The 42,810-nt window shown below is 70.3% G+C and carries 37 protein-coding genes (1 of these 37 only partly in view); 11 read left to right on the plus strand and 26 right to left on the minus strand.

Annotated features, from left to right (window positions below; translation table 11 throughout):
* The 5 genes from atpD to ABLE43_RS06505 all read right to left on the minus strand — a co-directional run.
* Nucleotides 1-402, minus strand: partial view of a F0F1 ATP synthase subunit beta gene (atpD, locus tag ABLE43_RS06485; RefSeq protein ID WP_348977656.1) — the beginning only. The gene continues 1,071 nt to the left of window position 1, outside the view; 402 of the gene's 1,473 nt are visible here — the first part of the coding sequence; the start codon lies at nucleotides 400-402; the stop codon falls past the left edge of the window.
* The gene (locus tag ABLE43_RS06490) at nucleotides 402-983 is read right to left on the minus strand and encodes a hypothetical protein (protein WP_348977657.1); all 582 of its coding nucleotides are present in this window, start codon (nucleotides 981-983) and stop codon (nucleotides 402-404) included. The genes atpD and ABLE43_RS06490 overlap by 1 nt, the downstream gene beginning before the upstream one ends.
* Nucleotides 980-1,858, minus strand: coding sequence for a F0F1 ATP synthase subunit gamma (locus ABLE43_RS06495; protein WP_348977658.1), 879 nt, complete (start codon nucleotides 1,856-1,858; stop codon nucleotides 980-982). The genes ABLE43_RS06490 and ABLE43_RS06495 overlap by 4 nt, the downstream gene beginning before the upstream one ends.
* Nucleotides 1,859-1,979: 121 nt before the next feature.
* Nucleotides 1,980-3,509 (minus strand): F0F1 ATP synthase subunit alpha, encoded by a 1,530-nt coding sequence (gene atpA, locus ABLE43_RS06500; protein WP_348977659.1) that lies wholly within the window; start codon nucleotides 3,507-3,509, stop codon nucleotides 1,980-1,982.
* Nucleotides 3,510-3,511: 2 nt separating this feature from the next.
* Complete coding sequence (locus ABLE43_RS06505) at nucleotides 3,512-4,081, minus strand: F0F1 ATP synthase subunit delta (protein WP_348977660.1); 570 nt, start codon at nucleotides 4,079-4,081, stop codon at nucleotides 3,512-3,514.
* 245 nt (nucleotides 4,082-4,326) lie between these two features.
* Between ABLE43_RS06505 and ABLE43_RS06510 the strand changes: the two genes are divergently transcribed.
* On the plus strand, nucleotides 4,327-5,028 hold the full coding sequence (locus ABLE43_RS06510; RefSeq protein WP_348977661.1) for a dienelactone hydrolase family protein: 702 nt from the start codon (nucleotides 4,327-4,329) through the stop codon (nucleotides 5,026-5,028).
* Between the two features lie 121 nt (nucleotides 5,029-5,149).
* Here the strand turns inward: ABLE43_RS06510 and ABLE43_RS06515 are convergent, their stop codons facing one another.
* The 4 genes from ABLE43_RS06515 to ABLE43_RS06530 form a co-directional block, all read right to left on the minus strand.
* A complete protein-coding gene (locus tag ABLE43_RS06515; RefSeq protein ID WP_348977662.1) occupies nucleotides 5,150-6,661 on the minus strand; it encodes a trypsin-like peptidase domain-containing protein in 1,512 nt (503 codons plus the stop codon).
* A 72-nt stretch (nucleotides 6,662-6,733) separates the two neighbouring features.
* Nucleotides 6,734-8,251 (minus strand): hypothetical protein, encoded by a 1,518-nt coding sequence (locus ABLE43_RS06520; protein WP_348977663.1) that lies wholly within the window; start codon nucleotides 8,249-8,251, stop codon nucleotides 6,734-6,736.
* A 75-nt stretch (nucleotides 8,252-8,326) separates the two neighbouring features.
* The gene (locus ABLE43_RS06525) at nucleotides 8,327-10,492 is read right to left on the minus strand and encodes a primosomal protein N' (protein WP_348977664.1); all 2,166 of its coding nucleotides are present in this window, start codon (nucleotides 10,490-10,492) and stop codon (nucleotides 8,327-8,329) included.
* A gap of 375 nt (nucleotides 10,493-10,867) precedes the next feature.
* Nucleotides 10,868-12,319, minus strand: a complete 1,452-nt coding sequence (locus ABLE43_RS06530; RefSeq protein ID WP_348977665.1) for a sensor domain-containing diguanylate cyclase — start codon at nucleotides 12,317-12,319, stop codon at nucleotides 10,868-10,870.
* Between the two features lie 140 nt (nucleotides 12,320-12,459).
* On the opposite strand from ABLE43_RS06530, the gene fsa reads away from it, so the two are divergent.
* On the plus strand, nucleotides 12,460-13,113 hold the full coding sequence (gene fsa, locus ABLE43_RS06535) for a fructose-6-phosphate aldolase (RefSeq protein ID WP_348977666.1): 654 nt from the start codon (nucleotides 12,460-12,462) through the stop codon (nucleotides 13,111-13,113).
* Between the two features lie 5 nt (nucleotides 13,114-13,118).
* Nucleotides 13,119-14,000 (plus strand): tyrosine recombinase XerC, encoded by an 882-nt coding sequence (locus tag ABLE43_RS06540; RefSeq protein ID WP_348977667.1) that lies wholly within the window; start codon nucleotides 13,119-13,121, stop codon nucleotides 13,998-14,000.
* 138 nt (nucleotides 14,001-14,138) lie between these two features.
* On the opposite strand, the gene ABLE43_RS06545 is transcribed toward ABLE43_RS06540, so the two are convergent.
* The 7 genes from ABLE43_RS06545 to tgt form a co-directional block, all read right to left on the minus strand.
* Entirely contained in the window at nucleotides 14,139-14,744 is a 606-nt protein-coding gene (locus ABLE43_RS06545; protein WP_348977668.1) for a DedA family protein, read from the minus strand.
* 178 nt (nucleotides 14,745-14,922) lie between these two features.
* Entirely contained in the window at nucleotides 14,923-15,876 is a 954-nt protein-coding gene (gshB, locus tag ABLE43_RS06550) for a glutathione synthase (protein WP_348977669.1), read from the minus strand.
* Between the two features lie 220 nt (nucleotides 15,877-16,096).
* A complete protein-coding gene (locus ABLE43_RS06555) occupies nucleotides 16,097-17,095 on the minus strand; it encodes a cell wall hydrolase (protein WP_348977670.1) in 999 nt (332 codons plus the stop codon).
* A gap of 74 nt (nucleotides 17,096-17,169) precedes the next feature.
* Nucleotides 17,170-17,790, minus strand: coding sequence for a LysE family translocator (locus ABLE43_RS06560; protein ID WP_348977671.1), 621 nt, complete (start codon nucleotides 17,788-17,790; stop codon nucleotides 17,170-17,172).
* 135 nt (nucleotides 17,791-17,925) lie between these two features.
* A complete protein-coding gene (locus ABLE43_RS06565; protein ID WP_348977672.1) occupies nucleotides 17,926-20,763 on the minus strand; it encodes a M16 family metallopeptidase in 2,838 nt (945 codons plus the stop codon).
* Nucleotides 20,764-20,931: 168 nt separating this feature from the next.
* The gene (locus tag ABLE43_RS06570; protein WP_348977673.1) at nucleotides 20,932-21,132 is read right to left on the minus strand and encodes a hypothetical protein; all 201 of its coding nucleotides are present in this window, start codon (nucleotides 21,130-21,132) and stop codon (nucleotides 20,932-20,934) included.
* A 26-nt stretch (nucleotides 21,133-21,158) separates the two neighbouring features.
* Nucleotides 21,159-22,292 carry a tRNA guanosine(34) transglycosylase Tgt gene (tgt, locus tag ABLE43_RS06575; protein ID WP_425475236.1) on the minus strand — a complete coding sequence of 378 codons (1,134 nt, stop codon included), beginning with the start codon at nucleotides 22,290-22,292 and terminating at the stop codon, nucleotides 21,159-21,161.
* A 69-nt stretch (nucleotides 22,293-22,361) separates the two neighbouring features.
* Between tgt and ABLE43_RS06580 the strand changes: the two genes are divergently transcribed.
* Nucleotides 22,362-22,523, plus strand: coding sequence for a hypothetical protein (locus tag ABLE43_RS06580; protein WP_348977675.1), 162 nt, complete (start codon nucleotides 22,362-22,364; stop codon nucleotides 22,521-22,523).
* A gap of 144 nt (nucleotides 22,524-22,667) precedes the next feature.
* Here ABLE43_RS06580 and ABLE43_RS06585 read toward each other — a convergent pair whose 3' ends face one another.
* The 5 genes from ABLE43_RS06585 to lgt all read right to left on the minus strand — a co-directional run bounded on the left by ABLE43_RS06585 (nucleotide 22,668) and on the right by lgt (nucleotide 27,649).
* On the minus strand, nucleotides 22,668-23,987 hold the full coding sequence (locus ABLE43_RS06585; RefSeq protein WP_348977676.1) for a cystathionine gamma-synthase family protein: 1,320 nt from the start codon (nucleotides 23,985-23,987) through the stop codon (nucleotides 22,668-22,670).
* A gap of 294 nt (nucleotides 23,988-24,281) precedes the next feature.
* On the minus strand, nucleotides 24,282-25,049 hold the full coding sequence (gene pgeF, locus ABLE43_RS06590; protein WP_348977677.1) for a peptidoglycan editing factor PgeF: 768 nt from the start codon (nucleotides 25,047-25,049) through the stop codon (nucleotides 24,282-24,284).
* Nucleotides 25,046-25,555 (minus strand): GNAT family N-acetyltransferase, encoded by a 510-nt coding sequence (locus tag ABLE43_RS06595; RefSeq protein ID WP_348977678.1) that lies wholly within the window; start codon nucleotides 25,553-25,555, stop codon nucleotides 25,046-25,048. The genes pgeF and ABLE43_RS06595 overlap by 4 nt, the downstream gene beginning before the upstream one ends.
* Nucleotides 25,552-26,595, minus strand: coding sequence for a class I SAM-dependent methyltransferase (locus ABLE43_RS06600; RefSeq protein WP_348977679.1), 1,044 nt, complete (start codon nucleotides 26,593-26,595; stop codon nucleotides 25,552-25,554). Before ABLE43_RS06600 ends, ABLE43_RS06595 begins: the two co-directional genes overlap by 4 nt.
* A 154-nt stretch (nucleotides 26,596-26,749) precedes the next feature.
* Nucleotides 26,750-27,649 carry a prolipoprotein diacylglyceryl transferase gene (gene lgt, locus ABLE43_RS06605; RefSeq protein ID WP_425475233.1) on the minus strand — a complete coding sequence of 300 codons (900 nt, stop codon included), beginning with the start codon at nucleotides 27,647-27,649 and terminating at the stop codon, nucleotides 26,750-26,752.
* A 129-nt stretch (nucleotides 27,650-27,778) separates the two neighbouring features.
* Here lgt and ABLE43_RS06610 point away from each other — a divergent pair, with 129 nt between their 5' ends.
* The 3 genes from ABLE43_RS06610 to phbB all read left to right on the plus strand — a co-directional run bounded on the left by ABLE43_RS06610 (nucleotide 27,779) and on the right by phbB (nucleotide 32,059).
* Nucleotides 27,779-30,001 carry a molybdopterin cofactor-binding domain-containing protein gene (locus tag ABLE43_RS06610; protein WP_348977680.1) on the plus strand — a complete coding sequence of 741 codons (2,223 nt, stop codon included), beginning with the start codon at nucleotides 27,779-27,781 and terminating at the stop codon, nucleotides 29,999-30,001.
* 297 nt (nucleotides 30,002-30,298) lie between these two features.
* Complete coding sequence (gene hemH, locus ABLE43_RS06615; protein WP_348977681.1) at nucleotides 30,299-31,306, plus strand: ferrochelatase; 1,008 nt, start codon at nucleotides 30,299-30,301, stop codon at nucleotides 31,304-31,306.
* Nucleotides 31,307-31,336: 30 nt separating this feature from the next.
* Nucleotides 31,337-32,059: an acetoacetyl-CoA reductase gene (gene phbB, locus ABLE43_RS06620; protein ID WP_348977682.1), complete on the plus strand. Its 723-nt coding sequence runs from the start codon at nucleotides 31,337-31,339 to the stop codon at nucleotides 32,057-32,059.
* A gap of 360 nt (nucleotides 32,060-32,419) precedes the next feature.
* On the opposite strand, the gene ABLE43_RS06625 is transcribed toward phbB, so the two are convergent.
* The 4 genes from ABLE43_RS06625 to ABLE43_RS06640 form a co-directional block, all read right to left on the minus strand.
* Entirely contained in the window at nucleotides 32,420-33,163 is a 744-nt protein-coding gene (locus ABLE43_RS06625) for an AcvB/VirJ family lysyl-phosphatidylglycerol hydrolase (protein WP_348977683.1), read from the minus strand.
* Nucleotides 33,160-35,763: a bifunctional lysylphosphatidylglycerol flippase/synthetase MprF gene (mprF, locus tag ABLE43_RS06630; RefSeq protein ID WP_348977684.1), complete on the minus strand. Its 2,604-nt coding sequence runs from the start codon at nucleotides 35,761-35,763 to the stop codon at nucleotides 33,160-33,162. The genes ABLE43_RS06625 and mprF overlap by 4 nt, the downstream gene beginning before the upstream one ends.
* Nucleotides 35,756-36,178, minus strand: coding sequence for a DUF2147 domain-containing protein (locus ABLE43_RS06635; protein ID WP_348977685.1), 423 nt, complete (start codon nucleotides 36,176-36,178; stop codon nucleotides 35,756-35,758). Before ABLE43_RS06635 ends, mprF begins: the two co-directional genes overlap by 8 nt.
* 385 nt (nucleotides 36,179-36,563) lie before the next feature.
* A complete protein-coding gene (locus ABLE43_RS06640) occupies nucleotides 36,564-38,270 on the minus strand; it encodes a peptide MFS transporter (RefSeq protein ID WP_348977686.1) in 1,707 nt (568 codons plus the stop codon).
* A gap of 98 nt (nucleotides 38,271-38,368) precedes the next feature.
* On the opposite strand from ABLE43_RS06640, the gene ABLE43_RS06645 reads away from it, so the two are divergent.
* From ABLE43_RS06645 to ABLE43_RS06655, 3 genes are all read left to right on the plus strand, one after another.
* On the plus strand, nucleotides 38,369-38,950 hold the full coding sequence (locus ABLE43_RS06645) for a nitroreductase family protein (protein WP_348977687.1): 582 nt from the start codon (nucleotides 38,369-38,371) through the stop codon (nucleotides 38,948-38,950).
* A gap of 38 nt (nucleotides 38,951-38,988) precedes the next feature.
* Complete coding sequence (locus ABLE43_RS06650) at nucleotides 38,989-39,348, plus strand: GntR family transcriptional regulator (protein WP_348977688.1); 360 nt, start codon at nucleotides 38,989-38,991, stop codon at nucleotides 39,346-39,348.
* Between the two features lie 153 nt (nucleotides 39,349-39,501).
* Nucleotides 39,502-39,699 (plus strand): hypothetical protein, encoded by a 198-nt coding sequence (locus ABLE43_RS06655; protein ID WP_348977689.1) that lies wholly within the window; start codon nucleotides 39,502-39,504, stop codon nucleotides 39,697-39,699.
* Nucleotides 39,700-39,864: 165 nt separating this feature from the next.
* Here the strand turns inward: ABLE43_RS06655 and ABLE43_RS06660 are convergent, their stop codons facing one another.
* Nucleotides 39,865-41,586 (minus strand): acyl-CoA dehydrogenase family protein, encoded by a 1,722-nt coding sequence (locus ABLE43_RS06660; protein ID WP_348977690.1) that lies wholly within the window; start codon nucleotides 41,584-41,586, stop codon nucleotides 39,865-39,867.
* A 48-nt stretch (nucleotides 41,587-41,634) separates the two neighbouring features.
* Between ABLE43_RS06660 and ABLE43_RS06665 the strand changes: the two genes are divergently transcribed.
* The gene (locus ABLE43_RS06665; protein WP_348977691.1) at nucleotides 41,635-42,591 is read left to right on the plus strand and encodes an L-threonylcarbamoyladenylate synthase; all 957 of its coding nucleotides are present in this window, start codon (nucleotides 41,635-41,637) and stop codon (nucleotides 42,589-42,591) included.
* The last annotated feature ends 219 nt before the right edge of the window (nucleotides 42,592-42,810 follow it).

A 42,810-nucleotide genomic window follows, 5' to 3' on the forward strand; every position in this document is an offset into this window, starting at 1 on the left:
CGACTGGTCGACGAACAGCGGGGCCGATGCGTGGATCGGGGCGGTGGTTTCCGCGCCGACCGGCCCGCGCTCGTCGATCGGCTCGCCGACGACGTTCAGGATGCGGCCGAGCGTCTTGGGGCCGACCGGCACGCGGATCTGCGATCCGGTGTCGCGCACCGCCTGACCGCGGGTCAGGCCCTCGGTCGCGTCCATCGCGATCGTGCGGACGGTGTTCTCGCCCAGATGCTGCGCGACTTCGAGCACGAGGCGGTTGCCGTTGTTGTCGGTTTCGAGCGCCGACAGGATCGCGGGCAGTTCGCCGTCGAACGCGACGTCGACGACCGCGCCGATGACCTGCGCGATCCGGCCGGTGTTGTTGGTGCTGCCCTGGGGCGCGTAGGTGTCTGCGGCGGTTGCCATCACTGCTTCCTCGGTTCGCTGCTGCTGCCCGCCTGCGCGGGGCGGGTAAAGGTTACGACCAGACGGCGACCGCCGTCGATCTTTTCACGGGTGGTCTGGTATTCGGCACCGGGCAGGCTGCCCTTGGCCGGGCTTTCCGTCAGGATGCCGCGCTTCACTTCGTCGCGACCCGGCAGGTTCATGCTCGCCAGCGGCCGGTCGACCCAGCGGGCGAACTGTTCCTTGGCGAACGGGCTGCTGCCGAGGTTCACGATGTCGAGCGTGAAGACGAGCTTGTCGATCCGCTGCGCATCGCCGGTGACGGTCAGGTTCGCCATGTTGACCGGCGTGACCGACGGATCGGCCATCGGCGTCGGCTGTGCCCTGGCGACAGTACCGGTCCCGGCAGGCGCATAGGGCGACAGGCGGAAGCCGGTGTTGTTCAGCAGCTCGACCGTCTTCGGCGCATCGCCGAACACCGTCGCCCAGCCGCCGGTGATGAGCGGGGTCGGCGTCGGGCGCGGCTGGTCGGCCTCGCCCGAGTGCTGACCGCAGCCGGCCAGCATGGCGGCGAGCGCCATGAGGACGGCGTGCTTCGTCACAGGGCCTCGGCGCCCGAGATGATCTCGACCAGTTCGGTCGTGATCGCCGCCTGGCGGGTGCGGTTGTATTCGATGGTCAGGCGGTTGATGAGGTCGCCCGCGTTGCGCGTGGCATTGTCCATCGCCGTCATCTTCGAGCCCTGCTCCGACGCGGCGTTTTCCTTCATCGCGCGGTAGATCTGCACCGCGATATTGGTCGGCAACAGGCTGTCGAGGATCGCTTCCTCGCCGGGCTCGTACTCGACCACGGCGTCGGCGGCTGGCGCGGCGGTCGCCGACGGAATCTTGACCGGGATCAGCTGCTGCTCGGTCGGCTCCTGCGTCAGCACCGTCTTGAACGTGGCATAGAACAGGTGCGCGACGTCGAACTCGCCCGCCTCGTAGCGGCGGATGAGGTCGTCGGCGTACCCTTTCGCATCGGCGAAGGTCAGCTTGCCCAGATCGCCCGGCTCGACCGCATGGATGAAGCCGTCGCGGAACTGGCGCGCCAGCACCGCGCGGCCCTTGCGGCCGATCGTCAGGAACCTGACGGTCTTGCCCTCGGCCTGCAGCTCCAGCGCACGGCGGCGGGCGAGGCGCGCGATGTTCGAGTTGAACGCACCCGCCAGCCCCTTGTCCGACGTCGCGACGACGAACAGGTGCACCTGATCCCGGCCGGTCCCGGCCAGCAGCGGCGAGCTGCCCTCGGTGATCTGCGCGCTGCTCGCGAGGCTGGCGACGACCTGCTCGACGCGGGTGGCATAGGGGCGACCGGCCTCGGCCGCTTCCTGCGCGCGGCGCAGCTTGGCGGCGGCGACCATCTTCATCGCCTTGGTGATCTTCTGGGTCGACTTGACCGAGTTGATCCGCAGTTTGAGAGCCTTGAGGCTTGCCATCTGTCTTCCCTACTCCCTCTCCCCCGTGGGGGAGAGGGTCGGGGAGAGGGGCTTGTCGCAACGACGGTCCCGCTCTTCCCCTCTCCCAACCCTCTCCCCTGAAGGGAAGAGGGCTTTGCGGTTACGCGAAGGTCTTCGCGAACTGGTCGAGCGCGGCCTTCAGCCCCGACTTCGCCTCGTCGCCCAGATCCTTGGTGTCGCGGATCTTGGCCAGTACGCCCGAATGGTTGGCGCGCAGGTCCGACAGCATCGCCTGCTCGTAGCGGGTGACGTCGCTGACCGGCACCTTGTCGAGATAGCCCTGCGTCCCGGCGAAGATCGACGCGACCTGCTCCTCGAACGGCATCGGCGAGAACTGCGCCTGCTTGAGCAGCTCGGTGAGGCGCGCGCCGCGGTTCAGCAGCTTCTGGGTCGAGGCGTCGAGGTCCGAGCCGAACTGCGCGAACGCCGCCATCTCGCGGTACTGCGCCAGCTCCAGCTTGATCGAGCCTGCGACCTTCTTCATCGCCTTGGTCTGCGCGGCGGAGCCGACGCGGCTGACCGAGAGGCCGACGTTGATCGCCGGGCGGATGCCGGCAAAGAACAGGTCGGTTTCGAGGAAGATCTGCCCGTCGGTGATCGAGATCACGTTGGTCGGGATATAGGCCGACACGTCGCCCGCCTGCGTCTCGATGATCGGGAGCGCGGTCAGCGAGCCACCACCATTGGCGTCCGACATCTTGGCGGCGCGCTCCAGCAGGCGGCTGTGGAGATAGAATACGTCGCCCGGATAGGCTTCGCGGCCCGGCGGACGGCGCAGCAGCAGCGACATCTGGCGATAGGCCACCGCCTGCTTCGACAGATCGTCGAACACGATCAGCGCGTGCATGCCGTTGTCGCGGAAATACTCGCCCATCGCGGTGCCGGTATAGGGCGCCAGATACTGGAGCGGGGCGGGGTCCGAAGCGGTCGCGGCGATGACGATGGAATATTCCATCGCGCCATTCTCTTCGAGCGTGCGCACCAGCTGCGCGACGGTCGAACGCTTCTGGCCGACCGCGACATAGACGCAGTACAGCTTCTTCGATTCATCCGAGCCGGCGTTGGCCGTCTTCTGGTTGATGAAGGTGTCGATCGCCACCGCCGACTTGCCGGTCTGGCGGTCGCCGATGATGAGTTCGCGCTGGCCGCGGCCGACCGGCACCAGTGCGTCGATCGCCTTCAGGCCCGACTGCATCGGCTCGCTGACCGACTGGCGCGGGATGATGCCCGGTGCCTTCACGTCCACGCGGGCGCGCTGTTCGCTGACGATCGGGCCCTTGCCGTCGATCGGGTTGCCCAGACCGTCCACGACGCGGCCGAGCAGGCCCTTGCCGACGGGAACGTCGACGATGGTGCCAGTGCGCTTGACGGTGTCGCCCTCGCGGATCGATGAGTCCGACCCGAAGATCACGACACCGACATTGTCGGCTTCGAGGTTGAGCGCCATGCCCTGGATGCCGCCGCCGAACTCGACCATCTCGCCCGCCTGGACGTTGTCGAGCCCGTGGATGCGGGCGATGCCGTCACCGACCGACAGCACCTGGCCGACTTCCGAAACCTGCGCTTCGGTGCCGAAATTGGCGATCTGGTCGCGAATGACCTTCGAGATTTCTGCGGCGCGGATATCCATGTTCAGCCTTTCATCGCGTGCGCGAGCGTGTTCAGTCGGGTCTTGATCGAGCTGTCGATCATCTGGCTGCCGATCTTCACGATCAGCCCGCCGAGAAGCGAGGGGTCCACCTTCAGGTCGATCGCGACCTCGCGGCCGACGCGCGAGCGCAGCTGCTGGCGCAGCGCCTCGACCTGCGCGTCGTCGAGCGGATGGGCGGAGGTGACTTCGGCGTTCGTCTCGCCACGGCTGCGCGCGGCAAGCTCGCGGAACGCGCGGATGATCGCGGGCAGGTCGCCCAGGCGCCGGTTCTGCGCCAGCACGCCGAGGAAATTGGCGGTGATCGGGTCCAGGCCCAGCACCGGCACCAGCGCCGACAGCGTACGCGCGGCCTCGTCGCGGCCGATCAGCGGGCTTTTGATCAGCGCCGACAGATCGTCCGATTCGGCGATCGCCTCCTGCAGCGTCTTCAGGCTCGATTCGACCGCCGACGACCGGCCCTGATCCTGCGCCAGACCGAACAGCGCGGTGGCGTAACGGCCGCTGAGACTCGCCTGAATCGTGGTGGCGGCGCCGCCTGGGTTGCCGGTCATTCCGCTGGATGTCTCCACGCGCGCGTCCTTGTCAGGGGTCAACACTTACGTCCCATGCATGAAAGGGGGCGGCACTCCCCCGTTTCCGCGTCGCGACAGATGTCGCGTCGTCTGAATCGGCCCGTGCGCCCCCGATGGGTCGAGGGGCCGCTAGCATCGGTGTCACGATTTCGCAAGCTTTGCGGAACCCCGTGCGCCTTCGGTCGTAGCCCGCCAAGCTGAACGGGACATGACGGGGGCGGACGATGGGCGAGATGCTGCGGATAGCGATGGCCGACGGGGCGGAGATCGACGTGTACCGCGCCGAGCCGGGACGGATTCCGCGCGGCGGCATCGTGGTGGTGCAGGAGATCTTCGGCCTGACCGACCATATCCGCGACGTGGCGAACGGCTTTGCGAGGAACGGCTATCTCGTCCTCGCGCCCGCGCTGTTCGATCGCGAGCATCCCGGATTCGTCGCGGACTATGACGGGCCGGACCTCGACCGTGCGATCGCCCTGTCGCGCGAGATTCATCCGTTCGACCAGTCGGTCGCCGATGTCGCGACCTGCGTCGAATGGTTGCAGGGCGTGTCGCCGGTGTATGTCGTCGGCTATTGCTACGGCGGATCGGTCGCATGGGCGGCGGCGGCGCGGGTCGACGGGATCGCGGCGGTATCGGCCTATTATGGTCGGCTGATCCCCGACAGCGCCGATGTGCCGCGCGTGCCGACGATCGCCCATTTCGGGCGGCAGGATGCGGGCATCCCGATCGCGAAGGTCGAGGCGCTGGCGAGGAACCCGCCCGAACATGCGACGATCCACGTCTATGACGCGGGCCATGGCTTCAACTCGGACCGGCGCAAGGACTATCACGCCGAAAGCGCGGCGCTGGCGCGTGCGCGGACGCTGGACCTGTTCCGCGCGCAGGAACGGCACCGGCGCGGAGAGGAGTGGGATCAGCAATAGCCCCGATCGACATCCGGGTTTCTATCGTCACCCCGCAACAGGTCCGGGGTGACGGAAATAACGGCTTCGCCGATGACGAACGGCACCCGATCGTTGAAGGTCGATCCCCTCTATCGCGCGCTCACCCCGCCTTCGTACAGCGATAGACCAGCCGTTCGTTGGCCTGGGGCGGCAGCGCGCTGCGAATCGCCGATTGTTGCGTCGCCAGCGCGGCGCGCGCGCCGGTGCCGTCCTCGCACGCCTTCTGCTGCACCTGCCCGCGCAGCGACCGCGCGCGCTCCATCGCGTCGGCGGAGAGCAGGTAGCGGGTGTTGGTATAGCTGCCGCTCAAGGGATCGAAGCGCAGCACCGATACCGTCGCATCCTCCGACGGAACGAGGATGCGTTCCCAGCCGCCGCCCGGGCTTTCCGCATATTGGGTGCGCCGGTTCATGCAGCCGTTGGCCTGCCAGTCGAAGCGGACCGTCTCGACCGGGGACAGGATGATGCGGCTGCGCTCGGGCACCAGCGTGCATTCGAGCGCGCCCGACAACGGGGTCACGCGGGTCGCGGCGGTGGCGGCGTCGCCCGCCTTGACCGCCGATGCGTCGAAGTCCGGGCGCAGCACGAACACCGCGACCGCGCCGACGAAGAACACGCCGCCCGCCGCGCCCGCCCATTTCGCGCGGCGCGGGTCGCTTCGGCTCGCGAGCAACCCCGCCCCGCCGACCGACAGTACCGACAGCGCCAGCAGCAATGCGGCGACGGCCATCATGTTCTCGCGCCGCTCGGCATTCTCGGCGCGTGCCGTCTCGATCGCGGTCAGCCGGTCCTCGCGCGCGCGCTCGGCGGCGGCGCGGGCGCGCTCGCGGTCCTCGACCGACTGGCGCTCGGCATCGGCGCGGTCGCGGGCGTCGGCGTCCGCCAGGGTCACGCACGGCGCGGTGACGGTGGCGACCGGCTGCCCCGCCTCGCGCAGGAAGGCGGCGAGTTCCTGGTCGGCGATGGCGAAGGCGAAGCTGGCGTCGCCCTCCTCGCCGCGGGTCAGCGCCGAATTGACGCCGAGCACCCGCCCGCACCGGTCGAGCAGCGGCCCGCCGGAATTGCCGCGCGCGATGCTGGCGGTGTGGACCAGCACCGCCGTCCCCTCCAACGTGCGGTTGCCCGACAGCACCCCCTGCGAGCGCACCGGCGCGGTCGGCTTGACGAAATCGTCCGCCGAGCGCGCGGTCGCCAGATCGACGTTGCCGGGATAGCCGAGCGCGATCGACGGATCGCCCTCGCCCAATGCTCCGGTATAGAGGGTGAGCGGCGGCAGCCGCACCTCGCGCACCTCGATCAGCGCCAGGTCGCGCGCGGTATCGACGCGCAGCAACCGGCCCTCGTACGATCGATCCCCCTCCGACGGCACGATCGCCAGCACCGCCTCGCCCGGATAGCGCTCCAGCAGTTCGACGACATGGGCGTTGGTGACGATGCGGTTGGGGGCGACCGCGAAGCCGGTGCCGTGCTCGATGTCGACCATCTCGCCGTCGACCGTGGCGATGGCGAGCACGCGCACCACCCCGCGCGCCGCCGCCGACACATCGTCGGCGCGGGCGGGCCGGGTCAGCGCCAGCGTCGCCAGCAGACATGCGATCACCAGTCGAACCATCGTCATCCCCCGTCAGGACCGCAGCGCTTTCGTGCAAAGCGGCGCGCCGCGCAAGGGCGGCACGGCCGGGGATCAGCCCGCGTCGCCGTCCTCGCCGCGCTGTTCCTTGCTGCTGGCGTCCCAGCGCTGCAACGCCGCTTTGGTGCCCCCGCCGTCGATCGCGGCGATCAGGTCGGCGGCGAAGATCGCGCTCGGCCCGCCGTGGGGGGCATAGGCGACCGGCCCCAGCACCCGGCGCGCATCGGCCGCGCGATCGGTTTCCAGCAGCACCCGCGCCGCCTGCATCCGCAGGCCCCGGTCCTGCGGCCCCAGCGTGTGCGCGCGCAGCAGGGCGTCGCGGGCATTGGCGTTCGGGGTCTGGCCGTTGTCCAGATAGCTCTGGTAGAACAGCATCAGCGGTTCGGGATCGTCGTTCTCCAGCTTGTTGGCGGCGATGAACGAGCGCCGGATCGCGCGCCAGTGTTCGGGGTCGGTGTCCCTGGCGGCGCGGGCCTGCGCCATCTGCGCCATGCCGATATAGACATGGCCGTCGACCGATTTCGGATCGGCGGCGACGGCGCGGCGCGCGGCCCCTTCGGCGGCGGCATAATTGCCCGCGTCATATTCCGCCTCCGCCAGCACCACCTGCGCGGCGGGATCGTTCGGATAGGGCGCGGCGGCGCGCCGCGCGGCGGGCAGCAGCGCCAGCGCCGCGGCACGGTCGACGCCGCGTTTCGAGCGGATGCGCACCGCCATCGTCGCCGCCTCCGCCGGGGTCAGCGCGCGGACCTCTACCTTGGCGGGCGGGATCGCGCTTGCGGGCAGGATCGAATAGCGCAGGCCCGTGCGGACGTAGCGCCCCATGTCGCGGTCGAGCTGGCGCAGGTCGCCCAGCGCCTGGGTCGCGGCCTGCTCCGCCGGGGTGCCCGCCGCCATCGCACCCATGAACCGGTCGAGCTGTCCGCGCCGCGCCGGGTCGAGCAGCAGCATATGGGTCAGCAGCCAGCCGCCCGCGTACAGCCCTTGCGCGTCGATCTTCGACGGTGCGCTCGTCAGCAGTTCCCGCGCCGACACCGGCAGGCCGTTGGCGAAGGACCCGATGCGATACATCGGCGGGCGCGCGATCTCGATCGTGCCGTCGGCGCGCATCCGCGTGGTCGCGAAGAATTCGGCGAACCCCTCGACATACCAAGCCGGGAACGCGGTGTCGGACCAGTTCGACAGCATGAAGTGATGGGTATATTCGTGGAACAGCACCTCCTCGCCGTCGATCCCCTCGCCGGTACGCTTCGGCACGAAGGCGACCGATCCGCCCGCGCGCGGGATGTAGAAGCCCGCGACGTTGCTCGATCCCGACAGGCGCGCGATGCTGCTGGTGTCGCCGGTGACATAGACGGTGACGCGGTTGGCGGGCGCGATCGGCGTGTTCGGCACCTTGGTCAGGAAGCGCAGCACCCGGTCGAACCGTTCGAGCCGTTCGGCGAAGCGCGCGACATCGGCGGCATCGTCGTCGGAATAGACGATGAAATGATTGGAGCGTGCCTCATGCCATGCGGCATGGGCCGACACCGGCATGGCGGCGACCAATACCGCCAGCAGCTTGCGAATCATCTGGATACCCCCGTTCCGTGACCGGGTGGAGGCTAGGCGGCGGAGGATGCCCCCGGCAAGCCGGTGCCGGCGCGATCAGAGGAAGTTGTACGGGTCCACGTCCACCGCGACACGCACCTTGGTTCCCCATTCCACGCCCGCCAGCCAGTCGCGGATCACGTCCTGCACGTCCAGCGCGCGCGTCGCATGCACCAGCAGGCGGAAGCGGTGCCGCCCGCGCAGCATCGCCAGCGGGGCGGGGGCGGGGCCGTAGACGTGCATCCCTTCCACCTGCGGCTGCGCGCGGCCGATCGCGCGGGCGGTCGCCTCCGCCGCGGCCTTGTCCTCCGACGACACGATGATCGCGGCATAGCGCCCGAACGGCGGCACCTGTGCCTCGGCGCGCGCCTCCGTCTCGGCGGCGTAGAAGCTGTCGGCATCGCCCGAGACCAGCGCCTGCATCACCGCCGCGTTCGGCTGGGTCGTCTGGATATAGACATGGCCGGGCTTGGACCCGCGCCCGGCCCGCCCGGCGACCTGTGCGATCTGCTGGAAGGTCCGCTCGGCGGCGCGGAGATCCCCGCCCTGCAACCCGAGGTCGGCGTCGATCACGCCGACGCAGGTCAGGTTGGGGAAGTGATAGCCCTTCGTCACCAGCTGCGTGCCGACGACGATGTCGATGTCGCCCGCCTCCATGCGACCGACGAACTCCGCCGCCTTGGCCGGGGACCAGATGGTGTCGGAGGTGACGATGGCGATCTTCGCGGTCGGCCACAGCGCCGCCGCCTCGTCGGCGATCCGCTCCACGCCGGGGCCGCAGGCGACGAGGCTGTCCTCCGCCTTGCATTCGGGGCAGGCGCGCGGGGTGGGGATCACATGGCCGCAGTGATGGCACGACAGCCGGTGGATCAGGCGATGCTCCACCATCCATGCGGTGCAGTTGGGGCATTGGAAGCGATGCCCGCACGACCGGCACAGGGTGAGCGGCGCATAGCCGCGCCGGTTGAGGAACAGCAGCGCCTGTTCGCGGCGAGCCAGCGTCTCGTCGATCGCCCTGACCAGCGGGGCCGCGATCCAGCGCCCGCGCTCGGGCGGCTGTTCGATCAGGTCTACGGGCAAGATCGTCGGCAGTTGCGCCTTGCCGTAGCGGCCGGGCAGCTTCAGTTCGGTATAGCGGCCCTGCGCCACCTGCTGCCGCGTCTCGATCGCCGGGGTTGCGCTGGCGAGGATCACCGGACATTTCTCGAACAGGCCGCGCATCACGCTGACGTCGCGCGCGTGATAATGGACGCCTTCCTCCTGCTTGAAGCTCGTCTCGTGCGCCTCGTCCACGACGATCAGGCCGAGGTTCGCATAGGGCAGGAACAGCGCGGACCGGGCACCCACCACCACCTTCGCCTGGCCGCTCGCGATCGCGCGCCACGCACGCCTGCGCTGCGTCGAGCGCAGGTCGCTGTGCCACGGCACCGGTTCACAGCCGAAGCGGGCGGTGAAGCGCTTGAGGAACGGTTCGGTCAGCGCGATCTCGGGCAGCAGCACCAGCACCTGCCGCCCCTGCCGGATCGCCTCGGCCACGCCCTCGAAATACACCTCGGTCTTGCCCGATCCGGTGACGCCGTCGAGCAGGAAGGGGTGGAATGCACCCGCGCGCACCGCATCGCGCAGGGTGTCCGCCGCCGCCGCCTGATCGGCGGACAGGGCGGGCGTGCCATGGTCGGGATCGGGTTCGGGATAGGGCTGGTCGATGTCGACCGACACCGCCTCGATCGCGCCTTCCTTCACCAGCCCCCGGATCACCGCGTCGGACACGTCGGCGATCGCCGCCAGTTCGCGCACCAGCCCGCGCCGCTCGCCGATCCGCTCCAGCGCCTGTTGCCGCTTGGGAGTCATCCGCTCGGGCACATGCCCGGTCGCGCGATATTCGACCGCGAGCTTCGCCCCCTCCAGCGCCGAGGTGGAGGCGAGGCACATGCGCAGCACCGATGCCGGGGCGGCGAGATAATAGCCTGCGGTCCATTCGACCAGCCGCCGGAGCGGCGCGGCGATCGGGGCCGCGTCGGCCACCGCCAGCAACGGGCGCAGGCGATTGTCGCCGACCTCCTCGGTCGCGAGGCGTTCGGCATCCCACACGACGCCCAGCAACTGGCGGGGCCCCAGCGGCGCGGTGACGATCGATCCCGGCTCGACCGCCATGCCGTGCGGCACCCGGTAGTCGAGCGGCCCGAGTGCGGCATTGAGCAGGAGGACGCGGGCGCGGGACATGGTGGCTAGATAGGGAGCGCGGGGGCGAATGGAAATCGAGGTTTCCTCTGCCCTCCCTGGCCAGGGATTTCTCTGCGAAAATTTAAGGTCAACCCTTGATCCTGCCGTACCCCCGCGCAGGCGGGGGTCCAGAGCCGAGTAAAACAACGGCTTGCGTCCGTAGCTCCTGGACCCCCGCCTGCGCGGGGGTACGCTACCTCGGCGGGCGACCGTCGATGGGCAAGACCCTGGACCCCCGCCTGCGCGGGGGTACGGAAAAGGACTTTGGCAGCGGAATCCTGGACAAGGGAGGAGCTGGGGGGGGTCGGCCTGCGCAGGAACGTCCCGCCCGCCCCAAGCCGACCCACCCCCGACCGGGGAGAGGCGACGCCGCCCCTATTCCTCGATTCGTCGCCGCTCGCCATGGCGTTCCGCCGATCCGCGACGGCGGCGCTTGGCGGTGTAGAGCGCCTCGTCGGCGGCGTGGAGCAGTTCGCGCGAGGATGCGATCTCGCCCGCGACCGCCGCATAGCCGAGCGTCGCCGACATCGGCAGCATCCGCCCGTCGCTCGGCGCGGGCTGCGCCAGATCGGCGGCCAGCGCCGCGACCAGCGCGTCGGCATCTTCGCAATCGGCACGGGTGCGCAGGATCAGCGCGAATTCGTCGCCGCCCAGCCGCGCGGCAAAGGCATCGGCGAACCGGGGGCCGCGCAGCCGCTCGGCGACCGCGCGCAGCACGTCGTCGCCCGCCAGATGGCCGTGGGTGTCGTTGACCGCCTTGAAATGATCGAGGTCGATCAGCACCAGCACGCAATGCCCGTCGTCGTCCACCGCCCGGCCGATCGCGCGTTCCAGCTCGGCATCGAACGCCGCGCGGTTGGCGATCCCGGTCATCGGATCGGTCGAGGCCGAGCGGCGCAGCTGCTGTTCCAGCAGGTGGCGGTCGGTCACGTCCTGGAACACGCCGGTCAGCGCGATCACGGTGCCGTCGCCGTCGGTTTCCGCCTCGCCGATCGAGCGCACGCGGCGGTTGCGCCCGGTGGCGGTGACGAAATCCACCTCGAAATCGAAGGTGCCGCCCGCCGCGACCGCGCGTTCGAGCGTCGCGCTGACCACCGCGCGGGCGTGCGGCGGATAGAAGCCCAGCGCCGCATCGAGCGGCAGCGTGGCGTCCTCGGGCAGTTCGTGGATGCGGCGTACCCCGCTCGACCAGTGGACGTCGTTGTCGGGCAGGCCGAGGCGCCACGACCCGATCATCGCCATGCGTTCGGCATGGCGGAACAGCCGGTCCTGCCGCGCCAGTTCGCGCGCCTGGCGGTTGGCGATCTCCGCCACGTCGATCGCGACCCCGGCGGAGATATGGGTGGCGATCACCGCCTCGGTCAGCCCGGCCAGCGCCTGCAACGCCTCCTGCTTGGCCGGTTCCAGCGTGCGCGGGCGGGTGTCGCCGACGCACAGCGCGCCGATGGCATGGCGGACGCCGGTCTGCGGATCGGTCGCGTGCAGCGGCACCCCGGCATAGAAGCGCAGGCCCCCGTCGGTCACGAAGCCGAGATGGGCGAAGCGCCGGTCCAGTTCGCAATTGGCGACGGTCACCGGCCGGTCGCCCGTCACCACCTCGTTGCAGACCCACTGGTCGCGCGGCATCTCGCCGACGTCGGTGCCGCTCGCCGCGCGCGGCCACATGGTGTCGCCCTGCGCGATCGTGATCGCGGCGATCGGCATCCCCAGCAATTCGCGGGTGATGACCGTCAGCGCCGAGAACTGGTCCTCGGGTGCCGATCGCAGCAGCGTCAGCATCCGGTCCACCGCGTCGTGCGGATCGAACCCGTCAAGCGATTCGAGCATCATCGATCCGTAGTAGGGCGCTGGTCGAAAAGCCGCAACGTTCCGCTCCCGGCATATGTTGCACCGCGCAAACCTTGCCCCTGTCGCCGGGATGCGCGATGGCGCGCCATCCGATCCCCGATTCGTCTGGAAGCGATCCCATGAAGTTCTTCGCCGACACCGCCGACATCGCCGACATCCGCGAACTGGCCGACACCGGCCTGCTCGACGGCGTGACCACCAACCCCTCGCTGATCCACAAGTCCGGCCGCGACTTCCTGGAGGTCGTCGCCGAAATCTGCACCGTGACGCCCGGCCCGGTATCGGCCGAGGTCGTGGCGCTCGACCATGCGGGCATGATGCGCGAGGCGGAAATCCTGCGGAAGATCGCCGACAATGTCGCGGTGAAGGTGCCGCTGACGATCGATGGCCTCAAGACCTGCAAGGCGCTGACCGACGACGGCACGATGGTCAACGTCACGCTGTGCTTCTCGGCCAACCAGGCGCTGCTGGCGGCGAAGGCGGGGGCGACGTTCGTCTCGCCGTTCGTCGGGCGGCACGACGACATCGGCTTCGACGGCATGGGCCTCATCAGCGACATCCGCCTGATCTACGACAATTACGACTTCGCGACCGAAATCCTCGTCGCCAGCGTGCGGCACCCGATCCACGTCCTCGAATCCGCCAAGCTGGGTGCCGACGTGATGACCGCGCCGCCCGCCGTCATCCGCGCGCTGGTCAACCATCCGCTGACCGACAAGGGGATCGCGGGCTTCATGGCCGACTGGGCGAAGTCGGGCCAGACGATCGGCTGACGCCGGTGGCCGATCCGCTGCCGCTGGCCTTCGCCCGCCATCTGGCGCGCGACCGGCGGCGATCGGCCCATACCGTGCGCGCTTATGCCGCCACCGCCGAGCGGCTGCTGGCGTTCCTCGGGCAGCATCGCGGAGCGACGGTGGATGCCGGGATGCTGCAGGCGCTTTCCATTGCCGACCTGCGCGCCTTCCTCGCCCATCGCCGCGCGGAGGGGCTGACGAGCACGTCGGCGGCGCGCGAACTGTCGGCGGTGCGCGCGTTCCTCGCCTTCGTCGGCGCGGAGCCGCCCCGGCTGCGCGGCCCCCGCGTCAGGAAGGGCGTGCCGCGCCCGGTCAGCCCCGACGAGGCGGTGGCACTGGCCGGGGAAGTGGCCGATGCCGCCGCCGAGCCGTGGATCGGCGCGCGCGACTGGGCGGTGCTGCTGCTGCTCTATGGCGCAGGGCTGCGCATCGGCGAGGCGCTGGCGCTGACCGGCGCGGCCCTGCCGCTCGGCGACACGCTGCGCGTCACCGGCAAGCGCGACAAGGTGCGGATCGTGCCGCTGCTCCCCCCGGTGCGCGCGGCGATCGAGGCCTATGTCGCCCAGCAACCATGGGTCACCGCGCGCGACGCGCCGCTGTTCCGGGGAGCGAAGGGCGGGCCGCTGTCCGCCGCCGTCGTGCGCCGGTCGGTGCGGGTCGCGCGCGCGGCGCTGGGGCTGGGCGAGCGGACGACGCCGCACGCGCTGCGCCACAGCTTCGCGACGCACCTGCTGGGGCGGGGCGCGGACCTGCGCTCGTTGCAGGAGCTGCTCGGCCACGCCTCGCTGTCGTCGACGCAGGTCTATACGCAGGTCGATGCCGCGCACCTGCTGGACGTGTATCGGAGCGCCCACCCGCACGGGTAGGGTCTGCTCCGGCGACGCCGGATCAGTGCGGTACCGGCCCACTCCCCCACCCGGCCACCCATCGAGAGTACCGTGTAGGTGGCCGGGTGGGGGAGTGGGCCGGTACCGCTTCCACGCAAGTGGATCAGGCGCCAGGCATCAGCGCTGCGCGCGGGGTTTCCAGGTGATGACGCGGTAGAGATAGCCGATGACGATCGCCACCGACATGGCGATGGCGGCAGGCCCGACATAGCGGTCGATCGCCGAGAAGTTCGACCCCAGCCACAGCCCGGCATAGGCCAGCACCGCGTTCCAGATGACGCTGCCGGTAAAGGTCGCGAGGATGAAGCGCCAGTGCGGCATGCATGCCATGCCAGCGGGCAGCGAGATGAGCGTGCGGAACGTCGGCATGAAGCGGAACACGAACACCGTCTTGCCGCCATGCTTGCGGAAGAAGCGCTGGAGCTTCTCCACATCCTCCCATTCCAGCGTCAGCCACCGCCCCCAGCGATCGACGAAGGGTTTCAGGCCGTGATAGCCGAACCGCCGCCCGATCGCGTACCAGAAGTAATTGCCCGCGGTCGTCCCCGCCGTGCCCAATAGCAGCAGCGGCACCATCGCCATGTCGCCGCGCGCCACCGCCATGCCGCCCAGCCCCATGATGACCTCCGACGGGATCGGCGGAATCACATTCTCGAGCGCCATCAGCAGGAAGATGCCGAGATAGCCGCCCCATGCGATGGCATCGAGGATGAAACTGGTCATGCCGTCGGGAACGTCCGTGGCGGGGTTTCGTGCCTTGGAATGGCTTCAACGCATGCAGTCCCGGCAGGAAACCGTTCGTGTCGAGCATAGTCGAGACACCGTGCGCCACGCTTGCGGCATGTCCCTCGACGTCGCTCGGGACGAACGGTGGGGGCGGTGCGGATGGCCGGGGAATTCCCTACCCCGCCGCCACCCGTGCCTCGATCGCATCCCAGATCATGCCCGCCACGTCGGTCCCGTCGAACCGCTCGATCGCGACGATGCCGGTGGGGGAGGTGACGTTGATCTCGGTCAGCCACTCGCCGCCGATCACGTCGATCCCGACGAAGATCAGCCCGCGCCGCTTGAGCTCCGGGCCGAGCGCCGCGCAGATCTCGCGCTCGCGCGTCGTCAGTTCGGTCTTGGCCGCCGTGCCGCCGACCGCGAGGTTCGAGCGGATCTCGCCCGCGCCGGGCAGCCGGTTGACCGCGCCTGCGACCACCCCGTCGACCAGCACGATCCGCTTGTCGCCCTGCGCCACCGCGGGCAGGAACGCCTGCACCATATGCGGTTCGCGATACTGGGTGTTGAACACCTCGATCAGCGAGGACAGGTTCTGCCCGTCACGATCGATCTTGAAGATCGCCTTGCCGCCGTTGCCGTGCAGCGGCTTCACCACGATCGAACCATGTTCCTCCAGGAACGCCCGCGCCTCCGCGACCGAGCGGGTGATGAGCGTCGGCGGCATGAAGCGCTGATAGTCGAGCACGAACAGCTTCTCGGGCGCGTTGCGGACCGATGCGGGGTCGTTCACCACCAGCGTCCGGTCGCTGATCCGCTCCAGCAGATGGGTGGCGGTGATATAGCCGAGGTCGAACGGCGGGTCCTGCCGCATCAGCACGACATCGGCCTCGTCACCGAGGTCGAGCCGCACCGGATCGCCCAGCGTGAAGTGATCGCCCACCACCCGCTGCACCGTGACCGGGCGGGCCTCTGCCCACACATGGTCGCCCGACTGGCTCAGATCCTCCGGGCCGTAATGGAACAGCCGGTGGCCGCGCGCCTGCGCCGACAGCATCAGCGCGAAGGTCGAATCGCCCGCGATGTTGATTCCGGCGATGGGGTCCATCTGCACGGCGACGGTCAGCGACATGGGGCGATCCTTCCGGGGTTTGCTGGCGCGGGAGGTAGGCGCGCGCGCACCGAAAGTCACGCCCCGGCGTTTGTCGGGAAACGCACGGTAGTGCGCGTTTCGCGGCGGTGCCAGCCCGCACCCCCACCCGGCCACCCATCAGGATACTTGCGGGGGTGGCCGGGTGGGGGTGCGGGCTGACACCGCGAAACGTGCCATCGGCACGTTTCCACGCGGACGCTCAGCGCAGCGGCTTGCCCGAATCCTTCCACCGGTCGAGCACCTGCGACGCGGGCGGCAGCGTGTCGGGCGGCGGTACGGCGGGGACGGCCACGGCCACGGCATCGGCGGCGGCGGGCGGCACGGGCAGGGGCACCGCCGCCTGCACCTCGGGCAGCGGCGACGCCTGCGCCACCGGCACCACCGCCGCGACCGGGCGCAACGGCCCAGGCAGCGGCTCGTGGCCCGCATAGCGATCGCGGAAGGCGGCGGGCGTGCCCCACCACCCCTTCCACCGGTGGAAGAAATGCGCGCCGAACGCCCCGGTCATCACCAGCGAGCGGTTCCACGACGGGGTGACCGCATAGGTGTGGTAATGCGTCGCCATGCCGACCGGCGCGAACACCTGGCCGGCGAGCGCCTGCGCCGCCACCCGCCGTGCGCGGACCCATGCGGCGGGGGCGGGGGCACGTGCCATCGCCCCGTCGCAGGCGAAGCTGAACTGGCAGACGGGCCTGTCCGATCCCTGGAACACCACCCCGCACACGCTGGCGGGAAAGGCGGGGTGGCGCACGCGGTTCAGCACCACCTGCGCCACCGCGCGCTGCCCGGCGTCGGGCTCGTTGGCCGCCTCGTAATAGATGGCGGTGGTCAGGCATTGCAGCGCCCGCGCCTGATCGAGCGCGCTGCCGCGTGCCACGAACGGCGCGGCCGTCTTGACCGAGGTGTCGGCCATGGCGAGCGCCGCCTGCTCGGCACTCACCGGCAGCGCGGGGAGCGGGGCGGTGCCCGTCTCGCCCCGCGCGCGCACCGGGGCGGGCGCATCGGCCAGCAGCAGCGCGGCGCCGGGGAAATGCTCGTCGGCCTCATAGCCGCTGGCGGCGGGCGGGGGCGGGGCGGGGCTGCCCGCATGCTCGACCGTGGCGATGCCCGCGCGCGCCGCGAACGTGCCGATCGTCAGCAGCAGCGCAAGGCCGCCCGCCAACCGGGTAGATCGGGGAAGATTCGCGAGGACGCCCATGCCGCGCGCTATAACCGATCAACGCGCGTCCGGCTCCCCCCTCGATCCGGACCGTGCCGCAGCGGGACGGTGCGCTACCGCTGGAGCGTCGCCATCGCGATGCCCGCGCCCATCACCGCGCCGCCCCCGGCGCGCTGCGCCCAGCGGCGGAACGCCGGGCGGCGGATCAGCCCCGATGCCTGCGACGCGACCAGCGCATAGGCGCTGTCGGTCGTCCCGGAAATGCCGACGAAGGTCGCGATCAGGATCGCCGCCTGCGGCACGAACGGCTGGTCGGGGCGGATGAACTGCGCGGCGAAGGCGACGAAGAACAGGATCGTCTTGGGGTGAAAGGTGCCGACCGCGACATTGGTCAGGAACGCGGTGCGCGGCCGCACCGCCCGCGCCGGGCGCGCGGGATCGTCGCCGCCGCCGCTGCGCAGGATGGCGATCAGCCCGATGCCGATCAGATAGGCCGCGCCGATCCATTTAAGCAGCGTGAAGGCGATCGCCGAGGTGGCGAGGATCGCCCCCGCGCCCGCCAGCGACACCGTCATCGCAATGCCGTTGCCCACCGCCATCCCCGCGACCGAGGCGAGCGCGGTCGCGCGCCCCGAACTGAACGCGAAGCCGATGATGCTGGCGACGCCCGGACCGGGGATGATCCCCATCACGAACGACGCGGCGGCAAAGGCGAGCCAGAGATGCAGGTCCATCGTGTTTCCTCCGCTTCCCCGTCGTCGTCCCGGCCTTCGCCGGAAGGCCGGACGGGCCGACCGATATCGATATCCGTCCTTCCCGCCTGCGCGGGGATGACCGTGGTTCGCGGCGGGCCGGTGCCGCCTGCCCGCCTATTTCGCCCCCAGATCGGGCCGCGACAGGTCGACCGCCGCCGCCGGGATCACCACCAGCCCCGGATAGGCCGCGCGCAGCGGTTCGAGGAACTGTTTCGCGTCGCCCACCACCACGATGCTCGCCGCCTGCGGATCGAACGTCCGGGCGGCGACCTGCTGCACCGCCGCCGGATCGACCGCCTCGATCGAGGGGAGGAAGGTCGCGATCCGCGCCAGCGGCACGCCGTCGGCGACATAGGTGGCGATGGTGCCCGCGATCCCGCTGGTCCGCTCGACCGTGCGGCCGAAGCTGCCCGCCAGCACCGCCTTGCGCGTCGCCAGTTCCGCCTCGGACGCAGGTTCGGCCCCCAGCCGCCGCATCTCGTCGGTGATGATCTTCACGACTTCCGGCGCGGAGGGGTTCTTGGTCTGCGTCGCGGCGCTCACCGCTCCCCCCGCCTTGCGCGCGTCGAGCTCGGAGCGCGCGCCATAGGCGAGGCCGCGCCTGATGCGGATTTCCTGGTTCAGCCGCGACGTGAAGCCGACGCCCAATGTCGCATTGGCGACGGCGGCGGGGAAATAGGCAGCGTCGCCGCGCGCGATGCCGGGACGCGAGACCACCACCCCGGCCTGTCCGGCACCGGGCATGTCGACGACGATCACGCGCGGGGCGGGCGGGGCGGCTTCGGGCGGGCGGGGCGTGGCGGCACCGGGGGCGGGCTTCCAGTCGCCGAACAGCTTCTCGGCCAGCGCCGCGCCCTTATCGGCGGTCAGGTCGCCGACCAGCACCAGCGTCGCCTGCCCCGGCTGCCACGTCCGGGCATAGGCGGCGGTCACGTCGGCGCGGGTGATCGCCTTCAGCGTCCCGGGCGTGCCGCTGGCCGGATGGCCGTATCCCGAACCGAAGGTCACGCGATCGGCGACGAGGCCCGAGAGCTGCGCCGGATCGGTCAGCGCGACGCTCACTGCGTCGATCGTGCGGGCGCGCACCCGGTCGATCTCGTCCTGCGCGAACACGGGGTTGCGCGCGACATCCGCCAGGATGCCGAGCGCGGCGGGCGCCTCGGCGGAGCCGACGGTCAGCGTCACGCTCTGCGAATCCCAGCCCGCCCCGCTCGAGATGCTGCCGCCGAGCGATTCGACCGCGCGCGCGATCTCGGTCGCCGAACGGGTGGCGGTGCCCTGCGTCAGCAGCCCGGCGGTCAGTTCGGCCGTGCCCGCGCGGGCATCGCCGTCGCGCGACGATCCCCCTTGCGCCACCAGCGCGGCGGTGACGATCGGCAGCCCGCGCTTCTCGACCACCACCACGCGCATGCCGTTGGCCAGCCGCCGCTCGACCGGCACCGGGATCGCCACCTGCACCGGCGCGCCGGGTTCGGGCGGCAGGATGCGCTGCCCCTCGGGCGCGGGCGTGTGGAGCGCGATGCCCGGCGGCACCGCCAGCGGCGCGGTGACGACGGTGTCCGCCACGGCGATCGCGTCGCTCGCCGCCCCGGCGGGCTTGGCGCTGTCGGGCAGGTAGCGGATCGCGGCGGAACGACTGTCGGCCAGCCAGGTGCGCGCCACCCGCTGCACGTCGCCTGCGGTCACGCGGGCGATGGCGGCGAGCGATTTGTCCGCCGCCTGCGGATCGCGCTCGACGATCACGCCTTCGGCCAGTGCCGATGCTTTCCCTTCCGCCGTCTCGCGCGAGAGCAGCGCGGCGGTGGTGATCTCGTTCTTCGCCTCGCTGAGTTCGGCGGGGGTCGGCGGCGTGGCGACGAGCTTCGCCACCTCGCGGCGCAGCGCCGCCTCGCCGTCCTCGGCACGCTTGCCCCCGGCGAGGATCGCATAGAGCGCGAGCGTGCCCGGCCCCTGCTTGTCCTCGGCGAAGACGCCGACGTCCGCCGCGATCTGCTCGCGATAGACCAGCGCCTGATGCAGCCGCGAATTGTCGCCGCCCGACAGGATCGTGGTCAGCACCGCCAGCGCCGCCTGATCGGGGTGCCCGGCGGGCGGCAGCGGATAGCTGATGAGCACGGCGGGCAGCGGGGTGTTGGCCTCGTACACCGTCTTGGCGGTAGCCTGCGTCCGGATCGGCTCGGTCACGGTCACGCGCGGGATCGGGCGGTCCGGCTTCCGGATCGGGCCGAAATACTGGTCGACCCAGCGGTTCAGCTGCGCGGGATCGAAATTGCCCGCGACGACCAGCACCGCATTGTCGGGCCGGTAATAGGTCGCGTGGAACGCGCGGATGTCGTCGATCGTCGCCGCGTCGAGATCGGCGATCGATCCGATGCCGGGCCGGGCATAGGGATGGCGGCTGTACGACACCATCGGCGCGTACAGCCCGAACAGCTTGCCATAGGGTTGCGCCAGGATGCGGCTGCGCAGCTCCTCCTTCACCACCTCCCGCTCGGACGCGAAGGTCTTGGGGTCCACGACCAGCGTCGCCATCCGGTCGGCCTCGGCGAACAGCAGCCGCTCGAGGTGGTTAGCGGGCACCACCTCGTAATAATTGGTGTAATCATCGGCGGTGGACGCGTTGTTGTACCCCCCGACATCCTCGGTCAGCCGGTCGAGCTGCTCGGGCACGAGGTTGCGCGTCGCCTTGAACATGAGATGCTCGAACATGTGCGCGAATCCCGATCGCCCGGCGGGATCGTCCTTCGAGCCGACGTCGTACCACACCTGTACCGACACGTTCGCGCTCGACGTGTCGCGAATGGCATAGACGCGCAAGCCATTGGCGAGGGTGCGTTCGGTATAGGCGATCGGCGGCACGGTGGCGCCGGCCTGTGCGGCGGGCGCGGCCTGCCGCGCATGGGCGGGCACGAGGCAGGCGGTCGAGAGCAACAGCGCGAGGCCGAGACGCATGGGGGCAATTCTCCGGGCGGAACGATGGCCGGAGATGTGCGGCGCGCAGCGGGCGGGTGTCAACGGGCACTTGGCCAGCCGCCCCGGTCGGCGACCGGAGCAAACGACAGCTTCTCCCCTCCCTTGTCAGGGAGGGGAGGAACGGGTCGAGCGGTCAGGGCAGTACGATCAGCCCTTCTTCCGCCCCGCGTTCGCATACAGCATCGCCGCCGCCAGCGCCGCCGATCCGATGCCAAGGCCGACGCCGATCGGCACGAGCGGCCAGTGCGACGGGCGCGCCGGGGTCCGGGCTTCCGCGGCGGCATCGGCGGCGCGCTTGGCGTCGCGGGCGGCGGCGGCGACTTCGTTCAGTTCGGGTGTGTCGGTCATGCGGTCCTCTCCCTCTTGCTTGGGCGTCAACGCTTCTGCGGCGTGTAGCGTGCCCGGAAATCGTGCGCGAAGGCGGCGAGCGTGTCCGCGGCGATCGCCGCGCGCAGGTCCGCCATCAGCGCCTGATAGAAATACAGATTATGCTCGGTCATCAGCACCGCGCCCAATATCTCGCCCGCGCGCACCAGATGGTGGAGATAGGCGCGGCTGAAGCTCGCGCAGGTCGGGCAGGCGCAGGCGGGGTCGAGCGGCGCCATGTCCTCGGCGAACTTCGCGTTGCGGATGTTGATCGGGCCTTCGCGCGTGAACGCCTGACCGGTGCGGCCCGATCGGGTGGGGAGCACGCAGTCGAACATGTCGATCCCGCGCTCGACCGCGCCGACGATATCGTCGGGCTTGCCCACCCCCATCAGATAGCGGGGCTTGTCCACCGGCAACTGGCCCGGCGCATAGTCGAGCACGCCGAACATCGCCGCCTGCCCCTCGCCGACCGCGAGGCCGCCGACCGCATAGCCGTCGAAGCCGATGTCGATCAGCGCATCCGCCGAAGCCTTGCGCAGCCCCTCGTCCAGTGCGCCCTGCTGGATGCCGAACAGCGCGGCGCGCGATGCATGCTCCCCGCCCGCATCGAATCCGGCGCGGCTGCGGCGCGCCCAGCGCATCGAGCGTTCCATCGCCTTCGCCTGCACCTCGCGCGACGAGGTGGTCGGCACCAGCTCGTCGAACGCCATCACGATGTCGGACCCGAGCAGGCGCTGGATCTCCATCGATCGCTCGGGGCTCATCAGGTGGCGCGTGCCGTCCAGATGGCTCTTGAACTCGACGCCGTCTTCCGACCGTTTGGTCAGCTCGGACAGGCTCATCACCTGATAGCCGCCGCTGTCGGTCAGGATCGGCCGGTCCCACTGCATGAAGGCGTGCAGCCCGCCCAGCCGCGCGACGCGCTCGGCACTGGGGCGCAGCATCAGGTGATAGGTGTTGCCGAGCAATATGTCGGCCCCGCTCGCGCGGACCGCCTGCGGCTTCACCGCCTTGACGGTGGCGGCGGTGCCGACCGGCATGAACGCGGGCGTGCGGATCTCCCCGCGCTGCATGGCGATGGTGCCGGTGCGGGCGCGCCCGGAGGTGGCGGTGACGGTGAAGGCGAAACGCGGAGCCATAAGGCGAGCCGTCATGCCGGACCCTTGGCCCGCTGTCGACCGTTGTCGCGCGATTGAGGAGAGCCTGTCATGCCCCAACCGACCAACCCCGGCGACGACGCTGCCCCCGGCACCCCCGGCACCGGCGAGGATATCTGCCCCCGCTGCGGCGGCAGCGGCACGATCGACGGCGGGGAATGCGCCAACTGCGGCGGCACCGGCAAGGTGATCGAAGGGATCGGCGGGGCGTAAACCGCTCCTCCCCGGCACGGGGAGGGGGACCATGCGCAGCATGGTGGAGGGGGGTGCCAGCATACGGAACCGTAGCGTTCGCGGCGATCCCCCTCCACCACGCCCTGTCGGGCGCGGTCCCCCTCTCCGCAAGCGGGGAGGAGCCTAAATGGCGTCCAGCGCCTGCGCGAAGTCGGCGATCAGGTCGTCGGCATTCTCGACCCCGATCGAGATGCGCACCAGATTGTCGGTGATGCCCAGCGCCGCCTTGCGCGCGTCGGGCACCGACAGGTGGGTCATTCCCGCCGGGTGGCTCGCCAGCGTTTCGGTTCCGCCGAGGCTCACCGCCAGCTTGGCGATGACCAGCGCGTCGAGGAAGGCGAACGCCTCCCGCTCGCCGCCCTTCAGGTAGAGCGAGAAGGTCGATCCGCCGCCGGTGCAATGCCGGGCGTAGATATCGGCCTGGCGCTCCATCCCTTCGGCGCCTTCGAGGAAGCCGAGATAGCCGACCCGCTCGACCTTCGGATGATCGCGCAGGAACGCGCAGACCTTCGCCGCATTCTCTCCCGCGCGGCTCATGCGCAGCTCCAGCGTCTCCAGCGACCGCAGCAGCATCCACGCGGTGTTCGGGTCGCAGATCGTACCGATGGTGTTGCGCATCGAACGGATGGTGTTGATGTGGTCCTTCGACCCCAGCACCCCGCCGGCGACCAGATCGCTGTGCCCGCCGGCATATTTGGTCAGCGAATAGACGACCAGATCGGCCCCGTGCCGCAGCGGCTGCTGCCACAGCGGGCCGAGGAACGTGTTGTCGATCGCGATCGGCGTCTGGGCTGCGCCGTCGCCGAACACCGCATCGCGCGCCGCGGCCACCGCCTCGATATCGACCAGCGCGTTGGTCGGGTTGGCCGGACTTTCGAGATAGATCAGCGGCACGCGGCCTTCCGCCTTGCGCAGCACCGCCTCGATCTCGTCCTGCGTCGCGCCCGCCGGAAAATCGAGATACTGCACGCCGAACCGCCCGAGGACGCGCCCGATCAGCGTCTCGGTCGCGGCATAGAGCGGGCCGGAATGGACGATCGTGTCGCCCGGCTGCACCATGCTGAGGAACAGCGTGGCGATCGCCGACATGCCGCTGGAGAAGACCAGCGCGTCCTCCGCCTCCTCCCACACGCCGAGGCGATCCTCGAGGATTTCCTGGTTCGGGCCGTTGAAGCGCGAATAGACGAGGCCTTCGGCGCCGCCGGGCCGCTTGCCGGTCACGCCCTCGAAATGGCGCTTGCCCGCCGCCGCATTGGGAAAGACATAGGTGGAGGTCGCGAAGATCGGGGGTTTGAGCGATCCTTCGGACAGCACCGGGTCATAGCCATGCCCCATCATCAGCGTCTGGGGGCTGAGCCGCCTGCCACCGACGGTATCGACCGGGGGCTTGGGGCGGCGGCGCGGCGGCACGCCGGTCAGCTCGGCTTCGGTTTCGTCGGCCATGATCGATTCTCTCCATGTTTTTCGGGGAGAGTAACGATGGTTACGAAAGAAACCAAATCCGATTGTCCTGCCCTCCCGTCATTCCGGCGAAGGCCGGAATCCATCGACGGGGTGACGGCAGCGATCGATCGGGACCGCCCGACACAATGGATTCCGGCCTCCGCCGGAATGACGGGGACGTGATCCGACCCTTCGTCGCTCCCGCGAAGGCGGGAGCCCATAGACGCTACCGTTGCGGATCCTGCAGCAGGGTCAGCGGCTATGGATTCCCGCCGTCGCAGGAATGACGGAGCGCTACCCCGCCAGCCCGATCAGCGACAGCTGCCGCCCGTAATCCGGCTCGCCGCGGTGCGTCGCGCGGCGGAAGCTGAAGAACCGGTCTTCCTGCGCATAGGTATCCAGCCCCAGCGCCTCGATCCGCCGCACGCCCGCCGCCGCCAGCCGGTGCGCGACATAGGCTTCCAGATCGAAGCGGGCATGGCCGGGGCGGTTCTCGGTGAAGAAGCGCTCGTTGGCCGGATCCTCGGCACAGAAGCGTTCGACGAAGCCCATGTCGACCTCATAGCTCGCCCGCGCGATGCACGGGCCGATCGCGGCGACGATGCGCTCGGGCCGCGCGCCCATCGTCACCATCTGCGCGATCGTCGCGTCGGTCACGCCCGCCAGCGCGCCCTTCCACCCGGCATGCGCCGCGCCGACGATGCCGCCCTCGCGGTCGGCGAACAGCACCGGCGCGCAATCGGCGGTGATGATGCCGAGCAGCACGTTCGGGCGATCCGTCACCATCGCATCGGCGCGCGGGCGATCGTCGTCGCGGAACGCGCTCAGCACCCGCACGACCGAGGCCCCATGCACCTGATACACGCCGGTCAGCGCCGCGCCGGGCAGCACCGCCGCCACCGCCCGCGCGCGGTTCTCCCGCACCGCCGCCCGATCATCGTCCGAACCGAGGCCGGTGTTCAGCCCGGCGACGACCCCGGTCGACACCCCGCCGCGCCGCCCGAGAAAGCCGTGCGCCACCCCGTCCAGCGCGCCCGCGCGGATGACCTCCACGCCGCTCACAATGCCAGCCGCATCACATGATCCTCGTCCGCATGGGTGCCGACCATGAACGCATAGGTGCCGACCCGTGCAAAGCCGTAGCGTTCGTAGAAGCGCCGCGCCCGGTGATTGTCGACGAACACCGACAGGTACAGCTCGTCCGCGCCGGTCGCCCGCGCCTCGGCCAGCACCCGTTCCATCAGGTCCGCCGCCAGCCCGGTGCCGTGCCACGGACTGCGCACATAGAATTGGCGCAGCTCGACCGGCGTTCCCTGCGGCGTGAACGGCAGCGACGGCGGCCCGAGCTTGGCATAGGCCGCCGTGGCCTCGCCCGCCGTCGCCAGCAGGATGCGGAAGCGCGGATCGGCCAGTTCCGCCGCCCAGTTGGCGGGGGTATGGTTGGTCAGGAACGCCGCCAGATCGTCGGGGCGATAGAGGTGCCCGAACGTCTCGACGAAGGTCTCGCGCCCGATCGTCGCCAGCGCCTCGGCATCGGCGGGCGTGGCGGGGCGCAGCAGCACCGTCATGCGAACCCCGCCGGGACCGGCCAGCCGGGGGAGGTGATCGCGATCGCCTTGAACAGGCTGCCCATCTGATCGCCCGCGACCAGCCGGTCGCGATCGGCCTTGAGCCCTGCGGCCCGCTCCGGCGAACGGGCGGACAGGGCCTGCACCCGCGCATCGATGCCGAGTGCGGTCAGCAGCGCGCCCTGTTCGACCGGGCCATAGGCGACCGCATCCTCCGCCCGCGCCGCCTCCGCCAGCGTGGCGAAATCGACGTGCGCGGTCAGGTCCTGCTCGCCGGGATCGTCGTACGGGTTGACGAAGCCGTGGCCGCGCACCGCCTGCAACGTGTCGCCGATCGCCGGGCCGCTATAGCCATAGTCGATCACGATCGCACAGCCGCCCTGCGCCACGATCCGCTTCGCCAGCGCACGCAGGATGGCGACGGCGGCGGGGGCGGTTTCCAGCACCGATCCGACGGGCGCGTCGCGCAGCTGCGGCGGGATGATCGGATCGAAGCCGCGCGTGCCGACGATGGGGAGGAACAGCGTGTCCTGACACGCCACCAGCCGCTCGCGCCAGCCTTGCGCCGTCCTCACCAGTTGGCGGATGGGCAGCGCGTCGAAGAATTCGTTGGCGACGACCAGCAGCGCGCCGTCTTCCGGCACGCCGACGATATCGACCGCCCAGTCGGCATCCGGCACCCGCTTCGCCTGTTCGGCGCGCAGCGACGGCGATGTCTCGATAAAATGCACCGGCGGCGTGCAGCCCGCCCGGCCCATCGCCCGCAGCGCATCGGCGGCGAGCGTGCCGCGACCGGGGCCGTATTCGACATAGCGCGCCGCCGGTCTCCCCGCGCGGTCCCACTGGTCGGCGAGGGACAGGCCGATCAGCTCGCCGAACATCTGGCTGATCTCGGGCGCGGTGGTGAAATCGCCGTTCGCGCCCAGCGGATCGCGCGTCGCATAATAATGCGCGTTGGCCGCCCCCATGAACTGGGCGAGGCTGACCGGCCCCGCCAGCGTGATCGCGCGGGCGAGCCGTTCGGGAAGGGCGGCGTCCATCAAAGCTCCTCCCCGGCATGGGGAGGGGGACCATGCGCAGCATGGTGGAGGGGGCTATCCCCGAACGCAGCGGTGGTGAAGCAGGACGCCCCCCTCCACCACTCGCTGGCGCGAGCGGTCCCCCTCCCCGTGCCGGGGAGGATCGGCAACACCGTCACGCCACGCTCTCCGACCCCGCGATCGGTTCGACGCGCAGGCGACGTTTCTTGGCCGTCACCATCAGATAGATGCCGATCGCGATCATCGGCAGCGTCAGCCACTGGCCCATGTGCAGCCCGGTGGCTTCGGAAAAGGCGACGAGCTGCGCATCGGGTTCGCGCCAGAATTCGATCACGAAGCGCGCGACGCCGAACCCGGCCATGCCGGTGCCGAGCAGGAAGCCGGGCTTGTAGCGCGCATCGGTCTTCCAGAACAGGAAGGAGAGCAGCAGGAACAGCAGCAGCCCCTCGCCCAGCGCCTCGTAGAGCTGGCTGGGATGGCGCGCCGGGTCCATGCCGCCCGCGACCGTGCGCGGGAACACGATCGCCCATGGCACGTCGCTCGGCTTGCCCCACAATTCGCCGTTCACGAAATTGGCGAGCCGCCCGAAACACTGGCCGATGGGTGCCACGCAGGTGACGTAATCGGCGACGCGCAACGGGCGCAGGCCGTGCTTGCGCGACAGCCACCAGATGCCGAGGATCAGCCCGACCATGCCGCCGTGGAACGACATGCCCCCGTCCCACAGCCGCAACAGCTTGATCGGATCGACGAACATCTCGGGCGCATAGAAGATCGCATAGCCGATCCGCCCGCCGAGGATGATGCCGAGCGTCGCATAGAATACGAAGTCGTCGGCATGCCGCCGCGCCATCGGCGCGCCCGGCTGGTCGAGCAGCTTCAGCAGATACCACCAGCCGAGCAGGATGCCGCTGATATAGGCCAGCGAATACCATTTGAACTGGAAGAAGCCGAGGTCGAGCGCGACCGGATCGAGCCCGAGGTCGACATAGCGGATATGGCCCGCGGCCATGCCGATATCGCTGCTTGCCGCGGCAAGGGTGGAAAGGATCAAGGGACAGGCTCCGGTGGTTCGGCCCGCGTGATACCGGGGAAGCGCGCGGAGGGGAACCACCGATCCTCCCCGCAAGCGGGGAGGATCTTCGCGTTCCCGTTCCGGGGAGGACATGATAGGGCGCACCCCATGGCACCCCCCTCCACCCCGCGCCTCACCCGCCGCAAGCTGCTGATCGGCGGCGGGGCGGGCGTCGGGCTGGTCGTCGCCTGGGCGCTGTGGCCGCGCCGCTACGGCGTCAACCTCGCCGCTGCCGAGGGCGAGACGATCTTCGGCCCCTATCTCAAGATCGGCGTCGACGGGCAGGTCACGGTCGCCGTGCCGCAGAGCGAACATGGCCAGGGCGTCTACACCGCGCTGCCGCAGATCGTCGCGGACGAGCTGGGCGCGGACTGGCGCACCGTCGCGGTGGAAGCCGCGCCGATCAACCCGCTCTACGCCAATCCGCTGGCGGCGGGCATCCTGTTCGGCGATGCGCTGGCCGCACTGCCCGAGGCGACGCGCAACGTCTATGCCGAGCGCAACGCGCTGATGCTGACCGGCGGCTCGACCTCGATCCGCCGGTTCGAGGAACCGCTGCGCGCGGCGGGCGCGGCGGCGCGGGTGCTGCTGTGCCGCGCGGCGGCGCGCGACTGGGGCAGCGACTGGCGCAGCTGCGGCACCGCCGACGGCTTCGTGGTGATGGGCGAGCGGCGCGAGCGGTTCGGCGCGCTCGCCGAACGTGCCGCCGCCGAGAGCCTGCCGGGCGGCGACCTGCCCCTGCGCACCGGCGAGGAGAAGCGGCTGCTGGGGCAACCGCTCCCCCGGCTCGACGCGCCTGCCAAGCTCGACGGCAGCGCGACCTTCGCCGCCGATATCCGCAAGCCCGGCATGGTCTTCGCCTCGATCCGGCAGGGACCGATCGGCGACAGCCGGCTCGTCGGGCTGGACAAGGCGGCGGCGGGCGCGATCCCCGGCATGGTCGCGGTGGTCGAGCACGACCGCTGGGTGGCGGCGGTGGCGACGACCTGGTGGGCGGCCAATCGCGCGCTCGACGCGATGTCGCCGCGCTTCGAGACGCACGGGCTGATCGACGACGCCGCGATCGCCGCCGCGCTCGACACCGCGCTGGCGGGGGAGGGCGCGCGGGTCCACGACACGGGCGATGTCGATGCCGCCTTCGCCGAGGGGCGGACGCAGACCGCGACCTACCGCGTGCGCGCCGCGCTCCACGGCGCGATCGAGCCGACGAGCGCCACCGCGCAGTGGAGCGACGGCACGCTGACGCTGTGGATGCCGTGCGCCGCGCCGACGCTGGCGCGCGCCGCCGCCGCGCGGGCGATCGGCATCGCGCCCGACTGGGTCGTGCTGCACCCGACGATCGCGGGCGGATCGTTCGGCGCGACGCTCGACACGCGCGTCGCCGAACAGGTGGCGGTGCTGGCGAAGCGGCTGGAGCGCCCGGTGCAACTCACCTGGTCGCGCGGCGAGGAGTGCCTCGCCGACCGTTACCGCACGCCCGCCGCCGCCCGCATGACCGCGCGGCTGGCGCGCGGCGGGACGATCGCCGCGTGGCGGGCGCAGGTCGCGGCCCCGCGCACCGGCCATGATCTCGGGCAGCTGCTCGGCGGCGACGTCGCGGTCGCGCTGGGGCGGGCGCTGCCGGGCGGCGGCGATGCGCTGGCGACCGACGGGGCGGTCCCGCCCTATGGCATCGCCCATGTCGCGGTCGATCACCATGCCGCCGATCTCGGCCTGCCGCCCGGCTGGATGCGCGGCGGGGCGCATGGCTATACCGCCTTCTTCACCGAATGTTTCCTCGACGAGCTGGCGGCGTTCGCGGGTGTCGAGGCGCATTCGTTCCGCATCGGCATGCTGGGCGACGACGTGGCACTGGCGCGCTGCCTGACGACGGTGGCGACGCTGGGCGGCTGGCAGGGCGGGGTGGCGGGCAGCGGGCAGGGCATCGCCTGCCACCGGATGCGCGGCTCGGCGATCGCCTGCATGGCCGAGGCGCGGCTGGTGGGCGGGCGGGTGAAGGTCGACCGGCTGGTCGCGGCGGTCGATTGCGGACGGGTGGTCAACCCCGACCTCGTGCGGCAACAGATCGAGGGCGGGCTGATCTTCGGCATGGCGACCGCGCTGGGCGCGGCGACCGGCTTCGCCGCCAACCTGCCCGAGGTGCGCGGCTTCGGCGGCATGCACCTGCCGCGCCTCGCCGATGCGCCGGAGATGCTGGTCGAACTGATCGAATCGGATGCCGATCCGGGCGGGGTCAGCGAACTGGCGGTCCCGGTGGCGGCGCCTGCCATCGCCAACGCACTGCACGCGGCGACGGGGCGGCGGTATCGGTCGCTGCCGTTGCCGGGGTAGGAGTTGGTTCACGCGAAGGCGCGATGACGCGAAGAAGAAAGGTATGGGTTCGCGCGGAGACGCGGAGACGCGGAGGCGCGGAGAAGCTGCGCTTGCTGAGGCCCTATCCCGCGTCAGCGGCTTCAATTCGTCGTTGCGGCGGGCGAGCATGTCTCCCGATCGCGGAACGGCGCGGCAAGCCCAACCTCTCTGCGCCTCCGCGTCTCCGCGCGAACCAATATCCTTCTCCTTCGCGTCTCCGCGTGAAAACCAACTTCCCCTTGCCCCCACCGCAACATTCGCGCGTTAGCAGCCCCCATGGACCGCCCGCCGAATCACCCCGCCATCCCCCCGCAACGCATCGGCGTGCTGCTGATGAACCTCGGCACGCCCGACGATCCCAGCCCCCGCTCGGTCAAGCGCTACCTCGCCGAGTTCCTCTCCGACCGCCGCGTCGTGGAAATCCCGCCGATCGCATGGCAGCCGATCCTGCGCGGCATCATCCTGAACACCCGCCCGAGAAAGTCGGCGCATGCCTACCGGCAGGTGTGGAGCGACAAGGGATCGCCGCTCGCCGCGATCACGCGGGCGCAGGCGGAGGCGATGCAGGGCGCGTTCGGCACGGACGTGATCGTCGACTGGGCGATGCGCTACGGCAATCCCTCGATCGCCAGCCGGATCGATGCCTTGCGCGAACAGGGGTGCGACCGCATCCTGCTGGCAGCGCTCTACCCGCAATATTGCGCAGCGACGACCGCCACCGCCAACGACAAGGCGTTCGCCCATCTGGCCAAACTGCGCTGGCAGCCCGCGATCCGCACCCTGCCGCCCTATTACGACGATCCGCTCTATATCGACGCGCTGGCCACCACGCTGCGCGAGGATTTGGCGAAGCTGGATTTCGAGCCCGACACGATCGTCGCCAGCTTCCACGGCATGCCGAAGCGCACGCTGGAACTGGGCGATCCGTACCACTGTCATTGCCGAAAGACCGCACGGCTGGTTTCGGAGGCGCTGGGCCGTCCGCTGACCGTCGCCTTCCAGTCGCGCTTCGGCCCGGCCAAATGGCTCGGCCCGGCGACCGACGAGACGCTGGTGGAACTGGCGAAGGCGGGCAGGCGCCGCGTCGCGATCTTCGCGCCGGGCTTTTCGGCGGACTGTCTGGAGACGCTGGAGGAACTGGCGATCCGCGGGCGTGAGAGCTTCATGGCCGCGGGCGGCACGCACTTCGCCTATCTTCCGTGTCTCAACGCCGAGCCGACGGGCAATAAAATGTTGCGCAACATCATCGCGCGGCAACTTGCGGGATGGATCGACGCCGCCTAGCAGGGGACAAACTCGCATGGGAGAGAATGCATGGCACGGGTAGCGATCGTCACCGGCGGCACGCGCGGCATCGGCGAGGCGATCAGCCTCGCGCTCAAGGACATGGGCGTCACCGTCGCCGCCAACTACGCGGGCAACGACGAAAAGGCGAAGGCCTTCACCGAGCGCACCGGCATCGCCGCGTTCAAGTGGGACGTGGGCGATTTCGCGGCGACCCAGGCGGGCGTCAAGGCGGTCGAGGAAGCGGTCGGACCGGTCGACATCGTCGTCAACAACGCGGGCATCACCCGCGACGGCACGTTGCTCAAGATGACCTACGAGATGTGGGAAGACGTGATCCGCACCAACCTCGGCGGCTGCTTCAACCTCGCCAAGGCGACCTTCCCCGGCATGCGCGACCGCAAATGGGGCCGCATCGTCAACATCGGATCGATCAACGGGCAGGCGGGCCAGTACGGCCAGGTGAACTATGCCGCCGCCAAGTCGGGCATCCACGGCTTCACCAAGGCGCTGGCACAGGAAGGCGCGCGCTTCGGCGTGACGGTCAACGCGATCGCGCCGGGCTATATCGACACCGACATGGTGGCGGCGGTCCCGGCCGACGTGCTGGAAAAGATCGTGGCCAAGATCCCGGTCGGTCGCCTCGGTCAGGCGAGCGAGATCGCGCGCGGCGTCGCCTTCCTGTGTTCGGAAGAGGGCGGCTTCGTCACCGGCTCGACGCTGAGCATCAACGGCGGGCAACATATGTATTGACGCGAGGCGAAGGCGCGTAGCCTCGCTACGCGCCGGTGCCCGTCAAACGGGCATCGCCTAGCGCGGACGGCGGGTCGGCATCCCAATGCCGAACCCGACCGACGGCGGCTTTGCCGTCGTCGCTGGCCGGAGCGGGTTGCCAGCCACGGACGATCCTTCGATACGCCGCTTCGACTTCGCTCAGCGGCTACGCAGGACGAACGGTTCCACCTTAGGCCTTTTTTAGGAAGGCCCCCAAACCGTTCGTGTCGAGCGCAGTCGAGACACGTTGGCGATCCGCCCGCAGCACGTCCCTCGACTACGCTCGGGACGAACGGAAGTGGATGGCTTCGATCCGCCTCGACATGGCCTGATCCCCCCTCACACCATCCCCGCCCCCGCCGTCCGGAGCGAGCGCAACAGCGTCGCCACCAGCAGCTTGTCGTCGTTGCGCAGGAAATGCCCGCCGGGCAACCCGATCACCTGCGCCCCCGTGCCCTTCAGCGTCGGGCACAGGCTGTCGGCCTCCTCCTCGCCATAGATGCAGATCACCGGCGCCCAATCCAGATGCCGCATCGCCGCCGCGGGCACCGCATCGGGCGTCCCGTGGTAGTAGATGCCGGTCGGGTCCGACCGGAAATACACCGTCTGCGCAGGCACCACCACGTTGATCGCCGCGATATGGGCGCGCAGGTCGGCGGGCAGGTCGGGCGCGATCGCCGACACGATGTCCGCACCGAACGACTGGCCCATCAATATCACCCGCTGCGCCCCCGTCTGCGCCATCGCGGTGCGGATCGCGCCCGCGACGATCGCATCGGCCTGTTCCCGCGTCCGCCGGGTGCCGAAATTGACCGGCGAGCTGACCCCGATGACGGGAATGCCGTGCGCCGCCAGCGCCGGGACCACCTTCGCCCCCATGCCGAAGCGCAGCCCCATGTCGCCCGAGAAATACACCGCCACCACTTGGGACTGCGGTCGCCCGCCGAACAGCCGCAGCGACCGGTCGTCGATCAGGTGCAGCGCGGGTGCGGCCAGCGCCAGCAGCATCAGCAGCCCGGCGAGCAGCGCGCCGATGCCCAGCCGCCGCCGCATCCGTGCGCGGGGATCGTGGATACGGGTCATGACGGCAACACCTCCGGCTGGGGGGTAGGAAGGCAGGGAAAGGGGGCGGGCGGCGGCGACCGCCCGATCAGGCGGGACAGGTCGCGTAAGCCCCGCAGCATCCCGATGCCGCCGGGCGCGGCGATGTAGCGCGGCTCCCACGAAGGCGCGAACTTGTCCTTGTAGGTACGCAGGCCCCGGAAGCCGTAGAAGCGCTCGCCGTGGCGGAACACGAACGCCGCCGCCTTGGCCCACGCCGGGGCCAGCCGCCGGTCCTCGATCCCCGACAGGGGCGCCATGCCGAGCGAGAAGCGTGCATAGCCCTGGCCCTGCGCCCACAGCATCAGGTTCACCATCAGGAAATCCATCGTCCCCGGCGGCGCATCGGCGCGGTGGCGCATCAGGTCGACCGACGCCTCGCTGCGGCTTTGGGTGAGCCACAGGTTCGCGAAGGCGGCGATCCGCCCGTCGATCTCGATCACCGCGAGGTCGAAATGCGCCAGATAGGCCGGATCGAACCGCCCGAGGCTGAAGCTCTTCTCGCGCTGGCCCTTGGTGCCGAGCCATTCGTCCGACACCTCGGTCAGCTCGGGCAGCAGCGCGGGGACCTGCGCGGCGGGCACGATGCGCAGGCTCGCCCCCTTGCGCGCCACCGCCCGTTCCGACTTGCGCAGCGCGCGCAGCCGGGGGGTGTCGAGCGTGAAGCTCGTCAGGTCGACCACCGCATCCTCGCCGAACTTCACGATCATCAGCCCCATGCCGATCGCGATGTCGAGCACCGGCGAGGAGACCTCGTAGAGCAGCACGCGCCCCTGCTGCGCATCGGCCAGCTCGCGCAACCGCCACAGCAGCTCGCCCCATGCCGCGCGCGGGCCGACGGGATCGCCCATCACGATCCAGCTCGCCCCCGACACCTGATACATCAGCAGCGCGTCGCCCGCCTCCGACAGCAGGAACCGCTTGTCGCCGGTCAGCGCCAGCATCGCATCGGTGCGCACCGCTGCGGTCAGGATGCGGCGCACCGCGTCCACCTCCACTTCGGCCAGGGCCGCGGCGGCGGGGGTGCGCGACGGGGCCATCAACCGCCACACGCACGCCGCCGCCAGCGCGATGCCGATGCCGAGCAGCGCGCGCAGGAAGCGCGGCGCATCGCCGTACAGCGCGAAATGCCACCACAGATCGTCCGAATAGGGGATGCGGCGATAGGCGAAGAACCCGGACCACAAGGTCAGCGCGATCACCGCCGCCATCGACGCCAGCCACGGCAGCCCCACCGGCCCGCCGGTCAGCGTGGTGCGGCGATAGAAGGCGGCGCGCGTCCATTGCAGCAGCCCGGCAACCGCGAGGCACACCGACGCCTCCTCGTAATCGATGCCCTTGCCGAGCGAGAACAGCGCGCCTGCCAGCAGCAGCGCCCGCGCCGCGACGAACGCGCCGTCCAGCCGCCGGTACAGCGGCGGCGCGAGCAGCAGCAGCAGCGTGGCCGTCAGGCTGGCGGCGACGTTGCTCGCCTCGATCAGCGGCAGCGGCACGATATCGGCGAGGTCGCCCATCCGCGCATGGATCGACGGCAGCGATCCCGACAGCAGCAGCATCGCGCCCGACAGGAAGGTCGCCGCCGACAGCGCGAGCGGCGCGACGCCGATCGCGACGCTGCGCACGCCCGACAGCCAGCGCGCATGCCGCCGCCGCGCGCCCTCGTGCACCGCCAGCAGCGCGATGCCGAGGCCCAGCGGCAAGAGGTAATAGACGAGGCGATAGGCGATGAGCGCGGCGAACAGCGTCGCCCGGTCGATCGGCACCACCGCCAGCACCGTCGCCTCGAACACGCCGATCCCGCCCGGAACATGCGTCACCACCGCCGCGACCATGCCGAGCGCGAAGGCGAGGACGAAGGCGGGCAGCAGCGGGGGGGCGGCGTCGGGGATCAGCACGAACAGCGCGGCACTGGCAAGGGCGATGTCGACCACCGCGATGGCGATCTGCGCCAGCGCCTGGCGCAGGGTCGGCAGCGGCACCGCCATCCCGAACAGCCGCACCGGACGCGGCAGCAATGCGCAGGCGACGAGCAGCAGCAGGAGCAGGCCGAGGATGCAGCCGCCCAGCAGGCGGGTCGTCGCCACGTCGAGCGTCAGTCCTGCAAGGTCGAGCGTGCCGCCGTGGACCAGCAGCGCCAGCCCGGCGACGCTCACCACCCCGGCCCAGAAGGTGCCGCCCGCGATGCCGACGACGCGGGCGACGTCGGGCCCGTCCAGCCCCGCCGCGCTGTAGATGCGATAGCGCGCCGACCCGCCGGTCAGCAGCGACAGGCCGAGATTGTGGCTGAGCGTATAGCTGGTGAACGACGCCAGCGCCGCCGTCCGCCACGGCAGCGGGCGACCGATGACGCGGAGCGCCAGCACGTCGTAGAAGGTCAGCGCCAGATAGCTGCCCGTGGTGGCGAGCAGCGCCAGCACGATCTGCGTCCCGGTCAGCGCATGGGCGGCGCGGCGGACATCGGCGTAATGGATCTCGCTGGTCAGCGCCTCCAGCGCGCCGAAGCCGAGCGAAATGAGTACCACGACCGCGACGATGCCGATCGCGGTGCGATGCCGGGCGAAGAAGGCGCGGGGATCAGGCACCGGGCAGCCGATCGATCCGGGTCCACACCTGCGACCGGCAGACGAGGCCGGCGAGGATGCAGCCCCGCACCTCCAGCCGGTCGGGCGCCGCCTGTTCGATATGCGAGGCGAAGCTGCGGCCCAGATCGGGCACGAACAGCGTGCCCGACCAGCCATGATCGCCATCGGCGACATAGTCGTGGAGCAGTTCGGTACCGATCAGCCGCGCCGTGCCGCCGCCCGCCGCATGGGCGCGCGCCGAATCGGATGCCCATGCGACCCAGCCGCACAGCGCCTGTCCGCACGGCGCGGTGCGCACCGCCACGTCGCGGTGCGGCCCGATCCAGTAGCCGACCGGCCCCGGCGCGCTCGCCTGGGCCGGGGCGATGCCCGATCCCAGCAACAGGGCCGCGCCCCAAACCGTCAACCGCCGCATCCTGCCTGCCCCTTGTCCCGTCATGGGGGCGGTTATGCCGGGGCGCAGCTTGCCGGGGGGTCAGCGCGCGCTGAACAATCGGTAATGTTGGGGGGATTTTATCCGCATCCGACCCGTTCGTCCCGAGCGCAGTCGCGGGACGTGCCGCAAGGACCGCGTACGGTGTCTCGACGCTGCTCGACACGAACGGTCGGGGGGGGGGGCGGGATGGGGCGCGGCTCGAGACGGTTCTATATCTGGCGGGACTGCCGGAAAATTTGCTCCCCTCCCTGATAAGGGGGGGCTGGGGGGGGGCGGCCCGCGAGGGAAGGTCACGCCCGCCAACGGGCCAACCCACCCCCGACCCCTCCCTTGTCAGGGAGGGGGGAAGCCGAACCGCGTCGCCCTACCGCTCTTCCTTCCACACATCGACGCCCGCCGCCTTCGGCTCGCCGATCGCCGCCTGTCCGGCCAGCGAATGATCGACGTCGTCGCGCAGCGTATCGAGGTGCATCCACCGCTTCACCATCGGGGAGAGCAGCAGCACGACCACGCCGATGCCGATCGTCCACCAGCCGATGGTCGAATAGACCGAGAGCGTCGCCTCCTTGGTCATCTCGCCGCCTTCGCCGCCGGTCGCCTCGCCGATCTTGCCCGCGACGAAATTGCCGACCGCCGTCATGTAGAACCACGCGCCCATGATGAGCGACGCGAGGTGCTTGGGCGCCAGCCGGTTCATGGCCGACAGCCCGACCGGCGACAGGCACAGCTCGCCGGTCGTCTGGAAGAAGTAGAACAGGAACACGAAGGCGACCGGCGTCGCCACCGCCGCGCCGACGCTGTTCGCACCCCAGACGAACAGCAGGAAGGCGAGACCCACCTGGAACAGCGCCAGCGCGAACTTGGCCGGCGCCGAGGGTTCGAGGTTGCGCCGGCTCAGGAACGCCCAGATGCCCGCGAAGATCGTGCCCAGCAGGATGATGTAGATCGAGTTGATCGACTGGAACAGGGCCGCTGGCACGCCGCCGCGATCGACATAGCGGTCGGTGTACAGGTTGAAGCTGCCGCCCGCCTGCTCGAACAGGCCCCAGAACACCGGGTTCAGCGCGATCAGGAACAGGATGGCAAACATCCGGTCGCGGGCATGCGGCTCCAGCTTGAACGCCTCGAACAGCACATAGCCGAGCAGGCCGATCCCGGAGACGATCAACAGCGTCTGGATCGCGTCCTGATACTGGATCAGCCCCCACATCACCGCGACGGCGACGATGCCGCTGGCATAGAGCAGCCATTCGAGCGGCAGCCCGGCCACGCGACGCTTGAGCACCAGCGGATCGGGTGCCTCGCCTTGGCCGCCGAGCAGCCCCTTGCCGACCACGAACACCAGCAGGCCCGCGATCATGCCGATCCCGGCAAGGCCGAAGCCCCATGCCCAGCCGATCGTCTCCCCCAGATAGCCGACGAGGATCGATCCCGCCGCACCGCCAAGGTTAATGCCGACGTAGAAGATGGTATAGGCGCTGTCGCGGCGACGGTCGGTCAGCTTGTAGAGCTGCCCCACCAGCACCGAGATATTCGCCTTCAGGAACCCCGACCCGACGATGATGAGCGCAAGCGCCAGCCAGAACAGGTTGATCGCCGGATCGGCCTGTTTGGTGGCGGCGTCGGTGATGCCTTCCTGCCCCTCGAACGCCATGAACAGATGGCCGAAGGCGAGCAGCACCCCGCCGAACAGCACCGCCTTGCGCTGTCCCAGATACCGGTCGGCGAGATAGCCGCCGAGGACGGGGGTGATGTACACCAGCGCGGTATAGCTGCCGTAGATCACGTTCGCGTTGCCGTCGCTGAACAGCCAGTGCTTGGTCAGATACAGGATCAGGATCGCGCGCATGCCGTAATAGGAGAAGCGCTCCCACATCTCGGCGAAGAACAGCATGTAGAGGCCGCGCGGATGCCCGGCGAACTCGGTCTTGCGGCTCATGCCGACCGCAAGGCCGCCTGCGAGGAATGCGGCGAGTATCGCGGTTGCGATCGCGGCGATCCAGTCGGTCTCGCTCCACATCGCCATTGCCTTGAATTCCGGCACGTCCAGCCCCTTGTCGTCATCGGGCATACGCGGCCCGTGTTTCCGTTTGTCGCCAATTCGTAACGCAAGAAACGGTAATGCCAAGCGCATTGTGCGTGCGCGCCCCGCACCCTACCTGCGCCACCATGACCTTCAACGATCGCACGTCGCTGCTCAGCCACCTCCGGACCCGCCGTTCGGGCAAGCCGCGCGACATGATCGCCCCCGGTCCGGCGGACGCCGAACTGGACGCGATGATCGCCGTCGCCGCGCGCACGCCGGACCATGGCAAGCTCGCCCCGTGGCGCTTCGTGGTGGTGCCCGCCGATCGCCGCGCGGCGCTGGCTGCGCTGCTGCGCGACGCCTTCACCGCCGCCAACCCGGATGCGACCGCGCCGCAACTCGAAGCATGCGACCGTTTCGCGCACGAAGGGCAGGCGCTGGTCGTCATGCTGTTCTCGCCGGTGGTGCCGAGCCACATCCCGCTGTGGGAACAGCAATTGTCGGCGGGGGCGGCGGCGATGAACCTGCTGCACGCGGGCCATGCGCTGGGCTATGTCGGCAGCTGGCTGACCGGCTGGGCGGCGGAGAGTGCGCAGGTGCGCGACGCCTTCGGATCGGGCGACGAGACGATCGTCGGCTTCTTCTATTTCGGCACGCCGGGCCGCGCGCTCGACGAGCGCCCCCGGCCCGATCCGGCACGCATCGGTACGCGATGGGACGGATGAACGATGGACTCGGGCCCCCGATGCTGTATTAATTCAGCATGACAGCGATCGATCACGAGGACACGCCGGTCTACCTCCGCCTGCGCGCGCTGATCGCGGCGGCGATCCTGCGGGGACAGTTCGGCGCGGGCGACCAGCTGCCGTCGGTCCGCGCCTTCGCCGCCGAACATGGCGCGAACCCGCTGACCGTCGCCAAGGCGTATCAGACGTTCCAGGACGACGGCTATGTCGAGGTGCGGCGCGGCGTCGGCATGTTCGTGCTGCCCGGCGCGGTCGAACGGCTGCGCATGGCGGAGCGCGAACGCTTCCTGAAGGGCCACTGGCCGCGGATCGTGCAGCATATCGAACTGCTGGGGCTTGACCCGGCGACGCTGCTGGGAGATCGGGCGATCGCCTGAACCACCCCGGCCGACCTGCGGCGGGGCGTTGCCGGGCGACGTTCAACGATTCGTATCCGGGCGGAACCTTTGGCGCTCCTGCATATGCTTTCCCGGTTCCGTGACGGAACCGTGACGATCCTTCGGCGTTTTTTCCGCAACAGGGAGAATGCCATGGACCGAACGGTCGCCATCGGCACGCGCGTGCCGATCTTCGCACTGCACGGCCACAACAACTGCCCCACCTGCGGCGCGTCGCAATGGATCGTCGGGCGGGTGATCGCCGAGTGCGCGTGCTGTGGCGACACGCTGCCGATCAACAATGCGGTGCGCCCGACCCGCATGGTGCCGCTGCGCGAGATCGCCGCCTGATCTGGGGCATTTTCTCCCCTCCTTGGAAGGGAGGGGCCGGGGGTGGGTCGGTCTGGGGCTGGCGTAACGTTCCCTCGCAGGCCTACCCACCCCCCAACCCCTCCCTTCCAGAGAGGGGCGCTGTATCGTCCGCACCGAACCCCGATCGCCCCTGGCGATCCACCCTCACCCCGCCGCGAAATCCTCCGCCGACAGCGCATACAGCCCGCCCGCGCCCGCCATCGCCGCCATGCCGAGGCCGCGCGCCTCGGGCACGATCCGGTCGAGGTAGAAGCCTGCCGCCGCCCGCTTGCGCCGCGCGAATGCCGGGTCGTCCTCCTCGCGCAGCGCTCGCGCCTGCCGCTCCAGCAGCCAGCCGCAGACGCATGTCGCCAGCATGGTGAGGAACGGATAGCTGCCCGCCAGCCGGTCGTCGGTATCCGCCTCCAGCATCCAGCGCGCTACCGCCTGCGTATCCGACAACAGGTCGCCGAGCGCGGCATGGCCGATCTCGCCCGCCATTTCGGCGAACAGCGCGTCGATCGCCGCCCCGCCGTCGCCCATCAGCTTGCGCCCGACCAGATCGGCGGCCTGGATGCCGTTGGTCCCTTCGTAGATCGGGGTGATGCGCGCATCGCGGAAATGCTGCGCGGCACCCGTTTCCTCGATATAGCCCATGCCGCCGTGCACCTGCACGCCGATGCCGGCGACCTCGCAACCGATGTCGGTGCCGTGCGCCTTGGCCAGCGGCGTCACCAGGTCGAGCCGCGCCTTGGCCCCGTCGAGGCCCAACGTCGCCCGGTCGACCTGCCCGGCGGCGTAATAGACCAAAGCGCGCGCCGCCATCGTCTGCGCGGTCATCCGCAGCAGCATGCGGCGCACGTCGGGATGCTCGACGATCGCGACCGGCGTGCCCGGCGCCGACGCGCGCGCCGACTGGACGCGCTCGCGGGCATAGGCGACGGCGCGCTGCGTCGCCGCCTCCGCCACCTGCACCCCCTCCAGCCCGACGTTGAGGCGCGCATTGTTCATCATCGTGAACATCGCGCGCATGCCGCCGCCCTCCGCGCCGATCAGCTCGCCGCGGCAATCGCCATGGTCGCCGAACGACAGCACGCAGGTGGGCGAGGCGTGCAGCCCCATCTTGTGCTCGATCGACACCACCCGGACGTCGTTCGCCTCGCCCGGATTGCCGTCCGCATCCAGCCGGTATTTGGGTACGAGGAACAGCGAGATGCCCTTGGTCCCCGCCGGTGCCCCCGGCGTGCGGGCGAGCACGAGGTGGACGATATTGTCCGCCAGATCATGGTCGCCGAACGAGATGTAGATCTTGGTCCCCCGGATGCGCCATGTCCCGTCGCCCGCCGGTTCGGCGCGGGTCGTCAGCGCGCCGACGTCCGATCCGGCCTGCGGCTCGGTCAGGTTCATCGTGCCGGTCCATTCCCCGGTCGACAGGCGCGGCAGGTAGCGCGCCTGCTGCTCGGCGCTGCCGTGATGCACCAGCGCCTCGATCGCGCCGACGGTCAGCGTCGGGCACAGCGCGAAGCCCATGTTGGCGGTGCCCAATGTCTCCAGCACCGCGCTGGCCACCGCAAAGGGCATGCCCTGTCCGCCCCAGGCGACGGGTGCGCCGATCGTGCCCCATCCGCCCGCGACATAGGCCTGATAGGCGGCGCGATATCCCGCGGGCATCGTCACCCCGTCCGGGGTCAGCCGGGCGCCCACCGTATCGCCCGCGCGGTCGAGCGGCCGCCATTCGCCGCCCGCGAAATCGCCGATCCCGGTCAGGATCGCGTTGAGCATGTCCGGCGTGGCATCGGCGAAGCGTTCGCTGTCCGCCAGCGCGGCGATTCCGGCGGCATGGATCAGCGCGAACCGCTGCTCGGCGACCGCGGGGGTCAGCTCCATCTGGCCTCTCTCCTATCTGTTGTGCGTTTCGGCTATAGCGCCCGGATCATGCCACTTCCAAATCGCTCCGAGCCGACCCGCACCTTACCCTACGGCCCGGCGGCGATCGCCGCGGCGGCGGCGGTGATCGCGCGCGGCGGCTGCGTCGCGGTGCCGACCGAGACGGTCTACGGCCTCGCCGCCGATGCCGGTGATTCGCACGCCGTCGCCGGAATCTATGCGGCCAAGGGGCGGCCGTCGTTCAATCCGCTGATCGTGCATGTGCCCGATCTGGCGGCGGCACAGGCGCTGGCGGTGTTCGACGATCATGCCCGCGCGCTGGCGGCGGCGTACTGGCCGGGGCCGCTGACGCTGGTGCTGCCGCTGCGCGACGGTGCGCCCGTCGCCGCGCTGGTGACGGCGGGGCTGCCGACGATCGCGATCCGCGTGCCCGCGCATCCCGCGATGCAGGCGCTGCTGGCGGCGTGCGGCAGGCCGCTGGCCGCGCCGTCGGCCAATGCCAGCGGATCGATCAGCCCGACCCGCGCGGCGCATGTGCTGCGCAGCCTCGACGGGCGTATCCCGCTGGTGATCGATGCCGGTCCGACGTCGCAGGGCCTCGAATCGACCATCCTCGCCTGCGCACACGGGCAGGTGCGTCAGCTCCGCCCCGGCCCGATCGCGCGCGAGGCGGCGGAAGCGCTGCTCGGCACCGCGATCGGCGGGGCTGGGGCGGGGGTCGAGGCGCCCGGCCAGCTCGCCAGCCATTACGCCCCGTCGAAGCCGGTCCGGCTGAACGCCACCGCCGCGCGCGCGGGCGAATGGCTGATCGGCTTCGGCCCGGTGGCGGGCGACGCCACGCTCTCGGCCACCGGCGACCTGACCGAGGCGGCGGCACGGCTGTTCGACGCGCTGCACGACGCCGACCAGTCGGGCAGCGCGGCGATCGCGGTCGCGCCCGTGCCCGACGAAGCGCTGGGTGCCGCGATCAACGACCGCCTGCGCCGCGCCGCGACCCCGGCGTGAATGGACCACAGGTAGCGAGATATCTCCCCTCCCTGGAAGGGAGGGGAGCGACAGCACCGGTGGCCGAATGTCAATCGGGCCCGAACCTATCCCGCCTGTGGCTTTCAGCGGTAAATGTCACGAATGTCAGCACTAGGTGACGCCGATGACGAGGGTGCTGCGGGCGGCTTCCACGACATCCTCGCTGATGGTTGCGAGGCCGTTGATCTTCAGCACGCG

It is taken from the genome of Sphingomonas silueang, from assembly GCF_040049155.1.
Lineage (GTDB): Bacteria > Pseudomonadota > Alphaproteobacteria > Sphingomonadales > Sphingomonadaceae > Sphingomonas > Sphingomonas silueang.

Excerpts from the sequence above, each read along its gene's own strand:
- ABLE43_RS06495 (WP_348977658.1), bottom strand. The coding sequence starts at position 1,858 with ATGGCAAGCCTCAAGGCTCTCAAACTGCGGATCAACTCGGTCAAGTCG.
- atpA (WP_348977659.1), bottom strand. The coding sequence starts at position 3,509 with ATGGATATCCGCGCCGCAGAAATCTCGAAGGTCATTCGCGACCAGATC.
- ABLE43_RS06505 (WP_348977660.1), bottom strand. The coding sequence starts at position 4,081 with ATGACCGGCAACCCAGGCGGCGCCGCCACCACGATTCAGGCGAGTCTC.
- ABLE43_RS06510 (WP_348977661.1), top strand. The coding sequence starts at position 4,327 with ATGGGCGAGATGCTGCGGATAGCGATGGCCGACGGGGCGGAGATCGAC.
- ABLE43_RS06515 (WP_348977662.1), bottom strand. The coding sequence starts at position 6,661 with ATGGTTCGACTGGTGATCGCATGTCTGCTGGCGACGCTGGCGCTGACC.
- ABLE43_RS06520 (WP_348977663.1), bottom strand. The coding sequence starts at position 8,251 with ATGATTCGCAAGCTGCTGGCGGTATTGGTCGCCGCCATGCCGGTGTCG.
- ABLE43_RS06525 (WP_348977664.1), bottom strand. The coding sequence starts at position 10,492 with ATGTCCCGCGCCCGCGTCCTCCTGCTCAATGCCGCACTCGGGCCGCTC.
- ABLE43_RS06530 (WP_348977665.1), bottom strand. The coding sequence starts at position 12,319 with ATGCTCGAATCGCTTGACGGGTTCGATCCGCACGACGCGGTGGACCGG.
- fsa (WP_348977666.1), top strand. The coding sequence starts at position 12,460 with ATGAAGTTCTTCGCCGACACCGCCGACATCGCCGACATCCGCGAACTG.
- ABLE43_RS06545 (WP_348977668.1), bottom strand. The coding sequence starts at position 14,744 with ATGACCAGTTTCATCCTCGATGCCATCGCATGGGGCGGCTATCTCGGC.
- gshB (WP_348977669.1), bottom strand. The coding sequence starts at position 15,876 with ATGTCGCTGACCGTCGCCGTGCAGATGGACCCCATCGCCGGAATCAAC.
- ABLE43_RS06555 (WP_348977670.1), bottom strand. The coding sequence starts at position 17,095 with ATGGGCGTCCTCGCGAATCTTCCCCGATCTACCCGGTTGGCGGGCGGC.
- ABLE43_RS06560 (WP_348977671.1), bottom strand. The coding sequence starts at position 17,790 with ATGGACCTGCATCTCTGGCTCGCCTTTGCCGCCGCGTCGTTCGTGATG.
- ABLE43_RS06565 (WP_348977672.1), bottom strand. The coding sequence starts at position 20,763 with ATGCGTCTCGGCCTCGCGCTGTTGCTCTCGACCGCCTGCCTCGTGCCC.
- ABLE43_RS06570 (WP_348977673.1), bottom strand. The coding sequence starts at position 21,132 with ATGACCGACACACCCGAACTGAACGAAGTCGCCGCCGCCGCCCGCGAC.
- tgt (WP_425475236.1), bottom strand. The coding sequence starts at position 22,292 with ATGGCTCCGCGTTTCGCCTTCACCGTCACCGCCACCTCCGGGCGCGCC.
- ABLE43_RS06580 (WP_348977675.1), top strand. The coding sequence starts at position 22,362 with ATGCCCCAACCGACCAACCCCGGCGACGACGCTGCCCCCGGCACCCCC.
- ABLE43_RS06585 (WP_348977676.1), bottom strand. The coding sequence starts at position 23,987 with ATGGCCGACGAAACCGAAGCCGAGCTGACCGGCGTGCCGCCGCGCCGC.
- ABLE43_RS06595 (WP_348977678.1), bottom strand. The coding sequence starts at position 25,555 with ATGACGGTGCTGCTGCGCCCCGCCACGCCCGCCGATGCCGAGGCGCTG.
- ABLE43_RS06600 (WP_348977679.1), bottom strand. The coding sequence starts at position 26,595 with ATGGACGCCGCCCTTCCCGAACGGCTCGCCCGCGCGATCACGCTGGCG.
- ABLE43_RS06610 (WP_348977680.1), top strand. The coding sequence starts at position 27,779 with ATGGCACCCCCCTCCACCCCGCGCCTCACCCGCCGCAAGCTGCTGATC.
- hemH (WP_348977681.1), top strand. The coding sequence starts at position 30,299 with ATGGACCGCCCGCCGAATCACCCCGCCATCCCCCCGCAACGCATCGGC.
- phbB (WP_348977682.1), top strand. The coding sequence starts at position 31,337 with ATGGCACGGGTAGCGATCGTCACCGGCGGCACGCGCGGCATCGGCGAG.
- ABLE43_RS06625 (WP_348977683.1), bottom strand. The coding sequence starts at position 33,163 with ATGACCCGTATCCACGATCCCCGCGCACGGATGCGGCGGCGGCTGGGC.
- ABLE43_RS06635 (WP_348977685.1), bottom strand. The coding sequence starts at position 36,178 with ATGCGGCGGTTGACGGTTTGGGGCGCGGCCCTGTTGCTGGGATCGGGC.
- ABLE43_RS06640 (WP_348977686.1), bottom strand. The coding sequence starts at position 38,270 with ATGCCCGATGACGACAAGGGGCTGGACGTGCCGGAATTCAAGGCAATG.
- ABLE43_RS06645 (WP_348977687.1), top strand. The coding sequence starts at position 38,369 with ATGACCTTCAACGATCGCACGTCGCTGCTCAGCCACCTCCGGACCCGC.
- ABLE43_RS06650 (WP_348977688.1), top strand. The coding sequence starts at position 38,989 with ATGACAGCGATCGATCACGAGGACACGCCGGTCTACCTCCGCCTGCGC.
- ABLE43_RS06655 (WP_348977689.1), top strand. The coding sequence starts at position 39,502 with ATGGACCGAACGGTCGCCATCGGCACGCGCGTGCCGATCTTCGCACTG.
- ABLE43_RS06660 (WP_348977690.1), bottom strand. The coding sequence starts at position 41,586 with ATGGAGCTGACCCCCGCGGTCGCCGAGCAGCGGTTCGCGCTGATCCAT.
- ABLE43_RS06665 (WP_348977691.1), top strand. The coding sequence starts at position 41,635 with ATGCCACTTCCAAATCGCTCCGAGCCGACCCGCACCTTACCCTACGGC.